Origin of the sequence: Candidatus Burkholderia verschuerenii, from assembly GCF_001189365.1 — a bacterium.
Classification (GTDB): domain Bacteria; phylum Pseudomonadota; class Gammaproteobacteria; order Burkholderiales; family Burkholderiaceae; genus Caballeronia; species Caballeronia verschuerenii.
Map to the genome: position 1 here is coordinate 1 of NZ_LFJJ01000022.1, position 43,497 is coordinate 43,497.

The following is a 43,497-nucleotide window of genomic DNA, read 5'->3' on the forward strand; positions in this document are numbered from 1 at the left end:
CGCTTCTTTAAGCGTATCAAGCATTTTCGTCGCGTCGCCACTCGATATGACAAACTCGCCCACAGCTACCTCACCTTTGTCTCCATCGTGTCTGCTCGGGCCGCTCTTAAATGTAAACAGGACCTAGGATCGGCCAAGCGGCTTTCTTTGGTTACTTTCTTTGCCGCCGCAAAGAAAGTGACCCCTCCGCCGGGGAGGCGGTTACTGCATAAAAAGCAAGCCAACAGAAGCAGCAGGACCCCAGCAACGCCCCCCTCAGAGCAACCGCTCAATATCATCAGCAATCGCCTCCGGCTTAGTCTGCGGCGCAAACCGCTTAACGACATTACCCTTGCGATCAACAAGAAACTTGGTGAAATTCCACTTGATCACCTCGATCCCAAGCAACCCCGGCTCCTTGTCCTTAAGAAACTTGTACAGCGGATGCGCGTTCGCCCCGTTCACGTCGATCTTCTCAAACATCGGAAACGACACCCCGAAGTTCTTTTCGCAAAAGCTGCCGATCTGCTCCGCATCGCCCGGTTCCTGCTTGCCGAACTGGTTGCACGGAAACCCGAGCACCGCGAAACCGCGCGCCGCGAACTGCTGATAAACCTCCTGCAAGCCCTTGTATTGCGGCGTGAACCCGCATTCGCTCGCCGTGTTGACGATCAGCAGCACCTTGTCGCGATAGGTATCGAGACTTTGATCGGCGCCGTCGATGGTTTCGGCGGTGAAGTCGTAGATGCTGCCCGGTGTGTCGCTCATGTTCGCTCCAGATGAGATTTGCATAGCCGATGCTACCAACCCGCGGCCGCTATTAGCCGAACGGGCGACCCCTCGGACGAAACCCGGCCGGTCTAAAATAGCGCTTTCGTTCAACGCCCGCCGCCATTTCGCCGTGATCCGCTTCAACCAGTTCAGCCTGTCCCGCGGCACCAAGCCGCTTTTCGAAGAGACCAGCTTCACGCTCAATCCGGGCGAGAAAGCCGGTCTGGTCGGCGCAAACGGCGCGGGCAAGTCCACGCTGTTCTCCGTATTGCGCGGCGAACTGCACGCCGACGGTGGCGACTTTGCGATGCCGCCGTCGTGGCGCATCGCGCACGTCGCGCAGGAAACGCCCGCCGTGGATCGCACCGCGCTCGACTATACGCTCGACGGTGACGTGAATCTGCGCGCGATCGAAGCGCGTATCGCGCAGGCATCCGCCGCACACGACGGCGTCGCCGAAGCCGAAGCGCACGCCGCCTTCGCCGATGCCGACGGCTACACCGCGCCCGCCCGCGCCGAAACCCTGCTGCTCGGCCTGGGCTTCACGCTCGAACAGACGCGCGAACCGGTCGCGAGCTTTTCCGGCGGCTGGCGCATGCGCCTGAATCTCGCGCAGGCGCTGATGTGTCCGTCCGACCTCCTGCTGCTCGACGAACCGACCAACCACCTGGACCTCGACGCCATCGTCTGGCTCGAAGACTCGCTCGGCCGCTATCCGGGCACGCTGGTCGTGATTTCGTACGATCGCGAGTTTCTCGATTCGGTCTGCAACGTCACGCTGCATCTGGAGAATCGCCAGATCAAACGCTACGGCGGCAATTACAGCCAGTTCGAAGTGCTGCGCGCGCAACAACTCGCGTTGCAGCAGAGCGCGTATGAAAAGCAGCAGCGCACGGTGGCGCACTTGCAGAGCTTTATCGACCGTTTCAAAGCCAAGGCGACCAAGGCCAAGCAGGCGCAGAGCCGCGTCAAGGCGCTGGAAAAGATGGAGCTGATCGCGCCCGCGCATGCGTCTTCGCCCTTCACGTTCGAGTTCCGCGAGCCCGACGCAGCGCCCAATCCGATGATGGTCATGGAAGGCGTGCGCTGCGGCTATCGCGGCGACGACGGCCACGAAATTCCGATCGTCGAAAACGTCACGCTGTCGATCCAGAACGGCCAGCGCATCGGCCTGCTCGGCGCAAACGGTCAGGGCAAGTCGACGCTCATCAAGACGCTGGCGCATACGCTCGACGCGCTCTCGGGCGCCGTGCGTCAGGGCAAGGGCCTGCAGATCGGCTACTTCGCGCAGCATCAACTGGAAACGCTGCGTCCCGACGACTCCGCGCTTCAGCATCTGGCTCGCCTCGCGCCCGATACGCGCGAACAGGAACTGCGCGACTTCCTCGGCAGTTTCAATTTCTCCGGCGACATGGCGACCGCGAAAATCGCGCCGTTCTCCGGTGGTGAAAAAGCGCGGCTGGCGCTGATCATCTGGCAGAAGCCGAAACTGCTGCTGCTTGACGAGCCGACCAATCACCTCGACCTCGAAACGCGTCACGCGCTGACGATGGCGCTCGCGCAATTCGAAGGCACGCTGATTCTCGTCTCGCACGATCGCCACTTGCTGCGCGCAACGACGGACACCTTCATGCTGGTGGCCAAGCATCGCCTGCATCCGTTCGATGGCGACCTCGACGATTCGCGACTGGCTGCTGCAACACGCCGCCGAAACGCGCGCGGCCGCCAAGGATGCGAGCGGCGCGGCCAATCCTTCCGACAATGCGCCGAACCGCAAGGAGCAGCGCAAGCAGGAAGCGCAGGAGCGCCAGAAGCTCGCGCATCTGAAGAAGCCGTTGCAGACGCGCATCGCGAAAATCGAAAAGGAGATGGAGAAGCTCAACGCGGAGAAGGCGCAACTCGATGCCTTCGTCGCCGATCCCGCGAGTTACGAGGCCGCGCAGAAAACCCGGCTGACCGACACGATCCGCCGTCAGGGCGAAGTCGGCGCGCGGCTCGAAACGCTCGAAATGGAGTGGCTCGAAGCCCACGAGGAACTCGAGCAGATCGGTTGATTAGCGGTTCATAACCGGAGACTCACCTTGACGCCTTCCCTCAGCGGTCTGCGCGTGCTCGATCTGACGCGGCTCCTGCCCGGCCCTGTCGCCACGCTTCGGCTGGCCGAACTCGGCGCGGATGTCCTGAAGATCGAGCCGCCCGGCGAAGGCGATTACGCGCGCTCGATGTTCCAGAGCGAAGCGGACCGGCAGAGCGGCACGCCGAGCGCGTTCTGGCGCATCGTCAATCGCAACAAGCGGACGATGACGCTCGACCTGAAATCCGAGGAAGGCCGCGCGAAGCTGATCGAACTCGCGCGCGATGCCGATTTGCTGGTGGAAAGCTTCCGTCCGTCGGTGATGGCGCGGCTCGGCGTCGGCTATGACGTGCTGCGCGCGGCGAATCCGAAGCTGGTCTATTGCGCGATCACCGGCTACGGTGGCGACGGCCCGTTCGCGCGGAAGGCGGGCCACGATCTCAACTACATCGCGTATGCGGGCGTGCTCGATCAACTGGCCGCGCGCGACGGCGTGCCCATCGCGCCGAATTTTCAGTTGGCGGATCTGCTGGGCGGCGCGCTGGCCGCCGTGATGGAAATGCTCGCCGCGCTCTGGCAAGTCGCGCGCGGCGGCGAGGGACGCTGCCTGAACGTGTCGATGACCCACGCGATGCACACGCATAACGTGATGGCGCACATCGCGCTCGCCAACGACGATCACGCCGGCACGCGCGCGGGCTTCGGCCTGCTCAACGGCGGCGTGCCCTGCTACAACGTGTATCGAACGAAAGATGAGCGGTTTATCGCCGTGGGCGCGCTGGAACTGAAGTTCTGGCAGACGCTTTGCGATGCCATCGGCCGCCCGCAATGGGCGACGCGGCACTGGAGTCTCGGTCAGGCAATCGGCGGCGCGGATGCCGCGCAACTCGGCGCGGAGTTCGCCGCGCTGATCCGCGAGCGAACGCGCGACGAATGGATCGCGCTGCTCGAACCGCTCGATTGCTGTGTCGCGCCGGTGCTCACGCCTGCGGAGGCGACGGTGCATCCGCTGTTTCGAAGCTGAAAAAGCTCAACGGCGCGGCAGCGTCTGACGCGGCTGGCGTTCGTCGTCGATCAGCACGTGCTTGCGGCCCATCACATGATGGCGAATGGTCGCGACGACTTCGTCTTCCGTGACATCGGCCGCGACGACACGGCGCGAGATCTGCCCTTCGCCGTCGATCCATTCGACGATCCGGCAGCCGTTGTCCCACGGTTGCTGCAACGGTGGCGACACACGGCAGCCGCGCAGATGGAACGCGGCTTTCGGCCGGGTTGATTTGGCTTGTTTCAAAGCGTGGTCCTCTCGATCCTTCCGGTCACTTCGCCTGTCTGAGAGCCTCGGCTGGGTTGACTGGTTCCGTAGCACTGAAAGGATAGGGACGTCGAACCTTAAATAGGTTACAGGTCGAGACGCTTTTTTTACGATGCGTTACGAAAAGTGCGATGAGGCGCAGCATCGCGCCATGTTCGCGTCAGCAATCATTCGAGATCGCGGACACGATCGATCACCTCCTCGATCCGGTCGACGGCGATCACCTTCAGCCCGTCGATCGCCTGCTTCGGCGCGTTGGCTTTCGGGATCAGCGCGATCGAAAAGCCGAGCTTGGCGGCTTCCTTCAGGCGATCCTGACCGCGCGGCGACGGACGAATCTCGCCAGCCAGACCGACTTCGCCGAACGTGATCAAGCCCTTGGGCAGCGGCTTGTTGCGCATCGACGAATGAATCGCGAGCAGCACGGCCAGATCGGCCGCCGGCTCGGTGATCTTGACGCCGCCGACCGCGTTGAGAAACACGTCCTGATCGAAACACGCAATGCCCGCATGCCGATGCAGCACCGCCAGCAACAGCGCGAGCCGGTTCTGCTCCAGCCCGACCGCAAGCCGGCGCGGGTTGGGCACATGCGCGGTATCGACCAGCGCCTGCACTTCGACCAGCAGCGGACGCGAGCCTTCCTGCGTGACCAGCACGCACGAGCCCGCAACGCTCTGCTCGTGCTGCGACAAAAACAGCGCCGACGGATTGGCGACGCCGCGCAGGCCGCGCTCGGTCATCGCGAACACGCCGAGTTCGTTCACCGCGCCGAAACGATTCTTGAACGCGCGCACCAGACGGAACGACGAGTGCGTATCGCCTTCGAAATACAGCACGGTGTCCACGATATGTTCGAGCACACGCGGCCCTGCGAGACTGCCTTCCTTCGTCACATGGCCGACCATGATGATCGCCGTGCCGGTCTGTTTGGCGATGCGCGTCAGTTGCGCGGCGCACTCGCGCACCTGCGCGACCGAACCCGGCGCGGACATCAGCGCTTCCGAATAGATGGTCTGGATCGAGTCGATGACGGCGACTTCGGGCCGTTGCTCGTCGATGGTCGCCTGAATTTTTTCGAGCTGGATTTCGGCGAGCAGGCCGAGATCGGCGGCAGCGCTGTCCTTGCCGATCAGCCCGAGCCGTTGCGCGCGCAACGCGATCTGCTCGCCCGATTCCTCGCCGCTGACATAAAGCGCGGGCCGCTCGCGCGCGATTTCCGCCAGCGATTGCAGCAGCAAGGTCGACTTGCCGATACCCGGATCGCCGCCGATCAGCACGACGCCGCCCGGCACCAGACCGCCGCCCAGCACGCGATCGAATTCGCCGACGCCGGTCGTGAAGCGCGGCACGTCCGCCGCTTCGATTTCCGCGAGCCGTCGCACCGGCGAGCTTTTCGCCAGCGCCTGGAAGCGATGCGCCGAAGGCGTTTCCGCGACCGATTCCGTCAACGTGTTCCAGGCGTGGCATGCCGCGCACTGCCCCGTCCATTTCGGCGACTGCGCGCCACATTCGCTACAGACGTAGAGCGTCTTTGCTTTCGCTATTTTTGCCACACCGTGCCTTGCGTCGAGTTTTCGTTCTTCGTGTTCTGGAAACGCGTCATTCCGCGCGGACCGGCACGCGCTGGGCGATCGCGCACATCAGCTCGTAGCCGATGGTGCCGCACGAACTCGCCACGTCGTCGATCGGCAGATGTTCGCCCCACAACTCGACGCGCGAACCGATGCCCGCACCGGGACACGGCGTCAGATCGACGGTCAGCATGTCCATCGACACGCGGCCGACGAGCTGCGTCCTCACGCCCTCGACGATCACCGGCGTGCCTTCCGGCGCGATACGCGGATACCCGTCCGCATAGCCGCACGCGACGATGCCGATCTTGGTCGGCTTGTCCGCGACATACGTCGAGCCGTAGCCGATGCTGTGCCCCGCGTCGACCGTCTGCACGGCGATGATTTCGGACGACAGCGTCATCGCCGGCTTGAGTCCGATGCCGTCGATATCCGCGGTCTTGCCCGACGGCGACGCGCCGTACAGGATGATGCCCGGCCGCACCCAGTCGAACTGCGCATCCGGATGCCACAGCACCGCTGCCGAATTCGCCAGGCTGCGCGCCCCCGCGATGCCTTCCGCGCCGCGCTCGAACGCCTCCAGCTGATGCGCGATGCCGCGCGGGCCGTCCGCATCGGAGAAATGGGTCATGAGCGTGATCTGGCCGACGCCCTGCACCGCCCGCGCCCGCTCCCACGCCGCCCGATACTTCTCCGGCGTGTAGCCGAGCCGGTTCATGCCGCTGTTCATCTTCAGCTGAATATTGACCGGCTTGGACAGGCGCGCCATTTCCAGCATGCGCAATTGCTCGTCGCAGTGGACGGCGGTGGTCAGGCTGTAGCGGTCGATCACGTCGATATCGGTCGGCCGGAAAAAGCCTTCCAGCAGAAGAATCGGGCCGGCCCAGCCCAATTCACGCAACTTCGCGGCCTCTTCGAGGTCGAGAAGACCGAATCCGTCGGTCGCACGCAATCCGGGGAACGCTCGCGCGAGTCCGTGGCCATACGCATTGGCCTTGACGACGGCCCAGATCCGGGATTTCGGCGCGTACTTGCGCGCGACGGCGAGGTTGTTGGCGAGTGCGGCGGTATGAATCGTAGCTGACAGGGGGCGCGGCATGAGTATTCAGTGGTCTTGCAATTCGCGCGGCGGGTCGAAAAGCGCCTGGCTTTCACGTCCCGGATGCCTTGCGAATCAGTATCTTATGAGGAAATCGGCGCACGATCGTGTGTTTTCGCACGCGATCGAGATTACTGCTAGTCAGAATGCGCCTATTTTCGTGTTATAAAGCCGTGCGCACAACCTATTTCGACAGGCATAAGCCCGGACGCAAGACGCGCGGCATGGCGAGCGTTCGGGGCGGATCACCCGCAGTGAGGAAAGCTTCGGATCAGATGAAAAAAGGTTTTTACACCATCATGGCCGCGCAGTTTTTCTCATCGTTGGCCGATAACGCTTTACTGATCGCTGCCATCGCACTGCTGAAAGACCTCCATGCGCCCAACTGGATGACGCCGCTGCTCAAGCTGTTCTTCGTCCTGTCCTACGTGATATTGGCCGCTTTCGTGGGCGCGTTCGCGGATTCGCGGCCCAAGGGTCATGTGATGTTCGTGACCAACTCCATCAAGGTGGTCGGCTGCCTCACGATGCTGTTCGGCGCGCATCCGTTGCTCGCTTACGGCATCGTCGGCTTCGGCGCGGCGGCGTATTCGCCCGCGAAGTACGGCATTCTCACCGAACTGCTGCCGCCCGACAGGCTGGTCGCGGCCAATGGATGGATCGAAGGGACGACGGTCGGCTCGATCATTCTCGGCACGGTGATGGGCGGCGCGCTCATCAATCCGCTGGTCGCGAGTCATCTGCTGTCGTATCACATCCCGCGCATCAACACGCCCGCCGAAGCCGCGATGCTCGTCATCATGGCGATGTACGTGGTCGCCGCGATCTTCAACCTGCGCATTCCCGATACCGGCGCGCGCTATCCGAAGCAGGAAACGCGGCCGATCAAGCTCATCACCGATTTCGCCGACTGCTTCGTCACGCTGTGGCGCGACAAGCTCGGCCAGATTTCGCTCGCGGTGACGACGCTCTTCTGGGGCGCGGGCGCGACGCTGCAGTTCATCGTGCTCAAATGGGCGGAAGTCTCGCTCGGCATGACGCTCTCGCAAGCCGCCATCCTGCAGGCCGTGATCGCCGTGGGCGTGGCGGTCGGCGCGGTACTCGCGGCGGCGCGCGTGCCGCTCAAACGCTCGCTGTCGGTATTGCCGGTCGGCATCGTCATGGGCATCGCGGTGATGATCATGGCGTTCTACACGCGTCATCTGTTCCCGGCGCATTGGGGCATCTATTTCGGCAAGATGCATTTCCCCGGTTATCTGCTGATCGCCTATCTGTTCCTGATGGTCGTCGGCGGTTTGTCGGGCTTTTTCGTCGTGCCGATGAACGCGCTGCTCCAGCATCGCGGACACGTGCTGCTGTCGGCCGGGCATTCCATCGCCGTGCAGAACTTCAACGAAAATCTGTCGGTGCTGATCATGCTGTGCCTGTACGCGCTGCTGGTGTGGCTCGACATGCCGATCCAGTTCGTGATCATGATGTTCGGCTCGTTCGTGTGTCTGATGATGTACTTCGTCATGCGCCGTCATCAGGCGAATCAGCGCGCGTTCGATTCCGTCGCGCTGATCGGCGAGGCGCGGCACTGAAGCTTTCGCCACGCTCGATTTGCCGCGATGAAGGCGCATTCCGCGCGCGAATCGGCTAAGCTTTCCCGATCATGCGCTCAGCCGATCTCTTTTCCCATGTCACGCGGGTGCGCTCCGGCGCGCCGCTCGTGCATTGCCTGACGAATCTCGTCGTCACCAATTTCACCGCCAACGTGCTGCTCGCCATCGGCGCCGCGCCCGCGATGGTCGTCGCGCGCGAGGAAGTCGCGGAATTCGCGCCGATCGCGAGTGCGCTGTCCGTCAATCTCGGCACGCTCGACGAACCGCAGGCGCGCGCCATCCGCCTGGCCGTCGACGCCGCCCGCGATGCCGGCACGCCGTGGGCGCTCGATCCGGTCGCGGTCGGCCCGTTGTCGTTCCGCACCGCCTTCGCCTTCGATCTGCTCGATGCGAAACCCGCCGTGATTCGCGGCAACGCTTCGGAAATCATCAGTTTGTCGGGTGGCGCGGCGAGCGGCCGCGGCGTCGACAGCACCGCCGCGACGGATGCCGCGCTCGACGCCGCGCAAGTGCTCGCGCTGAAAACGCAGGCGATCGTCGCGGTCACCGGCGCGACCGATTACATCACCGATGGCAAACGCGTCGTCGCGCTCGCCAATGGCTCGCCGCTGATGACGCGCGTGACCGGCGTCGGCTGCGCGCTGTCGGCGACGGTCGCGGCATTCGTCGGCGCGGCATCGCGCGCGGAATGGTTCGATGCGACGGTCGCGGCCATCGCGTATTCGACCATCGCCGGCGAACTCGCCGCACGCGATGCCGCGATGCCCGGCAGTTTCGCGGTGGCGTATCTCGACCGGCTCGCCTCCGTCGACGAAGCCACCTTCGACAAAACGCTCGTGCAGCGCGATATCGCGTCCGCCTGATCATGCGCGCATCGTTCGATCTTTCGCTTTATCTCGTTCTCGATCCCGTGCAGTGCGGCGGCCACGACGCGGCGATCGCGGTGGCGCGCGCCGCACTCGAAGGCGGCGTCACGCTCGTGCAACTGCGCGCGCCCGAGTGGCACAAGCGCGCGTGGTTCGAGCTCGCGCGCGATGTGCTGCCGATCGCGCGGACGCATCGCGTGCCGTTCGTGATCAACGATCATGTGGATGTGGCGCTCGCGGTCGGCGCGGACGGCGTGCATGTCGGCCAGCGCGATCTGCCCGCCGATGTCACGCGCAAACTGCTCGGACCCGACGCGCTGATCGGCCTGTCGGTGTCCAATCTCGCAGAAGCCGAAGATGCCGACCGCTTCGCAGGCGTGATCGACTACGTCGGCGCGGGTCCGGTCTGGGCGACGCCCACCAAGGCCGATGCGTCCGCGCCGTGCGGCATCGACGGCATCGCGGCGATTCGCGCCCGCGCGCGGTTTCCGACCGTCGCCATCGGTGGCATTCAGGCCGACAACGCCGCCGACGTGATGCGCGCGAAGCCCGACGGCATCGCGGTCGTCTCCGCGATCTGCCGCGCCTCGAATCCGCGCGACGCGGCGGCGGCGCTGGCCGCGACCATCGCGCAATCCCGTTCCTGATTCACACGCCATGACATCGACGACATCCATTCCCAACGCGCTCACCATCGCCGGTTCCGATTCGGGCGGCGGCGCGGGCATTCAGGCCGATCTCAAGGCGTTTTCCGCGCTCGGCGCTTACGGCCTGTCGGTCGTCACGGCGCTGACCGCGCAGAACACGCGCGGCGTCACGGCCGTGCATGCGCCGGAACCGGCGTTCATCACCGCGCAACTCGACGCCGTATTCGACGATATCCGCATCGACGCCGTGAAGATCGGCATGCTGGCGAACGCGGGCATCGTGCGCGCGGTCGCCGATGCCTTGCGGCGCTATCGGCCGAAACATGTTGTGCTCGATACCGTGATGATTTCCAAGAGCAATCACGCGCTGCTCGCGCCGGAAGCCGTCGCCGCGCTGCGCGACGAACTGCTGCCGCTCGCGACCATCGTCACGCCGAATCTGCCGGAAGCCGCCGCGTTGCTCGGCGTGCAGAGTGCCGCCGACGAAGACGAAATGGTGCGGCAAGGCGAAGCGTTGCGCGCGCTCGGCGCTCGGGCCGTGCTGATGAATGGCGGGCATCTCGCGTCGTCCGACAGTCCCGACTGGCTGATCGAAGCGAACGGCGCGCTGCGTTTGGGCGGCGCGCGCGTGCCGCTGAAGAACACGCACGGCACCGGCTGCACGCTGTCGTCGGCGATTGCGGCTCTCGCGCCGCAAAGCGGCGATCTCGCCACGGCCACCGCCGAAGCCAAGCGCTATCTGACCGGCGCGATCGAAGCGAGCACGCGGCTCGACGTCGGGCACGGCGTCGGGCCGGTGCATCATTTTTTCCGCTGGTTGTGAGCGTTTCTCAGCGCTAAAGCGTGCGCGCCGCGTACGCTCTCGCCCGCTCCGGCCAATCGTCCGGCACGATAAAACCGCGCGTGTCCTCGCGCCACGCGCCGGTGTCGTCGCGCGCGTAAGAGGCGAGCATCGTCGGCGCGGCGATCGATGCCAGTTGCGTGTGAATCGTGGCGGCATCGGCCAATAACGCGTCTGCATCGGCCGCATACAGCCGGCGCGACGCCAGCCACGCCATGCGCGGCTGCACGACCCACGCGTGATCGTCGCGCGCGCTCGCGCCATGCGATGCGTGCCATTCCGACGCCGTCATCCACCAGCCGCGCAGATGGTCGTCGGCGACTTCGGGCGCGACGTCGGGGACGACTTCGGGCGCGGCATCGCCGTGATAGAACAACCGGTCCTTGACGATCGATTGCGGCAGCCACGGACCGTCGAGCTTCAACGCCGCGAACTCGGCGCGCGACGTCAGCGCCAGTTGATGCGTGACCAGCCGCGCGTGCTTCAGATCGAAGCGATCCTGCAGATTCGGCCCGACGTAATCGGCGAGTCGGGCAACGCGCGGCGTGTCATCGCCGATATGCAGATAGAACTTGACCGCCAGTTCCCAATGCAGGCGCGTGCCCGCCTCGTTCTCCAGCAGAAAATCGCCTTCGCCGATGGTGCGACGCTGCCAGCGCAACGGCACGTTCGCCGCAATCAGGCGCGTGGTCGGCCCGTGCGCGATGAAGTACCCGAGCAGGCTTTCGGCATAGACGCCGAGGCGCGTGAACTTCGGATCGCGTGCGTGGAGGTGGAAGGCGTCGGGCGCGGCATCGAGCGTCGAGAGCCAGCCGAGCACGGCATCGCGCTCTTCCGGCGATGCGAAAGGCCGCGCGAGCGGCGCACCGGCAGCGCTTGCGCGCAGCAGATCGGGCGCAAACAGCAGACAGGCCAGATCCCGCACGGTCACGTCCTCGAAGCGATCGACGAGCCGCGCGAGTTCGGTCATCAGCGTGCGCCCTTCCTCGCGCCGTCGTCCGCCGATGGCTGCACGCCAAGCTTCTCGAGCGCATCGCGATACGCACCGCGCGCGAGGCACAGATCGGCCCACGCCTTCGATTTGTCGGGCAAGCTGCGCAGCAGATACGCTGGGTGATACGTGACCACCACCGGCACGCCATGATATTCGTGCACGCGCCCGCGCAAGGACGCGATGCTCGCCTCGATCTTGAGCAGACTCTGCGCGGCGAAGCGCCCGAGCGCGACGATCACCTTCGGCTTCACCAGCGCGACCTGCCGTTGCAGGAACGGCTCGCAGCGCGCCACTTCCTCGAGTTCGGGATTGCGATTGCCGGGCGGCCGGCACTTGATCACATTGGCGATATACACGTTCGATTCGCGCGACAAGGTCAGCGAACGCAGCATGTTGTCGAGCAGCTTGCCGGCCTGTCCGACGAACGGTTCGCCCTGCTTGTCCTCGTTCTCGCCGGGCGCTTCGCCGATCAGCATCCAGTCGGCTTCGCGATCGCCGACGCCGAAGACCGTATTGGTACGGCGTTCGCACAGGCGGCAGCGCTGGCAATCCGACACGCGCGCGGCGAGCGCGTCCCAGTCGAGCGTGGGGATATCGTCGGGCGCGGCGGCTTGCTCGATCGACGGCTCGTGAATCGGGGCTTCGTCGGTCCACGGGAGATCGTCGTAGGCTTCGAGCGGCGGGAGGTCGGGATCGACGGACGGCGATTCGGCGCGTTTTGCCGGGCGCGCTTCGGCTTGCGGCGCTCGCGCCTGCACGGGCTCTTCGCGCTTCGTGATGCTTGCTTCCGCTTGCGGCGCCTGCGATTCCTTCGCCGCGACATCACCCGTCGGCTCCGCTTTCGCGACCGCGACGACCGGCGTTTCCACCGACGCACCGGCTTCCGCCATCCGCCGCCGCACCCAGACCGTGCCGATGCCCAATTCGTCGAGCAGGATCTCATCGAATGCCATGCAGACTCTCCTTCGGAAACACCAGACGCATGACGATTGCGTCCTCGCGCATGCGATGCCGCGCGGGGTAATAATTTTTGCGCCGGCCGATCGCCACGAAGCCGAAGCGCTCGTAAAGTAGGATCGCGCGCGGATTGGACGGTCGCACTTCGAGCAGCATGCCTTCGAGCTTTTCCACCCGCGCGATACGCACCGCTTCGCGCAGCAGCGTCAAGCCCGCGCCCGCGCGCTGCGCCGACGGCGCGACGCACAGATTCAGCAGATGCATTTCGTCGACCACGGGCATCAGCACGCAATAGCCGATCAGCGTGCCCGTCACATGCCGCAGACAGACGCCGTGATAACCGTTGCGCAGCGAATCCTGAAAATTGCCGCGGCTCCACGGAAATTCGTAGGCGAGTTTCTCGACGGCGGCGACTTCGTCGAGATCGGCTTCGGTCATCGGTGTGAGATACCGATCTACGAGCAAAACGCCGCTCACCGAAGCGCCTCCGCGTTCGGCGCGCCCTTCTTCGCTTCCATGCGCTCGGCGGTGGTCTGCGCGACCTTGTTGCGGATGTACTCGGGCGCGGCCTGATCCGCCGGAATCGTGCGGCCGTCGCGCCACGCGCGCAAAGCGATCAGCGCGACCGGCAAGGCATGCGGCAGCGCCTCGCGATCGACCAGCGCTGCCGCCGCCAGCGCGGGCAGCCGGTCGCCGAAGGCATCGGCGGCGTTGCCCGCGAGTGCGAACGGCGCATCGGGCAAAGGCAGCGCGGCGGGGGCATCGAGCGAAGCGGGATGCAGCGTGCGCCAGTCGGCGGATGCATCGTCGGCTTCGTAGACGGCCCAGTAGGCTTCGTCCATGCGCGCATCGAGCACGACCAGCACGCGCGGCGGCAGCGATGGCATACGCAGGCGCGCGGCCTCCGCGCAGGCGGCGAGCGTGCTGACCGGCACGACCGGCACGTTCAGCCCGAACGCCAGCCCTTGCGCGACGCCCGTCGCCGTGCGCAAACCGGTGAACGACCCCGGCCCCGCGCCGAACGCGACGGCATTGCAATCGGCGAGCGCGAGGCCGGCAGCATCGAACAGTTCGCGCACCATCGGCAGCAGCCGCGTGCTCGATACCGCGCCGGTCGCTTCGTGCCGGAACCAGACGCGCACGTCGCCGTCGATAAATTGCGGCGATTCGGGAGGCGTTGCGGCCGGCGCGGCGGCATCGGCGAGCAAAAGCGCGGCGGAGCAGAACTCCGTCGAGGTATCGAGGGCGAGCAGAACGGTGCGTGTCATGGCCGGTATTGTAATGCGGGAGACGCGCCGAAACGCCTCCGGCATCGCGTGCGGCGCGCGCCGGAAGCGCGTTTGAATCGAAGTGCGCCTCGTTTCGAAGAAAGCCTCGAACGCCGCGCGCGATGCGCTTGCTAAGATCGCCCGTCCATCCCGAAAACACGCAGGAGCTTCGATGACCGATATCGATCAGCAGTTCGCGCAAGCGCAGACCGACGTGACGCAACTCCCCGAACGCCCCGGCAATCTCACCCTGCTGCGCCTGTACGCGCTGTTCAAGCAAGGCAGCAGCGGCGACGTGAACGGCGACAAGCCGGGCCTGACGGATATCGTCGGCAAATACAAATACGAAGCGTGGTCGGCGCTTAAAGGCACGCCCGCCGACGACGCCAAGCAGCGCTATGTGGAACTGGTCGAGTCGCTGAAGCGCGGCGAAGCAAGTTAAACGCACCATTTCCCCGGATGCCGCGCCGTTCCGACGCCTGCGTGCCCGATCCTAGCGCGAAAATGCGTCAAAATGTGGCGCGGTGCAGCAAAATCGGATATACTCTCGATTCGCGTCTGTTTGCGCACGGCTCGCCCACGGTGGGCAAGGCTCCAGCAGACGCTTCGTAGCGTTTCGCCCCAATCCAGTTTAGAAACTGTCCCTTCCCTGCTAGGCAGTCCGTTGTTTGCATCGCACAGTGCGGTGCGGGTTTCTCGGCCTGTTATGCATCAGGCTGACGTTGGCTCCTCCCCGAGTCCACGTATCCGATACAGCTTCTAAAAAAGATTCTCGCCGCATGTTCGCGCGAGTGCCCCCGTTTTTCGATTTGCTCGCTGTTTCTTCGCTCGCTGAATCCGACGACATGGGTATGCCGATTGGCGCCGACGCCTCATTTCCCGCTTCAAGGAACGACATGACTTCGAGCTTCACTCCTAGCCCGTTGGATAACATCGCAGCACAAACGCTCGGCACGGCGCCCGCGCCCGCCACCGAAACGCCCGCAGCACCCGCTACGCCCGCAGGTCCCTCTTTCGAATCGCTCGGTTTGTCGGCGGAAATCGTCTCCGCGCTGACCGCCGCCGGTTATCAGAACCCGACGCCGGTGCAGCAGCGCGCGATTCCCGCTGCGCTCGCCGGCCGCGACCTGCTCGTCTCCAGCCCGACCGGTTCGGGCAAGACGGCCGCGTTCATGCTGCCCGCCATCGAAAAATTCGCGCTACTGCAAAAGCTGGAAGCGTCGCAGCCGCGTCAGCCACGCGATCCGAACGCCAAGCCCGGCCGCCGTCCGATGCCGGTCGCCCGTCCGAAGCTGCTCGTGCTCACGCCGACGCGCGAACTGGCGATGCAGGTCACGACCGCCGCGACCACGTACGGCAAGCATCTGCGCCGTCTGCGCACCGTCAGCATTCTCGGCGGCGTAGCCTACGGCCAGCAGTTGTTGCTGCTCGCCAAGAACCCCGAAATCCTGGTCGCCACGCCGGGTCGTCTGATCGACCATCTGGAGCGCGGCCGCATCGATCTGTCGGAACTGAACATGCTCGTGCTCGACGAAGCCGACCGCATGCTCGACATGGGCTTTATCGAAGACATCGAGCGGATCGTCGACGCGACGCCCGCTTCGCGTCAGACGCTGCTGTTCTCGGCAACCATCGACGGCAAAATTTCGTCGCTGACCGGCCGCCTGCTGAAGGATCCGGAGCGCATCGAGATCGTGCAGAAGCTCGAAGCCAAGAGCAACATCGCGCAGACCGTGCATTACGTCGACGACCGCGATCACAAGGATCGTCTGCTCGACCATCTGCTGCGCGCCGACGAACTCGATCAGGCGATCGTTTTCACGGCCACCAAGAGCGATGCCGATCTGATCGCCAACCGTCTGGCCGACGCGGGTTTCGAATCCGCCGCGCTGCACGGCGATCTGCCGCAAGGCGCGCGTAACCGCACGATCCGCGCGCTGCGCGAAAAGCGCGTGCGCGTGCTGGTCGCGACCGATGTCGCGGCACGCGGCATCGACATTCCGGGCATCACGCACGTCTTCAACTACGATCTGCCGAAGTTCGCGGAAGACTACGTGCACCGTATCGGCCGTACCGGCCGCGCGGGCCGCACCGGCATCGCGGTGAGCCTCGTGCATCACGCCGAAATGGGCGCGCTGAAGCGCATCGAGCGTTTCGTGCGTGCACCGCTGCCGGTCAACGTCGTCGTGGGCTTCGAGCCGCGCAAGGCACCGCCCAAGGCCGGTTTCGGCGGCGGTCGCGGTCGTCCGGGCGGCGGCAACGGTGGTGGCCGGCGCTTTGGCAGCGGCAACGGCGGCGGTCGCGGCTACGGCCCGAGCAACGCCAGCGGCTTCGGCGGCAAGCCGAGCGGCGGCGGTTCGCGTGAAGGCGGCTACCGCGGCAATGGCGGCGGTTATCGCAGCGAAGGCGGCGGTTATCGCGGCAACCGTTCGGAAGGCGGCGGCTACGGCCAGCGCGACGGCTACAGCGCGCGTCGCAACGAAGGCGCTCGCGCGCCGCGTCGCGGCGACTAAGCTGCGCGGCAAGCGGCAGGCTTTTGCCGCTTCTGTTCGAGCTTCACAAAAAACCGATGCCCCCGCGCATCGGTTTTTTTTTCGTCCCGATCGCTATTTTTCACGATGTGCAACGAACTCGCGCGTCGCAAAAAATGTGCTGCGCGGCACAAAGTCGTCGATTGCGATATGAGAAAGGTCTTTTTACATTACAAAATTCACTTTATAAATCGTTGAATATTAACGATTAAAAAATCTCCACAAAGTCTGACGAGAGGGTGTTTCCGGTACGTTCATTTGCCTAGACTCTTATATAAGAGTTGAGCAAACAGAACGCGCCGACGAACGGCGCGAGAAGCATCGATCTGGAATCGTCGTTCAAACCCATCTCAAGGAGAAGCGCCATGTCGACTCGCCAGGAACAAGCGCAGCAACTTCACCAAGACTGGGAAACCAACCCGCGCTGGAAAGGTATCAAGCGCGGCTACCAGCCCGAGGACGTCGTGCGTCTGCGCGGCTCGGTGGCCGTCGAGCACACGCTGGCGCGTCGCGGCGCGGAAAAGCTGTGGGCGTCGATCAATGAAGAGCCGTTCGTCAACGCGCTCGGCGCGCTGACCGGCAATTAGGCGATGGCAGCAGGTCAAGGCCGGGCTGAAGGCGATCTATTTGTCGGGCTGGCAAGTCGCGGGCGATGCCAACGTCGCGGGCGAAATGTATCCAGACCAGTCGCTGTATCCGGCGAATTCGGTGCCGCTGGTCGTGAAGCGCATCAACAATACGCTGACGCGCGCCGATCAGATCCAGTGGTCGGAGGGCAAGAATCCGGGCGACGAAGGCTATCTCGACTACTTCGCGCCGATCGTGGCGGACGCGGAAGCCGGTTTCGGCGGCGTGCTCAACGCCTTTGAACTGATGAAGGCGATGATCGAAGCCGGCGCGGCAGGCGTGCACTTCGAGGATCAACTGGCATCGGTGAAAAAGTGCGGCCACATGGGCGGCAAGGTGCTCGTGCCGACGCGCGAAAACGTCGCCAAGCTGACGGCCGCGCGCCTGGCCGCCGACGTCTGCGGCACGCCGACGCTGGTCATCGCCCGCACGGATGCGGAAGCGACCGATCTCGTCACGTCCGACGTCGACGACAAGCCGTTCCTGACCGGCGAGCGCACCGTGGAAGGCTTCTTCCGCACCAGGCCGGGTCTGGAACAGGCGGTGTCGCGCGGCCTCGCCTACGCGCCGTACGCGGATCTGGTGTGGTGCGAGACGGGCAAGCCGGACCTCGAGTACGCGAAGAAATTCGCCGAGGCGATCCACAAGGAGTTTCCGGGCAAGATGCTGTCGTACAACTGCTCGCCGTCGTTTAACTGGAAGAAGAATCTGGACGACGCGACCATCGCCAAATTCCAGCGTGAGCTGGGCGCGATGGGCTACAAGTTCCAGTTCATCACGCTGGCCGGTTTCCATGCGCTGAACTACTCGATGTTCAACCTCGCGCACGGCTACGCCCGTTCGCAGATGAGCGCGTTCGTCGAGTTGCAGCAGGCCGAATTCGCCGCCGCCGACAAGGGCTTCACGGCGGTCAAGCATCAGCGCGAAGTATTTCGACGCGGTCACGCAGACAGTCGAGAAGGAAGCCTCGACGACCGCCCTGCACGGCTCGACGGAAGACGAGCAGTTCTTCGACCAGAAGGTGGCATAATGAGGGCGGCAATCAGGGAGAGCGGTACACGATGACCGGGATTTTCGTGTGCGTGAGCACGCGCTGCGTTTCGCTGCCGATCAACAGGCTTCCCAGCCCGCGCCGGCCGTGCGAGGCCATCAGGATGACATCGCAGCCATGCCGCTCCGCCGCGTCGATGATGCCGATATACGGCGCGGCGTCCACGCTCGTCACGCTGGCGCAGGACACGCCGGCGCTTTCCGCCGCGCGTTCGACCGCGCGCAAGTGTTCGCGGGCTTCGCGCTCGGCGCGCGCGTGGAAGTCGTCGGGCGGTTCGACGGCGACATCGGCGAAGGGAGAATACGGATATTGCGGCAGGCACGCGTAGGCGGTGATGCGCGCGCCGACGGACTGCGCCAGATCGATTGCACCGTCGATGGCCTTCTGCGAGAGATCGGAGCCGTCGGTGGGAACCAGGATGTGCTTGAACATGGCGTCCTCCTTGGAGGTCGGGGCATGAGGTTATTCTAGTAAGGATAGCGCCGCTTCACCAACCTTCTTCATCTTGCGCGTGAACTGACACTTTAGCGCAGTCGGAGACGGTCTATTTGATAGTTATCCAAATCAAATGGCGAGCTACTCTCCCCAATACCCCGCCTGATCGTACGTATGCTTCAGCAAATCCAGAAACAACCTCACCCGTAACGGCAAATGCGTAACGGCAAATGCCGTCTCTGCGGAAATACCGCATGAATGCCGATTGGCGGCGCGGCGAATGCGTCCAGCACGCTGACGAGCCGTCCCGCGCCGATATCCGCGCCGACTTCCCACCAGGATCGCCACGCCAGTCCACGCCCTTCCAGACACCACTCATGCAGCACCGCGCCGTCGGAGCATTCCATCGTGCCGGATACCTTGATCGTCACGACCTTGCCGTCCTGCTGGAACACCCAGCCGCGCTGCTGATTAGCCGATGCCCCGAGCGCCAGACAGTTGTGATGCGCCAGCGCGCCGAGATCGTCCGGCTCGCCGCGATCGGCGAGATAGTCGGGCGATGCCACGCACACGCGCCGATTCTCCCCGAGCTTGAGCGACACCAGCGACGAATCCGGCAACTCGCCCAAACGCACCGCGCAATCGAAACCTTCGTTGACGAGATCGACCATGCGGTCGGTCAGATCGAGACTCACGATACATCCGGATGCCGCGCCGTGAACTTCGGCACCAGCGGCGCGACGTGCCGCCGCCCGAAGCCCGCCGGCGCCGACACGCGCAAATGCCCGCTCGCCTTCACGCCGCCCGCCGACACGCTCGCCTCGGCGTTCTGCATCTCGTTGATGATGCGCTGGCAGTCCTCCAGAAACGCCGAGCCTTCGAAGGTCAGCGTGATCTTGCACGTCGTGCGCACCAGCAACTTGACGCCGAGCCGCTCTTCCAGTGCATCCAGCCGCCGCCCGATGACCGCCGGCGCGATGCCCTCCGCCTGCGCCGCCGACAGGCTGCCCTTGGCCGCGACCGCGGCAAACGTCTCTATCTGCTTGAACCGATCCATGCGTTTTGCTCGTCGATGACCACCGTCGCATACAGATTAGGTATGTAAAAGTAAAAGATCAAGTGATTCGATCGCTCTTTTTCCATCACTTCGATCACGAATAGAATGCTTCTCGAGCTCTAAATGGAGCGCACGGCTATGTCGGCCATAACGACACCCGCATCCCCGATTTCGCCCCGAGCCATTCTCTTCGACGCCTACGGCACGCTGTTCGACGTGCATTCCGTCGTCGCGGCCGCCGAGCAGCTTTTCCCTGGACGCGGCGACGCGCTCTCGCAGCTCTGGCGTCGGAAGCAGATCGAATACACGCAGTTGCGCACGCTCGCCGATCCGTCGGGCGCGCATTACGCGCCGTTCTGGGACATCACCGTCGATGCGCTGCGTTACGCCGCCGCGCGCCTGCACCTCGCCGATTCGCTCACGCGCGCCGCCGAAAAGCGCCTGATGGACGAATACACCTGTCTGTCCGCCTTCCCCGATGTCGTGCCCGCGCTCAAGACTTTGCGCGAACGCTTCGACATTCCGCTCGCGATCCTCTCCAACGGCAATCCGCCGATGCTCGATATCGCCGTCAAAAGCGCCGGCATGAACGGGCTATTCGATCACGTCCTCTCCGTCGATGCCGTGCGCGCCTACAAGCCCGCAGCGGCCGCCTACGCACTCGGCACGCGGGCGTTCGGCGCAGCGCCTCGCGAGATCGTGTTCGTGTCGTCGAACGGCTGGAATATCGCGGGCGCGGCGTGGTTCGGCTACGCGACGTTCTGGATCAATCGCGGCGGCGCGCCCGTCGAGGAACTGGGCGTCGCGCCGCGCGGCATCGGCGGCGGCATGGCGGAACTCGTCGCTTTCATCGAGCGCGGCGCGCCTTAAAAAAACCCACGCAGCACAGAGCAGCACCACAAGCACAACCGTCTGACCGACCAAGGAGAACCGCATGACGCAATCGATCACCCTTCCGAAGGGCATGGACATCACCGCAGCCATTCAGCCCGGCTTCGACGCGATTCTGACGCCCGATGCGCTCGCGTTCGTCGCGACGCTGCATCGTCAGTTCGAGCCGCGTCGCCAGCAACTGCTCGCGGCGCGCGTCGAGCGCACGAAGCGTCTGGACGCCGGCGAGCGTCCGAACTTTCTGGAAGCGACCAAATCGATCCGCGAAGGCGACTGGAAAGTCGCGCCGCTGCCCGCCGATCTGCAATGCCGTCGCGTCGAAATCACCGGTCCGGTCGAGCGCAAGATGATCATCAACGCGCTCAATTCCGGCGCGGATTCGTACATGACCGACTTCGAGGATTCGAACGCGCCGAACTGGGACAACCAGATCACCGGCCAGATCAACCTCATGGACGCGGTGCGCCGCACGATCTCGCTGGAACAGAACGGCAAGTCGTACGCGCTCAACGACAAGACCGCGACGCTGATCGTGCGTCCGCGCGGCTGGCATCTCGATGAAAAGCACGTGAGCGTCGATGGCCAGCGCGTATCGGGCGGCATCTTCGATTTCGCGCTTTATCTCTTCCACAACGCGAAGGAGTTGATCGCGCGCGGCAGCGGTCCGTACTTCTATCTGCCGAAGATGGAAAGCCATCTCGAAGCGCGTCTGTGGAACGATATTTTCGTCGCGGCGCAGGAAGGTCTCGGCATTCCGCGCGGCACGATCCGCGCGACCGTGCTGGTCGAAACGATTCTCGCCGCCTTCGAAATGGACGAGATTCTCTACGAACTGCGCGAACACAGTTCCGGTCTGAACGCGGGCCGCTGGGACTACATCTTCTCGGCGATCAAGAAGTTCAAGAGCGATCCGGACTTCTGCCTCGCCGACCGTTCGCAGATCACGATGACCGTGCCGTTCATGCGCGCCTATGCGCTCGAACTGCTCAAGACCTGCCACAAGCGCAATGCGCCGGCGATCGGCGGCATGTCCGCGCTGATTCCGATCAAGAGCAATCCGACCGCGAACGACCGCGCGATGGCGGGCGTGCGTTCCGACAAGGCGCGCGATGCCACCGACGGTTACGACGGCGGCTGGGTCGCGCATCCGGGTCTCGTGCCGATCGCGATGGAAGAGTTCGTGAAAGTGCTCGGCGACCGCCCGAACCAGATCGGCAAGCAGCGCGCGGACGTGCAGATCGCGACGAGCGACCTGCTCGACTTCCGTCCCGAAGCGCCGATCACCGAAGCCGGTTTGCGCAACAACGTCAATGTCGGCATCCACTATCTCGGTTCGTGGCTGGCGGGCAATGGCTGCGTGCCGATCCACAATCTGATGGAAGATGCCGCGACCGCCGAAATCTCGCGCTCGCAAGTGTGGCAATGGATCCGCTCGCCAAAGGGCAAGCTCGACGACGGCCGCAAGGTCACGGCATCGATGGTGCGCGATATCACCATCGATGAACTGGAGAAGGTGAAGCTTTCCGTCGGCGGCACGGCGGCGAATCTGAAGCCTTACGAGCGCGCCGCGAAAATCTTCGAGCAGATGTCGACCTCGGAGCAATTCACCGAGTTTCTGACGCTGCCGCTCTACGAGGAAATTTGAGCATAGTGTGAGGGAATCGCGAGGAACAAAAAACGGCCTGCGGGCCGTTTTTTGTATTGATGCGTCGCGCGCTGGGACTGGCGCATGCGGTGTGCTACAGTCCGCATCGTCTTTTTCAACGAATCAACCGTGGAGCGCACTGCAGCGTGCGAACGACAGCATGAGCAATATCGAGCTCGATATCGAATGGACCGAAGCGGCCTCGCGCAAAATCGAAAAAATCATGCCGCGCGGCGCGAACAAGGACGCCTATCTGGCGCTGCCGCCGATCGAATGTCTGCCGATGGAAGGCGACGTGCTCTTTCTCGGACCGGCGGGCAAGCAACAACCGTTTATCGTGGCCGAGCGTCAGTATCATCATGAAGGCGACGCCGACTGGACCATCATCCTGATCCTCGACGTGCCGCACGACACGCACTGACGCCCTTTCCGCGCGTCAGAGCAGCTTGCTCGCGACGCGCACTTCGCCGTGCTCGCACAGCTCCGGCGATTTCGCCCGAAACGCCTGGATGTGCGCCGACTTGCCGTGCGCATCCAGCGCGTCCTTGCTTTCCCAGCGCTCGACGAAGATAAAGCGGCGCGGCTCCTCGATATCCCGATGCAGGTCGTACTGAAGCGCGCCGCGTTCCTGGCGCGTGGGTCCGACGTTCGCTTCCAGCACCTGGCGCAGTTCCTCTTCCTTGCCAGGCTTTGCCATGAAAATAGCGACGACGGCGACTTCCGACATGGTGTGCTCCTTTTGATCGTTCGTGATGGAAGCGCACAGCATACCCGCGCGCAATCCACCCTGCCGATGCGAGCACATCACGACAACGTTTGCCCGGTGCGCAAGAAAAAACCCGCGTCTCAATGGAAACGCGGGTAAAAACCGTCGCCCTACGAGGATAGGAGACAGGGCCACCGGGGTTCGCGACCGAGTCGCATCGCGAACCGAAATAGGTTTTCTGACTGCAAAGGCAGGCGCGTCTGAAGCCGGTATCAGATCGAATCGGACCGGCGTTTTTCGCGTTTCGTGCCAATGATGCAAATGTACTGTCCGACCGGTCGTTTCTTATAAGCTTTTGCGCACATTTCCCGATAGAAAGAATTGTCTGCGCAATTCGCGCGCGAGCGTCGCATATGCGAGCACAGTTCCGCCAATCCGTGCAATGCCGCTACGACCCTCTCATCCGATGCGAGGAGCGTAAAAAAAGCCGCCCCGAAATCGGGGCGGCTTGTACGGCATGCGAACTACGGACGGTCAATACGCGCTACGTCAGCTGATCTGGTCGGCGAGCAAGGCCATGATCTGACGCGCCTGCTGCGAATCGTCCGGTTGACCCTTGTCGTTGACGATCGCCACGCGCGTCTGTTGTTCCGTGACCGCGCGCACATTGACCTGATACTGCTTGGCGATCATTTCCTTGCGGCCGTGGAAAACCTGGCTCCAGAAGCCCTGCTTTGCCGACGATTTGTCGTTCGGATCCACGTAACGCACGTAGTAAATGCCCTTGGCGCGGTCGCGGTCGTCCACCGTGAAGTTGGCGCGATCCAGCGCGATGCCCACGTGCAGCCACGCGCGATCGTAGGCTTCGGGCAGCGTCATCTGCGAGGTCTGGGCCTCGGGCACCTTCTCGTTGCGAATCGAGCTATTGGCGAAATTCGCGACGTTCTGCGCCGCCACCGATGCCGCCGCCGCGTTCGCGCCGCTCGCACCTTGCGGGCTGCCCGCGCCGTTCGCGGAAATGGCCGTGGCCGCTTGCGGGCCGCCATCGGCCATGGCCAGCGACGACATCAGACGGCGCAGGTATTCGTTTTCGAGCGCAGGATCGTTCGGACGCGCCTGCCACTGGCTGGTGTCATTGTTGACGCCGGTGAGCGCTTCGCGCATACCCTTCTGGCTGATGAACACGTACGTGCCGCCGATGGGCGCGGTTTCGAGACGCGTGCGGTACTTGTTGCGCTCGGCTGTCACATACGAATTGCCGGTGGCCTTCGCGAGCGTGTCGCGAATCAGGCCGTCGGAAATTTGCGGATGGGTTTCGTTCCAGTCCGTTTCCATCACGTTCTTGTCGCGCGAATCGACGACCAGCAGGAAGCCTTGCTCCTGCCAGAAACGGCGCACTTGCGGCCACACCTGATCCGGCGTTTTGCCGTCGATCACGAGCCAGCGCTCCGCGCCGTCGCGCTGAATGTGCATGCCCGATACGGGCGGCACCACGGTCGGGAGATCGGGCGCGGCCTTTTGCACCTGCTGCAGACCGGAAAGCGTGGCTTGCCCGCTTTGCGGCGCGAGCGAACGCTGATCCGACGCTTCATCGAGGAAATTGGGCGGAACCGCGAGAGACGCCTCTTTCGCGCGCCCGTCGCTCTTGTAGTTGAAGGAGGTCGGCGAGGACGTGCCGCAACCCGCCACGATTCCAGCCACCGCCATCACTGCGGCCAACTGCCTGGTCACACGAAAATCTGTCATTTGGAGAAGTCCTTCCGCTACGCCACGGCGGTTCTTCCGTGGATCGACCCGGCATTTTACCGGTCCGCGCGAGCGCCGTGCAAAAACAGGCGAATTGCGGCCCGATCGCGTGCCTGTTTGCCATCCGTGATTCGATGCGTTTCGTTGCCGCTGCGACCGGCATCCGACGCGTATCGAGCGCCTGCTTACTCGCTCCACCATCTCATTAAATGCGCATCGCGCAGAAATGACAATTTGTGACACAAACGAAAAACCGCAATTCGCGATTTACGTTTTTGTAATGCCTTGTTTTTACGGGTGTTTTGTCGTCGCCGCAGGTCGAAATCAGCGCTATTACCCTTCCCGCCGCCGTATTGCGGCGCGACCGCTGACTCCTTAAATTCGCATCTCATAAATAAGACGAATCTCAATGCGGAGCAGAACGACGATGTGCACCCTAAGAATTCCTAATCGCTTTATTACGATTGCCGTCGTCACGACGATCTGAGCCGTCCTTGCCACCGCACCGTGCCACGCGCAACTCGGCACCAACATCGGCGCCGCCGATGCCTCCGATGGCGCGGTCGTGCATCAGGCGGGCGGCGGACTCGTCGACTATCGCGAAACCACCGACGCGCACGGCATCGTCGTGCGGCAATACGTCGATTCGAGCGGCGCGGTCTACGCGATCTCGTGGCACGGCCCGGCGATGCCCAACGTGCAGGCGCTGCTCGGCGCGTATTTCGAGCGCTTCCGCAGCGGCGCGAGCGCGACCGTCGGCGATGCCGGATTGCATGCGTCACGCGTCGCGGATGGCGATCTGGTCGTCGAGAATCGCGTCAGGCTGCGCCAGTTCAGCGGACGCGCGTGGCTAGCGAGCGCGTTGCCGGCGGGCGTGTCGTCGTCGGATATCGAGTGACGGAGGCGGACATGACGATACGCATCCTCACGACGCTCGCGCTCGCCTTTTCACTGACCGCGCTGACTGCATGCGGCGGCGGCGGTTCCAGTGCCACGACTACACCGGCCGCCGCCAGCGCACCGGCCACCGCCAGCGCGCCCGCAACTGCAAGCGCCGCCGCGCCGGCCAGCGCGGCATCGGGCGCGAGCAGCACGACCAGCAACGCCGTGCCGCAATCCACGACACCCAACGTGCAGAACGTCCAGGTGACGAGCACGCCCACCGGCACGCGAAACATGCTGCAAACCAGTGTGACGATCTGCGTCCCCGGTACGAGCACCTGTCAGACCATCGACCGCATTCAGGTCGATACCGGCTCGCAGGGCTTGCGCATCGTGGCATCGGGGCTCGATGCATCGATCGCGCTGCCGCTGTTGCAGTCGGGCAGCAATGCCGTCGTCGGCGAATGCGCGGTGTTCGGCACGGGATACACGTGGGGCGCGGTACGTCAGGCCGATGTGCGGATGGCCGGCCAAGTCGCCGCATCGACCTCGATCCAGTTGATCGCGGACACCGCGACCGGCTCCGCGCCGACCGATTGCAGCCAGTCCGGCCTGCTGATGCTCACGGCCAGCAGCCTGCGCGGCAACGGCATTCTCGGCGTCGGACCGTTCACGGCGGATTGCGGCGCGGGCTGCGCGACCTCGGCGATGCCGCGCTGGTACTACACCTGCACCGGCGGCACTTGCGTGAACGGAACGCTTGCCGTCGCGCAGCAGGTGACCAATCCGATCGCGAATTTTCCGGCCGACAACAACGGCGTGCTGATCGAATTGCCCGCGATCGCAGCGACGGGCGCGTCGTCGGTGACGGGAACGATGACCTTCGGCATCGGCTCGCAGGCGAACAACCTGCTCGGCGCGGCGACAGTGCTCAAATCCAATTCCTTGACGGGCTATGTCTCGACGAATTTCTCCGGCAGCAATTACGGATCGAGCTTTATCGACAGCGGATCGAACGGCCTGTTCTTCCCGTCTACGACACTCGCCAAATGCGGCGCCTGGTACTGCCTCGCCACGCCGCAGACGCTGAGCGCGACGATCAACTCGAGCAGCGGCGCATCGTCGGCGGTGAGCTTCGATGTCGGCCAGTCGACTTCGCTGATCGCGAGCGGCAACTATGCGTTCAACAATCTCGCGGGCGCGGCGAGCGGCTTCTTCGACTGGGGCTTGCCGTTTTTCTACGGACGCCGCGTGTTCACCGCGCTCGAAGGCCGCATGACGCCAGCCGGCACGGGACCGTTCTACGCGTTCTAAAGCGCGCGCCGAATGCAAAAAAGCCGTCTCGCAAGACGGCTTTTTCACGCACACGACGACGTTGAATTACTGTCCCGCCGCCTTGCTCTCTTCGTCGAAGATCTTCTGCGCCAGATGGAACGCGGAATTCGCCGCCGGCACGCCGCAATACACCGCCGTTTGCAGCAGCACTTCCTTGATCTGATCCTGCGTCACGCCGTTGTTCTTCGCGGCGCGCAGATGCAAGGCCAGCTCCTCGCTGCGATTGAGCGCAACCATCATCGCGATCGTGATGAGGCTGCGCGTGTGGCGCGGCAGGCCGTCGCGCGTCCAGATTTCGCTCCATGCATAGCGCGTGATGAAGTTCTGAAATTCGCTCGTCAGATCGGTGCGATTCGCGAGCGACCGGTCGACGTGCGCGTCGGACAGCACCGCGCGACGCACCTTCATGCCGGCTTCGTAACGTTCGTCATCGGTCATGCTTGTTCTCCGAGAAAGTCGAGCACGGCGCGCGTGTAGTCGTCGCGCTTCTCGATGTTCGACAGATGCGCCGCGTCCAGTTCGACGTAGCGCGCGCCTTCGATATACCCCGCCAGTTCGCGGCCCTGTTCCGCTGTCGTCGACAGATCGTGCGTGCCGGCGATCACCAGCACGGGCAACTTGATGGTTTTCGCTTCGCCGCGCAGATCGGCATCGCGGATCGCCTCGCAGTTCGATGCGTAACCGTCGCCCGTCGTGTGTCGAAACACGTCGCGGATGTTGGCCAGCGCCAGCGGCTCGCGCTCGATAAACGGCGCGGTAAACCAGCGCGCGATCACGGCGTCGGTCAGCGCGGCCATGCCGCCCGGCTCGCGCGCTTTCGCTGCACGCGGCGTCCACATGGCGTCCGAGCCGATCAGCGCGGCGGTGTTCGACAGCACCACGCGCGCAAACCGTTGCGGATGACGCGCGGCCAGCCCGATGCCCGTCAGCCCGCCCATCGACAGGCCGCAATAATTCGCCCGTTCGATGCCGAGATGATCCATCAGCCCGATCACGTCGCCGATCAGCTGATCGATCGTGTACGGGCCTTGCGGCGCATCGGAATGGCCGTGGCCGCGCGTGTCGTAACGCAGGACGCGGTACTGTTTAGCGAACGCCTCGACGTTCGGCGACCACATGGACACATCGGCGCCGAGCGAATTCGACAGCACGAGCCACGGGGCGCGCTCGCCCGCCGTGGCATCGACGCGATAGATAATGAATCCGGGTTCCGTTGACTTCGGCAAGCGGCATGCTGGTCGTGCTCCTGTTTCGTTTCGTGTTCGGGTAATTCACGCTTAAGACTGATGCAGCGCGAGCGCCGCATCGACGAACGCCTGCGCCTGCCCAACGTAATTCGCCGGATCGAGCAGCGCCTTCAGTTTTTCGTTCGACAGATGACGCGTGACGGTTTCGTCGGCGGCGAGTTCGTCGTACAGCGACGTGCCGTTCCTGACCGACGCCTTCGATGCGCCTTCCACGAGCTTGTGCGCGTCGAGCCGGCCGATGGCATCGCCCAGCGCGAGCATCACCGCTTCGCCGAGCACGAGGCCGTTGGTCGCGTTCAGATTGCGCGCGAGCCGTTCGACGTTCACTTCCATGTCCGGCACGATGGCCCTGATATTCGCCAGCGCCTCGGCCGTCAGCCGCGCGAGATCCGGCAGCGCTTCCCATTCCGCCTGCCAGCCGCCGAGCGCGCGTTCGTGCTCCTGCACCATGCCCGCGAAAATCGTCGCGACCAGATTCGGCGCGCGCGTGGCGGCGGTCAGCACGGCCGCGCAGCCAACCGGATTGCGCTTGTGCGGCATCGTCGACGAACCGCCCTTGCCCGCCGCCGCCGGTTCCGCGACTTCGCCGAGTTCGGTCTGCATCATCAGCGAAATATCGCGCGCGATCTTGCCGAGCGTGCCGGTCAGCATGCCGAGAAACGCCGCCGCTTCCGCGATGCGATCGCGCTGCGTATGCCACGGCAAAGTCGGCAGATTGAGACCGAGATCGTCGGCGAGCGAATGGAACACCGGCAGCGCCTTGTCGTGCAGACTGGCGAGCGTGCCCGCCGCGCCGCCGAACTGCAGCACCATCACGCGCGCCTTCATCTCGGCCAGACGCTGACGATGCCGCGTGATCGCATCGAGCCATTGCGCGAACTTGAGGCCGAGCGTGGTCGGCAGCGCCTGCTGGAGCCAGGTCCGGCCGATCATCGGCGTGGCGCGATGCGTTTTGGCCTGCTTCGCCAGCGCGTCGGCGAGCGCGCGCAGATCGGCGTCGAGCAGATCGAAGGTCGCGCGCAGTTGCAGCACGACGCCCGTATCGATGATGTCCTGACTCGTCGCACCCCAATGCACGTACTTCGCGGCTTCCGCATCGCTCGCCTTGACGACGGCGGTCAGTTGCTTGACCAGCGGAATGGCGAGATTGCCGCCGGCCGCCGCGCCGGTCATCAGCGCGTCGGCGTCGATGCGATCGGCATTGCAGGCGGCGGCAATCGAATCGACCGCGCTCGACGGAATCACGCCGTGCAGCGCCGACGCACGCGCGAGCGCGGCTTCGACGTTGAGCATCGCCTGCACGGTCGCGCGCGGCGACCAGATCGCGTTCGCGGCGTCGGTGCCGCAAATCAGGTCGGTGAGACGTCCGGTGGCTGCGAACATGCCGTCAGACGCGCTCGATGATCATCGCGATACCCTGACCGACGCCGATGCACATCGTGCACAGCGCATAACGCCCGCCCGTGCGATGCAGTTGATAGCTCGCCGTCGTCACCAGCCGCGCACCCGACGCGCCCAGCGGATGGCCGAGCGCGATCGCGCCGCCGTTCGAATTCACGCGGGCATCGTCATCGGCGACGCCGAGCATGCGCAGCGTGGCGAGCCCTTGCGACGCGAAGGCTTCGTTCAGTTCGATCACATCCATCTGGTCGATGGTCATGCCGAGCCGCGCCAGCAGCTTCTGCGACGCCGGACCCGGCCCGATGCCCATCACGCGCGGCGGCACGCCCGCCGTCGCCACGCCGAGAATGCGCGCGCGCGGCGTAAGGCCGTTGCGCTTGGCGCTTTCTTCGTCGGCGATCAGCATCGCGACCGCGCCGTCGTTGACGCCCGATGCATTGCCCGCCGTCACCGAACAGTCCGGACGCACGACGCCCTTCAGCTTCGCGAGCGCTTCGAGACTCGTTTCACGCGGATGCTCGTCGCGATCGACGATAAGCGCATCGCCCTTTTTCTGCGGAATCGTCACCGCGACGATTTCCTGCGCCAGCGTGCCGTCCTTCTGCGCGCGCGCCGCCTTTTGCTGCGAGCGCAGCGCGAACGCGTCCTGATCTTCGCGGCTGATCTTGTAATCGTCGGCGACGTTTTCGGCGGTTTCCGGCATCGAGTCGACGCCGTACTGCTTCTTCATCAGCGGATTGACGAAGCGCCAGCCGATGGTCGTATCGTGGATCTCCGCCTGACGCGAGAACGCGCTGGTCGCCTTGCCCATCACGAACGGCGCGCGGCTCATGCTCTCGACGCCGCCCACGATCATCAGGCCAGTTTCGCCCGCCTTGATGGCGCGCGCCGCGATGCCGATCGCGTCCATGCCCGACCCGCACAGGCGATTCACCGTCGTGCCCGGCACGCCGACCGGCAAGCCAGCGAGCAGCGCCGACATGCGCGCGACATTGCGATTGTCTTCGCCCGCCTGATTGGCGCAGCCGTAGACGATTTCCTCGACGGCTTCCCAGTCGACTTCCTTGTTGCGCTCGATCAGCGCGCGCAGCGGCACCGCGCCGAGATCGTCGGCGCGCACGGACGACAGCGCGCCGCCGTAGCGGCCGATGGGCGTGCGGATCGCATCACATACGAAGGCTTCTTTCATTTCTCGTCTCTCCAGTTCTCTCAAGTGCGTCGCGGTGCGTCACTCAGGCCGCTTCGGAAATGGGCGCATATTGAAGCGGCACTTGCGCCAGCTTCTGCAATTCTTCGAACGACAATCCTTCCACCATCTCGCGCACGACGAAGCCTTCCGGCGTCACGTCGAACACGGCGAGATCGGTGTAGACGCGATCCACGCACTGCACGCCCGTCACCGGATACGAGCAATCCGCGACCAGCTTGCTTTCGCCCTGCTTCGTGAGCAGTTCCATCATCACGTAGACCTGTTTCGCGCCGATGGCCAGATCCATCGCGCCGCCGACGGCGGGAATCGCGTCGGGCGCGCCGGTGTGCCAGTTGGCGAGATCGCCCTTCGCCGACACCTGAAACGCGCCGAGCACGCAGAAGTCGAGATGGCCGCCGCGCATCATCGCGAACGAATCCGCGTGATGGAAATACGCGCCGCCGGTGAGCAAGGTCACATGCTGCTTGCCCGCGTTGATGAGCTCGTCGTCTTCCGCGCCTTTTTCCGGCGCCGGACCCATGCCGAGCAGACCGTTTTCGCTATGCAGGAAGATTTCGCGATCCGCCGCAAGATGATTGGCGACCAGCGTCGGCACGCCGATGCCGAGATTGACGTACGCGCCTTCGGGAATGTCCGCGGCCACGCGCTTGGCCATTTCGTCACGAGTGAGTTTCTTCATGGCTTTATCCCTCTTTTAAGCAGCGAGTTCGGCGGCGTGCACGGCTTGCGGCACTTCCACGACGCGCTGCACGAAAATGCCCGGTGTCACGATGTTTTCCGGATTGAGCGCGCCCAGCGGCACGACTTGCGACACCTGCACGATGGCCGTCTTCGCGGCGCTCGCCATGATCGGCCCGAAATTGCGCGCCGTCTTACGATAGACCAGATTGCCCCAGCGGTCGCCCTTGTACGCCTTCACGAGCGGGAAGTCCGCGTGCAGCGGCGACTCCAGCACGTAATGCTTGCCGTCGATCTCGCGCGTTTCCTTGCCTTCCGCGAGGCGCGTGCCGTAACCAGTGGGCGTAAAGAATCCGCCGATGCCCGCGCCCGCCGCGCGAATCCGCTCGGCCAGATTGCCCTGCGGCACGAGTTCGAGTTCGATTTCGATTTCGCCCGCGCGATACAGCGCGTCGAACACATACGAATCGGTCTGACGCGGGAACGAGCAGATGATCTTGCGCACGCGCTTGGCCTTCAGCAACGCGGCGAGGCCGGTGTCGCCGTTGCCCGCGTTGTTGTTGACGATCGTCAGATCGCGCGCGCCCTGCTCGATGAGCGCGTCGATCAGTTCCGACGGCATGCCCGCCGTGCCGAAACCGCCGATCATGATGGTCGCGCCGTCGTGGACATCGGCCACTGCCGACGCGAGCGTGTCGAAAATCTTGTTGATCATTGCCGTTCTTCCTTCGAGAGCCGCAGAGATGAGTGCTGAATCGTGCCAAGCTAGTGCTTGCATCCATTTGTTCGATATGCGAACATTGATTCGTTTAGCGAACATCGGCATGCTATTCCCGTGTTCGTTGTCGTGTCAACGAAGCGCTCGCAAATCGCGGGTTAATACGTAGTTTTGCCGTAGTTTTCGGATATCGAAGCCATGACGGAAGCCACGAACACAGACGAATCCACCCGCCCCGGCGATGCCTACGTGCAGTCCTTCGCACGCGGCCTGGCCGTGATCCGCTCCTTCGACGCCACGCGTCCCGCGCAGACGCTGACCGATGTCGCCGCCGCAACCGGCCTCACCCGCGCGGGCGCGCGCCGCATCCTGCTGACCTTGCAATCGCTCGGCTACGTCGAAGCGGACGGACGCCTGTTCCAGCTCACGCCGAAAATCCTCGACCTCGGTTTCGCCTATCTGACGTCGATGCCGTTCTGGAACCTCGCCGAACCGGTCATGGAAGACCTCGTCGCCCAAGTTCACGAAAGCTGTTCGGCGGCCGTGCTGAACGGCGCGGAAATCGTCTACGTGCTACGCGTGCCGACGCACAAGATCATCACGCAGAACCTGTCGATCGGCAGCCGTCTGCCCGCGTTCTGCACGTCGATGGGCCGCGTGCTGCTCGCCGCGCTCGACGACGATCGGCTCGACGCCGCCCTCGACGCGAGCGATCTCACCGCGCGCACGCCGCGCACCGTCGTCGACAAGTCTGCGCTCAAGGAGACGATCGCGCTGGTGCGCCGCCAGGGCTGGGCGATCGTCGATCAGGAACTGGAAGAAGGCCTGATTTCGATGTCCGCGCCGATCCGCGACCGGCAAGGACGCGTGATCGCCGCGCTGAATATCAGCGGCAATGCGCAGCGCAAGAATGCGAAGCAGATGTCGAAGGCATTTCTGGAGCCGCTGCTGGACGCCGCCCAGCGCGTGTCGGAGATGGTTGCGCGGCGCGGTTGATCGCGCCACTATGCGAATCGGCGATGGCGTTTCCGCGCACTATCTCGCCGCACGATAATGACCGACCTCGACCTCAATCTGATCCCCTTTCTCGTCGCCATCGAGGAGACGCGCAACGTCAGCCGCGCGGCGGAACGGCTCGGCGTGAGTCAGCCGCGCGTCTCGACGGCGCTCGGCAAGCTGCGCGAGTACTTCAACGATCCGCTGTTCGTGCGGACCTCGCGCGGCATGGAGCCGACGCCGCGCGCGCTCGCACTGGTGCCCGCCGCGCGCGAGGCCTTGTCGCGCATCGAACGCGGGTTGCTGGATACGCAGCATTTCGATCCGCTATCGAGCACGGACACGTTTTCCATCGCGCTGTCCGATGTCGGCGAAATCGTGTTTTTGCCGCGCCTTTTACAGGCTTTCGCGACGCAAGCGCCGCACGCGAATCTGCGTTCCGTGTTCGCTTCGCACGGCGATGTCGAGCGCGGGCTGGAGGCCGGCGAGATCGATCTGGCCGTCGGCTATTTTCCGGATCTGCGCGGCAACAATTTTTTTCAGCAGCGGCTGTTTTCGCACCGCTTCATCTGCCTGATGCGGCGCGATCATCCCTACGCCGATGCGCCGCTCACGCTCGAACGTTTCTGCGATTGCGGACACGCGGTCGTGCGCGCCGACGGACGCAGTCAGGAAGTCCTCGAAAACTTTCTCGACAAGGAACGCGTGCGGCGTCGCGCCGTGCTCGAAACGCCGCACTTCATGAGCTTGCCGTTCATTCTGTCGCGGATCGATCTGATCGCGACCGTGCCGCACGCGATCGGCTTCGCGTATGTTGCCGAGCACGCGTCGATCACGCTGGCCGAACCGCCGCTGGCGCTCCCGCGCTTCGATCTGCGGCAGCACTGGCATCGCAAGTTTCATAACGATCCGCGCACGACGTGGCTGCGCGGCGTCGTCGCCTCGCTGTTCAACGATGAACTCGACGAGTGGCCGCGCTGAGTGTTATCGACGTCCGTCGATGCTCCATGCGCCCGGTCCCGCCGCCGCGATGAACAGGAAGATGAATGACATCAACATGGCCGGTTCGCCCTGATTCATCAACGGCAACAGAAAATGTCCCTGCGGCACGTGACCGATGAAATACGCGAACGCGAGTTCGCCCGACAACACGAACGCCGCCGCACGCGTGAAGAAGCCGAGCAGCACCAGCACGCCGCCGACCAGTTCGATGACGCCCGCCGCGCCCAGCAGCGAGAACAGCGGCAAGCCGTCGAACATGGCGATATGCGGCACATGAAACAGCTTCGCCGATGCATGCGTGAGCAGCAGATACGCCGCGACGACCCGGAGAATCGCCTGCGCGTAGGACGCAAGCGCAGTCGTATTGCCGCGCGATGCGGAAAGAGAATGAGCTTGAGTGGACATTGCGAGTAACTCCTTGATTGAATGGAGTTCAGTCTATGCACACATCATCCGTCGATAAATCCGGTTAACATTAGCGTTTTGTTTCCCGTCAGGAAAGAATCGGATGGATGCGCTCACCAGTTTGCGCGTATTTCGCGAAGTCGTCGAAGCCGGCAGCTTCGTCAAGGCCGCCGAACGGCTCGATATTTCGACGGCGATGACCAGCAAGCACGTCGCCAATCTGGAGCGGCAACTCGGCGTGCGGCTGCTCAATCGCACGACGCGTCATCTGAGCCTGACCGAAGCCGCCAACGTCTATTACGAGCAGTGCAGCGAGGCGCTCGATATTTTGCAAGCGGCGGAATCCGCGGTCGGCGTGCAGACGGCGCAGCCGCAGGGCGTGCTGAAAGTCACCGCGCCCGGCTGGTTCGCAAATCGCAGCTTCGCGGATTTGCTGGTGGCTTATCAGCAGCGATATCCCGGCGTGCTGGTCGATCTGAGGCTGGAGGAACCGCTTCGTCGATCTGGTCGAGGAAGGCTACGACATGGGCATTCGCGCGACATCGGAGCCGTCGCCGTCGCTGATCGTGCGGCCGCTTTGCAAGATGCCCTTCGTGCTGGTCGGGGCGCGCGCGTATCTCGATCGCGCGGGCGATCCGCGTCATCCGGACGATATCGCCGACCATCGGCTGGTGCTGCCGACCTATACGAATATCGAAACCGTCACGCTGACCGGCCCCGATGGCGCGTTTACTGTAAAAAATCGTGCGGTGCTGAAAACCAACGATACCTCGATGGCCTTGCAACTGGTGCGCGCCGGCATGGGCCTCGCCTACTTCCCGGAATGGATCGCCGAACCCGAACTCGCGACGGGCGTGCTCGTGCGCGTGTTGCCGGCGTACACCACGTTCGCGCCGTCCGTCTACGCCGTCTATACCAGCCGAAAGTACATGACGACGAAGGTACGCACCTTTATCGACTTCCTGTCGGACTCGTTCAACAACACCCTTTCTTGATTAGGAATACTCTTATTCAAGCGAAATCTGCCGCGTGTGAAGATCGCGCCGCTCCCGGTCATCCGTCGCGCGACGTTTTGCGTCGCGTGCCGGCGGGAAAGCATCGATCCCGCTTATGGCAGAGGCCCGCATGGATTTCCCCTGGATTCCGCTACTTTTCAATCTCGCGCTGCTCGGCGTGGTGATGTTCGTTTGCCGCACGCTCAACGCGAGCCAAGGCAAACCGGTCTGGAACGGCACGCTGCTGTTCTTCATCTTTTGTTTCGTGGCGATGTGCCTCGACTTCATCCTGACGATGGTGTTCGCCTCCGCGAGCTTCCACGATCGCACGCAGTACGAGAGCGTCGCGACGCGTTCGGCGTGGAGCGAACGGTTTTTCGTCTATCTGATTCCGTGCATCGCGGCTTTGCTGCTGGCGCTGCGGTTTCGTCGCGCGCAGCAGTCGGCGCCCGATGAGGAAGAGGTTCACGCGGGCCGTGCGGCATCGCACGAAGTGGACGGCGAAGTACGGTCACTGCCGCTCTCGCCCGTTCACGAGTGAATTCGACGAGCGTGAAAGCAAAAGTCTTAGAGACAGTTCTACTTTTGGATTCGTTCTGGTATACTTTCGCTCTTTCGGGGCGTAGCGCAGCCTGGTAGCGTACCTGCATGGGGTGCAGGTGGTCGGAGGTTCAAATCCTCTCGCCCCGACCAGAATCAAGGACTTACGGTGTCATGCCGTAAGTCCTTTTTCGTTTTGTGGCTTCCGTTTTCCGCCTGAATTCGGCCGGGCGTGCCCAAATCGACGATCGACCGAGCGTTTCCCATCGTTATCCTAACTTTATCCGCCGCTTTCCTTCCCGGCACCTCGCCAATCACACGACGAATGCCGCTGTCACCACACAAAATAACACTTGTTTTTCAGTCAGTTAGCGCCTAATCTTCGAGTCATGCATCAGGATCGGCGTCTAATCGTGACGTCTCACGTTCGGCCGGAACGGATCGCCTCATGTCCAATCGATTGTCTTCGCCGCATGCGTCTTCGCCGTCCTCGTCGTTACGCGCCGTGGTCTCCGCATGGTTCGACGCGACGAGTCGCGCGCGCGTCGCGCACTTCGGTCGTATCTATCCGGGAGGAAGCCGCTATGTCTGCGTCAGCGCGCTCAGGCGCGGCGGGGCTTTCGCCTACTACTTCTTTCATCACGGCACGGGCGACTGGCGGCTTTATCCGCCGCGCGGAATCGGGCCTAGCATCGCGTACTGGTCCGTCGGATTGACGCAACCGGGCGCGCAAGCGAACTCTGGCTGAATCGCATCGCGCTCAAGCCTTCGCCGCCATCAAGGTTTCGCCCGTCATCGTTCCGTCGACGGCTCGCTGATAGACGGCAGCGACATCGGCGGCGGGAATGCCTTGCGATGCATCCTTGCCTTGCCCATCGACGTCAGCGTCTCCGATACCCAGCCCGGACTCACCACGTTCACGCGCAACTTGCCTTGAAGTTCGAGCGCGGCCGCGCGCGCGAAGCCTTCGATACCCGCATTTACGATGCTCACCGCCGCGCTGCCGATCATCGGCTGCTGCGCCAGCGTGCCGTTAGTGAGCGTGACCGAACCGCCCGCGTCGACATGGCCGATCGCGCAGCGCACGAGGTTCACCTGCCCCATCAGCTTGTTGGCGAGACTGAAGGCGAAATCGTCGCCGCCGAGCGCATCGAGCGGCGCGAACTTCGCCGTGCCGCCGACGCACACCACCGCGCCGACTGGCCCCGCGCGATCGAACATCGCCGCGATGCTCGCCTTGTCCGAGACGATCGACCGCGATATCCGAGCCCGTGCGGCTCGCCGATATGACCTCATGCGCCGGCTGAAGCAGCCGCGCGATCTCCGTGCCCAGCACACCATTCGCACCTACGAGCAGCACTCGCATATGTCCTCCAGTGAATCGACGTCGACGGGAAAACGCATGCGACTATGCTACTGCCGCCGGCCAATCCACACATCGCGCGCGCAATGGCCAATCGGCATAGGGGCGGCCAGCTTGCTGGCCGCCCCTATGCCGATTACGCGTACACCCAGGGTCGCGCCACGCGATCCTTCTTTTGATAATCGACGATACTCACCTCGCGCGCAACCGCGAGATCGACATCGTCCTGTCCGTTGAGCAACGCGACGCGCTGCGACTCCGGCAAGCTGAACGCGATCGGATCGAGTCCCGGTACTCGAATCAGGCACGCGTTCAGATCGACGGTCAGCTCCGCGCCGCTCGCGGCAATCAGCATGATCGTCGCGATCACATCGGCTGCGAGGCGAATCGGCAACACGCCGTTCTGGAAGCAATTGCTGTAGAAGATATCGCCGTAGCTCGACGCGATCACGCAGCGAATGCCGAACTCGTCGAGCGCCCAGACCGCCATCTCGCGCGAACTGCCGCAACCGAAATTCGCGCCCGTCAGCAGAATCTTCGCGTCGCGAAATGGTGCCTGATTCAGCACGAAATCAGGATTCTCGCTCCCATCCGGACGATACCGCAGCGTCTCGAACGCCCACGGCTGAAACTGCCCGCGCACGAGTTGCGAAATGCGCTCGATACGCACGATCAGATCCGTGTCGATATCGTCACGCGCGATAACGGCCGCGTGTCCCGTGCAAACGTCGAACGCTTTCATGCGGCCCCCCGGATGTCGCCTGCCAATGCCGATGCCGCCGCCGTCGCCGGACTGGCGAGATGCGTCATCACGCCCGGACCCTGACGCCCGACGAAGTTGCGGTTCGATGTCGATACGCAGCGCTCGCCGCTCGCGCCGATATCGCCGTTCGCGCCGACGCACATCGAGCAGCCCGGCTGGCGCCATTGAAAACCCGCATCGCGGAAAATCTGATCGAGGCCTTCGCGTTCGGCCTGTTCGCGCACCGGCTGCGAACCCGGCACGACCCACGCATTCACATGACGCGCGACCTTTCCGCCACGCACGACGGCCGCCGCCGCGCGCAGATCGGAGATGCGGCTGTTCGCGCACGAGCCGATAAACACGCGATCGATCTTCGTGCCTTCGAGCTTCTGCAAAGGCTTTAGATGCATATAGTCGAGCGCCGCTTCCGATTGCGCGCGCCGCTGCGCATTGCGTTCGGCGGCGGGATCGGGCACCACGCCGTCGATGCCGACCACTTGCTCCGGCGTCGTGCCCCAGGTGATCTGCGCATCGACGCCGTCGATATCCACGGTGAGGTCGCAATCGAACACGGCGTCGGCATCGCTTGCGAGCGCGCGCCATGCGGTCACGGCATCGTCGAACGCGGGGCCTTGCGGTGCGAAAGGACGATCGCGCAGATAGTCGAAGGTGACGTCGTCCGGTGCGACCATGCCGAGCCGCGCACCCATTTCGATCGCTAGATTGCACAGCGTCATGCGCGCTTCCATGTCCAGCGCGCGCACCGCGTCGCCGGCGAATTCGAGCGCGTGACCCGCCGCGCCCGCCACGCCCAACTGACCGATCACATGCAGGATGATGTCCTTCGCCATCGCGCGACGCGCGGGCAGGCCGCGCAACGTGACGCGCATTTTGAGCGGCTTGCGCTGGCGCAGCGTCTGGCTCGCCAGCACCTGAACCTGTTCCGACAGACCGATGCCCCAGCCCATTGCGCCAAATGCGCCGTGCGTGCAAGTGTGGCTATCGACGCAGACGAGCGTCGTGCCCGGCAGCGTCAAGCCCTGTTCCGGCGCGATCACATGCACGATGCCCTGACGCGCGTCGTCGAGATCGAAGCGCTCGATATTCAGCCGCTGCGTCTGCTCGCGAAACGCATCGACCAGTTCGGTGGCCCACGGCGCATCGCCGCCGCACCGCCCCGGCACGCTGGAGATGACGTGATCGGGCGTCGCAAACGTAAGCGATGCATCGCGCACGCCGAGGCCGCGCCGCTCCAGCGCGCGAATTGCCTCGACGGCCGTCAGCTCGTGCAGCAGATGGCGGTCGATATGCAGCACCGTCGTGCCATCGCTCAGTTCTTCGACGACGTGCGCGTTCCATATCTTGTCGAACATCGTTTGCGCACTCATTCGTCATCTTTATTAGTTATGTGGGATGTCATCGTTGTTTCCTCCTTCGATACTTTTAACTCAAGGGCGCACCCAGGCCCGCCAGCGCGGGCAGTTGCAAAATCAGATCGGCGGAATGCCAGAGATGGCGCTTCATTGCCTGATACGCCATGTCGGGATTGCCCGCGAGAATGCCGGCGGCGATGTCCTCATGCTCGGCGAGCGCGTTCTTCATCATCTGCGCGCTGCCGATCTGCTGACGCAACTGGATCATGAATACCGGCAACTGGTACTTGTCGATCAGTTCGCCGAGCTGCGGATTCCCGCACATGCGCACGATTTCCTGGTGAAACGCGCGATTGTCGATGATGAAGCGCTGGAAGTCCGGCCGCTCGTTGTGCACGCGTCCCTGGTCCCTGTTCGAGCACCGCGATAAGCCGCGCGCGGTTATCGCCGATCTCGATGTTCTGCGCCGCCGTGCGCGCCGCATAGCCTTCGAGCGCCTCGCGAATCTGATAGACGTGCGCGACTTCCGCCGTCGACAGACTGCGCACGACCGCGCCGCGATTTGGCACATCGACGAGGCCATCGGCTTCGAGACGCCGGAACGCCTCGCGCAACGAACCGCGGCTGATGCCGAGCTGCTCGACGAGATCGCGCGAAATCAGCCGCTGCCCCGGCGCCAGACGGCCTTCGAGGATGCGGCTTTTCAGCTCCGACGCGATGCGCTCGACGGTCTCGCCGGAGCGGCCCGCGCTTTCGATATCGCCGTCGCTGTCGGCGGTTGAAGGGATATGATGGAAGTCCATGAGCGCATTGTGGATCACTTTCCGTTGACGCGCCAGATTTTTTGACATTTTTTCCAACAAAAGTGTTGGACACTTTTGATCATTACATTCCAAAAATCAGGAGACATGCATGACGCTTTCCATGCGCTTGGGCGCGCTCGCGCTTTCGTTGACGGGGTTGGCTTTCGCGGCCGGCGCGCACGACGTGGTCCGTATCGGCGGAATGAGCAACTACGGCCCCGTGCTGCCGGTGATGGCCGCGCAGGAATTGAAGCTGTTCGACAAGGTCGGCGTGAAGACGCAGTTCACCGGATTTCCCGGCGGCGCGGCGTGCATGGAAGCGCTCGCGGCCAATGAAGTCGATATCGTCAACTTCTTTCCGCCGGGCCTCGCGCTCGCCAAGCGTCGCGGCGTGAAGGCGACTATCGTCGGCGCGGATTCGCTGACGCCGCGCGGCTGGGACGTCATCGTCAAGAAGGATTCGCCGCTCAAGTCGGTGAAGGATCTCGCGGGCAAGAAGGTCGGCATCTCGGCGACCGGATCGACGACCGACTTCTTCGGCTTGTGGGCCGCGAACGAGGCGGGCGGTCCGGTCAATCGCATTCCGGTCGGCGGTCCGGGCATGGTGCCGAATCTGCTGTCGGGGAACGTCGATGCGATCGTCGCGTATCCGCCGCTCAGCTACAAGATGCTGAGCGCGGGCACGGGCCGCAGCCTCGTCGACTTTGGCAAGTCGATGCCCGCCAACGTGCCCGACGTGTGGATGGCCTCCGACGACATCATCGCGAAGAATCCGGATGGCGTGAGGAAGACGCTGGTCGCCTTGTATAGCGCGGTCGTCTATATGCAGGTGCATCCCGAGTGGTCGATTTCGTTCATCCAGAAGCAGACCAGTCTGCCGCCGGAAATCGCCAAGCAGGAATACGAGAACACGATCAAGGGCCTCTCGCCCGATGGTTCGATCAAGGCCGAATTGGTCGAGGAATCGCTCAAGCTCGCGAAGCTCGCCGGCATGAACGACACGCCGCCCGCGAAGGACCTGTTCACGACGCGCTTCGTGCCCGTCAAGGCGGTGACGCCGTGAACCCGTGGGCACGGCGCTTCATCCAGGCGGCGATCATCGCGGGGTTCTTTCTCGCGTGGCATCTGATCGTCGCGAGCCATCTCGTCGATCCGATGCTGCTGCCGCCGCCCGCCGATGTCTTCGCTCGCATGTTCGCGCTGCTCGGCGATGCCCGTTCGCTGCATCACCTGGGCGTGACCCTCGGCGAAGTCACGCTCGCCGTGGTGCTGGTCACGCCGATCGGCATCGCGCTGGGTCTGTTCCTCGGCGAGAACGCGTATTGGGGCGCGGCCTTCCGGCCGCTGTTCTATTTCATGTCGAGCGTGCCGAAGTCGGTGTTCCTGCCGGTCTTCATTCTCGCGCTCGGCATGGGCTTCTCGCAGAAGGTCGCGTTCGGCATGTTTCAGGCGATCTTCGTGCTGGTGGTCGCGGCGATCGCGGCGGCGCAGAGCGTGCCGGTCGATTACGTGCGCACCGCGCGTTCGTTCGGCGCGACGCGCGCGCAGATCTATCGCCATGTGTATCTGCCCGCGATGCTGTCCGTGATTCTCGAAGGCCTGCGTCTCGGCATGATCTTCAATATCACCGGCGTGCTGTTCGCGGAGATGTACGTGTCGCGTGCGGGGCTCGGTTATCCGATCGCCAACTGGGGCATGAATTTCGACATCGTGAGTCTTCTGGCGGGCATCGTGCTCGCGAGTCTCGTGTCGATAATGGTGAATGAAGCGCTGCGCTGGTACGAGTACCGCGTCGGCGCATGGCGCGGCTGATATTCAAGCGCGCGAATCTGGACATATCGAATGAATACACCGAACGCAATCACACGCAACGAGACCGCCGCGCTGCATATCGACGGCGTATCGCAAACTTATCAGTCGAAGAGCGGGCCGGTGCACGCGCTCGACGACGTGTCGTTCAGCATCGACAACGGCAAGTTCATCGGGCTGGTCGGACCCAGCGGCTGCGGCAAGTCCTCGCTTTTGATGATGATGGCGGGGCTGCTCGCGCCGAGCGCGGGTTGCATCCGCGTGGGCGAGCGGCGCATCACGCAGCCGGAGCCGGAAGAGATCGGCGTCGTGTTTCAGGAGTCGAGCCTGTTGCCGTGGAAAACCGCGCTGGAAAACGTGGAGTTTCCGCTGGAATTGCGCGGCATCGATGCCGCCACGCGCCGTCCGCTCGCACGCGACATGCTTACGCGCGTCGGCCTGAAAGACTTCTTCGATCGACGTCCGCACGAATTGTCGGGGGGCATGAAGCAGCGCGTCGCGATTGCGCGCGGCTTTTGCCAGAACCCGCGCGTATTGCTGATGGACGAACCGTTCGCCGCGCTCGACGAACAGACGCGCCTCTCGCTCGGCGACGAACTGCTCGCGATCTGGGAAAAGCATCGCAAGACCGTGGTGTTCGTCACGCACAGCCTGACCGAAGCCGTGTATCTCTGCGATGAAGTCGTCGTGATGGCCGCGCGTCCGGGGCGCATCATCAAGCGCATTGCGATCGACTTGCCGCGTCCGCGCACCTTCAAGACGATGGCGACTGCGCGCTTCGGCGAACTGCGCGACGAGATCTGGGAACTGATCCGCACGGTGGAGCACGCATGATTTCGCAGCCTCTACCTCGCACGAAGGATGCGCCCGCCGAAGCGCAGGACGTAAGCGCGCCGCGTCGTCCGATGCTGACGCCGTCCGCGTAGCGTCTCGCGTGCATCGTCGTGCTGCTGCTGTTCTGGGAACTCGCGCCGCGTCTGGGCTGGGTGCCGGAAGTGATGCTCGCGCCGCTGTCGTCGACGCTGTCGGCGGGCTTTTCCAACGGCTCGATGTTCGCGATGAACCTCGGCTCGGCGGTCGGCGGAATGGCGACGGGCGTAGTGGGTGGTTTCCGGGTCGGGGGGCGCTGCTGGCGCGTGTATCCATCCGCAGCTGCCGTAGAGGGGACAGAGCGGGGTGGGTGGGGGGGGGGGGGGGGGGGGGTGGGGAGGGGGGGGGGGGGGGGGGGGGTGGGGGGCACTGGCTGCGTGCGCTCAAGTGCCTGGCATTGGCTTTTCTCGTCAACACACAGTACCAGGGCGTTGGTGGGCGGACTCAGAT

The 43,497-nt window shown here is 63.9% G+C and carries 41 protein-coding genes, 1 tRNA gene and 7 pseudogenes; 25 read left to right on the forward strand and 24 right to left on the reverse strand.

Features of this window, described 5'->3' with window-relative positions:
• A pseudogene (locus BVER_RS32400) lies at nucleotides 1-127 on the forward strand (IS5/IS1182 family transposase); the annotation flags it as partial.
• Nucleotides 128-255: 128 nt separating this feature from the next.
• On the opposite strand, the gene BVER_RS06910 reads toward BVER_RS32400, so the two are convergent.
• Nucleotides 256-747, reverse strand: coding sequence for a glutathione peroxidase (locus tag BVER_RS06910; protein WP_050452656.1), 492 nt, complete (start codon nucleotides 745-747; stop codon nucleotides 256-258).
• 133 nt (nucleotides 748-880) lie between these two features.
• On the opposite strand from BVER_RS06910, the pseudogene BVER_RS06915 reads away from it, so the two are divergent.
• Both BVER_RS06915 and BVER_RS06920 read left to right on the forward strand, forming a co-directional pair.
• A pseudogene (locus BVER_RS06915) lies at nucleotides 881-2,804 on the forward strand (ATP-binding cassette domain-containing protein).
• A 27-nt stretch (nucleotides 2,805-2,831) separates the two neighbouring features.
• Nucleotides 2,832-3,848 (forward strand): CaiB/BaiF CoA transferase family protein, encoded by a 1,017-nt coding sequence (locus tag BVER_RS06920; protein ID WP_050452657.1) that lies wholly within the window; start codon nucleotides 2,832-2,834, stop codon nucleotides 3,846-3,848.
• A 6-nt stretch (nucleotides 3,849-3,854) separates the two neighbouring features.
• On the opposite strand, the gene BVER_RS06925 is transcribed toward BVER_RS06920, so the two are convergent.
• The 3 genes from BVER_RS06925 to alr form a co-directional block, all read right to left on the reverse strand.
• A complete protein-coding gene (locus tag BVER_RS06925; protein WP_050452658.1) occupies nucleotides 3,855-4,118 on the reverse strand; it encodes a DUF2866 domain-containing protein in 264 nt (87 codons plus the stop codon).
• 188 nt (nucleotides 4,119-4,306) lie between these two features.
• Nucleotides 4,307-5,683: a DNA repair protein RadA gene (gene radA, locus BVER_RS06930; RefSeq protein WP_050452692.1), complete on the reverse strand. Its 1,377-nt coding sequence runs from the start codon at nucleotides 5,681-5,683 to the stop codon at nucleotides 4,307-4,309.
• 55 nt (nucleotides 5,684-5,738) lie between these two features.
• A complete protein-coding gene (gene alr / locus BVER_RS06935) occupies nucleotides 5,739-6,809 on the reverse strand; it encodes an alanine racemase (RefSeq protein WP_050452659.1) in 1,071 nt (356 codons plus the stop codon).
• A gap of 275 nt (nucleotides 6,810-7,084) precedes the next feature.
• On the opposite strand from alr, the gene lplT reads away from it, so the two are divergent.
• The 4 genes from lplT to thiD all read left to right on the forward strand — a co-directional run bounded on the left by lplT (nucleotide 7,085) and on the right by thiD (nucleotide 10,749).
• Nucleotides 7,085-8,392 carry a lysophospholipid transporter LplT gene (gene lplT / locus BVER_RS06940; protein WP_050452660.1) on the forward strand — a complete coding sequence of 436 codons (1,308 nt, stop codon included), beginning with the start codon at nucleotides 7,085-7,087 and terminating at the stop codon, nucleotides 8,390-8,392.
• 71 nt (nucleotides 8,393-8,463) lie between these two features.
• A complete protein-coding gene (thiM, locus tag BVER_RS06945) occupies nucleotides 8,464-9,276 on the forward strand; it encodes a hydroxyethylthiazole kinase (RefSeq protein WP_050452661.1) in 813 nt (270 codons plus the stop codon).
• Nucleotides 9,277-9,278: 2 nt separating this feature from the next.
• Nucleotides 9,279-9,926: a thiamine phosphate synthase gene (gene thiE / locus BVER_RS06950; RefSeq protein WP_050452662.1), complete on the forward strand. Its 648-nt coding sequence runs from the start codon at nucleotides 9,279-9,281 to the stop codon at nucleotides 9,924-9,926.
• Between the two features lie 10 nt (nucleotides 9,927-9,936).
• Nucleotides 9,937-10,749 carry a bifunctional hydroxymethylpyrimidine kinase/phosphomethylpyrimidine kinase gene (gene thiD / locus BVER_RS06955; RefSeq protein WP_050452663.1) on the forward strand — a complete coding sequence of 271 codons (813 nt, stop codon included), beginning with the start codon at nucleotides 9,937-9,939 and terminating at the stop codon, nucleotides 10,747-10,749.
• A 13-nt stretch (nucleotides 10,750-10,762) separates the two neighbouring features.
• Here the strand turns inward: thiD and BVER_RS06960 are convergent, their stop codons facing one another.
• From BVER_RS06960 to tsaB, 4 genes are read right to left on the reverse strand one after another with little or no spacing between them, the layout of a single operon-like run.
• Nucleotides 10,763-11,737, reverse strand: a complete 975-nt coding sequence (locus tag BVER_RS06960) for a DUF1853 family protein (protein WP_050452664.1) — start codon at nucleotides 11,735-11,737, stop codon at nucleotides 10,763-10,765.
• A complete protein-coding gene (locus tag BVER_RS06965) occupies nucleotides 11,737-12,714 on the reverse strand; it encodes a uracil-DNA glycosylase (protein ID WP_050452665.1) in 978 nt (325 codons plus the stop codon). Before BVER_RS06965 ends, BVER_RS06960 begins: the two co-directional genes overlap by 1 nt.
• Nucleotides 12,701-13,195 (reverse strand): ribosomal protein S18-alanine N-acetyltransferase, encoded by a 495-nt coding sequence (gene rimI / locus BVER_RS06970; RefSeq protein ID WP_050452666.1) that lies wholly within the window; start codon nucleotides 13,193-13,195, stop codon nucleotides 12,701-12,703. Before rimI ends, BVER_RS06965 begins: the two co-directional genes overlap by 14 nt.
• Nucleotides 13,192-13,986 (reverse strand): tRNA (adenosine(37)-N6)-threonylcarbamoyltransferase complex dimerization subunit type 1 TsaB, encoded by a 795-nt coding sequence (gene tsaB, locus BVER_RS06975; RefSeq protein ID WP_050452667.1) that lies wholly within the window; start codon nucleotides 13,984-13,986, stop codon nucleotides 13,192-13,194. The genes rimI and tsaB overlap by 4 nt, the downstream gene beginning before the upstream one ends.
• 172 nt (nucleotides 13,987-14,158) lie before the next feature.
• On the opposite strand from tsaB, the gene BVER_RS06980 reads away from it, so the two are divergent.
• The 3 genes and pseudogenes from BVER_RS06980 (at nucleotide 14,159) to aceA (ending at nucleotide 18,174) form a co-directional block, all read left to right on the forward strand.
• Complete coding sequence (locus BVER_RS06980) at nucleotides 14,159-14,428, forward strand: acyl-CoA-binding protein (RefSeq protein WP_050452668.1); 270 nt, start codon at nucleotides 14,159-14,161, stop codon at nucleotides 14,426-14,428.
• 454 nt (nucleotides 14,429-14,882) lie between these two features.
• Entirely contained in the window at nucleotides 14,883-16,499 is a 1,617-nt protein-coding gene (locus BVER_RS06985; RefSeq protein ID WP_050452669.1) for a DEAD/DEAH box helicase, read from the forward strand.
• A 383-nt stretch (nucleotides 16,500-16,882) separates the two neighbouring features.
• A pseudogene (aceA, locus tag BVER_RS06990) lies at nucleotides 16,883-18,174 on the forward strand (isocitrate lyase).
• A gap of 12 nt (nucleotides 18,175-18,186) precedes the next feature.
• Here the strand turns inward: aceA and BVER_RS06995 are convergent.
• Nucleotides 18,187-18,627, reverse strand: coding sequence for a universal stress protein (locus tag BVER_RS06995; RefSeq protein ID WP_050452670.1), 441 nt, complete (start codon nucleotides 18,625-18,627; stop codon nucleotides 18,187-18,189).
• A 144-nt stretch (nucleotides 18,628-18,771) separates the two neighbouring features.
• A pseudogene (locus tag BVER_RS07000) lies at nucleotides 18,772-19,687 on the reverse strand (LysR family transcriptional regulator).
• 138 nt (nucleotides 19,688-19,825) lie between these two features.
• On the opposite strand from BVER_RS07000, the gene BVER_RS07005 reads away from it, so the two are divergent.
• From BVER_RS07005 to BVER_RS07015, 3 genes are all read left to right on the forward strand, one after another.
• Nucleotides 19,826-20,557, forward strand: coding sequence for a haloacid dehalogenase type II (locus BVER_RS07005; protein ID WP_050452694.1), 732 nt, complete (start codon nucleotides 19,826-19,828; stop codon nucleotides 20,555-20,557).
• A 64-nt stretch (nucleotides 20,558-20,621) separates the two neighbouring features.
• Nucleotides 20,622-22,223 carry a malate synthase A gene (aceB, locus tag BVER_RS07010; RefSeq protein WP_050452671.1) on the forward strand — a complete coding sequence of 534 codons (1,602 nt, stop codon included), beginning with the start codon at nucleotides 20,622-20,624 and terminating at the stop codon, nucleotides 22,221-22,223.
• Between the two features lie 160 nt (nucleotides 22,224-22,383).
• Nucleotides 22,384-22,644 (forward strand): hypothetical protein, encoded by a 261-nt coding sequence (locus tag BVER_RS07015; protein WP_050452672.1) that lies wholly within the window; start codon nucleotides 22,384-22,386, stop codon nucleotides 22,642-22,644.
• A 15-nt stretch (nucleotides 22,645-22,659) separates the two neighbouring features.
• Here the strand turns inward: BVER_RS07015 and BVER_RS07020 are convergent, their stop codons facing one another.
• Both BVER_RS07020 and bamC read right to left on the reverse strand, forming a co-directional pair.
• On the reverse strand, nucleotides 22,660-22,950 hold the full coding sequence (locus tag BVER_RS07020) for a putative quinol monooxygenase (RefSeq protein ID WP_050452695.1): 291 nt from the start codon (nucleotides 22,948-22,950) through the stop codon (nucleotides 22,660-22,662).
• A 528-nt stretch (nucleotides 22,951-23,478) separates the two neighbouring features.
• Nucleotides 23,479-24,675, reverse strand: a complete 1,197-nt coding sequence (bamC, locus tag BVER_RS07025; protein WP_050452673.1) for an NlpB/DapX family lipoprotein — start codon at nucleotides 24,673-24,675, stop codon at nucleotides 23,479-23,481.
• Between the two features lie 565 nt (nucleotides 24,676-25,240).
• Between bamC and BVER_RS07030 the strand changes: the two genes are divergently transcribed.
• Together BVER_RS07030 and BVER_RS07035 are read left to right on the forward strand one after the other, a co-directional pair.
• Nucleotides 25,241-25,573 carry a DUF2844 domain-containing protein gene (locus BVER_RS07030; protein ID WP_232316421.1) on the forward strand — a complete coding sequence of 111 codons (333 nt, stop codon included), beginning with the start codon at nucleotides 25,241-25,243 and terminating at the stop codon, nucleotides 25,571-25,573.
• Nucleotides 25,574-25,584: 11 nt separating this feature from the next.
• Nucleotides 25,585-26,871: a DUF3443 domain-containing protein gene (locus tag BVER_RS07035; RefSeq protein WP_050452674.1), complete on the forward strand. Its 1,287-nt coding sequence runs from the start codon at nucleotides 25,585-25,587 to the stop codon at nucleotides 26,869-26,871.
• Between the two features lie 66 nt (nucleotides 26,872-26,937).
• Here the strand turns inward: BVER_RS07035 and pcaC are convergent, their stop codons facing one another.
• The 6 genes and pseudogenes from pcaC to BVER_RS07065 all read right to left on the reverse strand — a co-directional run bounded on the left by pcaC (nucleotide 26,938) and on the right by BVER_RS07065 (nucleotide 32,143).
• Nucleotides 26,938-27,330, reverse strand: coding sequence for a 4-carboxymuconolactone decarboxylase (gene pcaC, locus BVER_RS07040; protein WP_050452675.1), 393 nt, complete (start codon nucleotides 27,328-27,330; stop codon nucleotides 26,938-26,940).
• Nucleotides 27,327-28,125, reverse strand: a pseudogene (pcaD, locus tag BVER_RS07045) (3-oxoadipate enol-lactonase). Before pcaD ends, pcaC begins: the two are co-directional and overlap by 4 nt.
• A gap of 44 nt (nucleotides 28,126-28,169) precedes the next feature.
• Entirely contained in the window at nucleotides 28,170-29,522 is a 1,353-nt protein-coding gene (locus BVER_RS07050; RefSeq protein WP_050452676.1) for a 3-carboxy-cis,cis-muconate cycloisomerase, read from the reverse strand.
• 4 nt (nucleotides 29,523-29,526) lie between these two features.
• Entirely contained in the window at nucleotides 29,527-30,729 is a 1,203-nt protein-coding gene (gene pcaF / locus BVER_RS07055) for a 3-oxoadipyl-CoA thiolase (protein ID WP_050452677.1), read from the reverse strand.
• 43 nt (nucleotides 30,730-30,772) lie between these two features.
• Nucleotides 30,773-31,429, reverse strand: coding sequence for a 3-oxoacid CoA-transferase subunit B (locus BVER_RS07060; RefSeq protein WP_050452678.1), 657 nt, complete (start codon nucleotides 31,427-31,429; stop codon nucleotides 30,773-30,775).
• 15 nt (nucleotides 31,430-31,444) lie between these two features.
• Nucleotides 31,445-32,143, reverse strand: coding sequence for a 3-oxoacid CoA-transferase subunit A (locus tag BVER_RS07065; RefSeq protein WP_050452679.1), 699 nt, complete (start codon nucleotides 32,141-32,143; stop codon nucleotides 31,445-31,447).
• A 201-nt stretch (nucleotides 32,144-32,344) separates the two neighbouring features.
• Here BVER_RS07065 and BVER_RS07070 point away from each other — a divergent pair, with 201 nt between their 5' ends.
• Nucleotides 32,345-33,142, forward strand: coding sequence for an IclR family transcriptional regulator domain-containing protein (locus BVER_RS07070; RefSeq protein WP_050452680.1), 798 nt, complete (start codon nucleotides 32,345-32,347; stop codon nucleotides 33,140-33,142).
• A gap of 57 nt (nucleotides 33,143-33,199) precedes the next feature.
• Nucleotides 33,200-34,123, forward strand: coding sequence for a LysR family transcriptional regulator (locus BVER_RS07075; RefSeq protein WP_050452681.1), 924 nt, complete (start codon nucleotides 33,200-33,202; stop codon nucleotides 34,121-34,123).
• A 3-nt stretch (nucleotides 34,124-34,126) separates the two neighbouring features.
• Here the strand turns inward: BVER_RS07075 and BVER_RS07080 are convergent, their stop codons facing one another.
• Nucleotides 34,127-34,549, reverse strand: a complete 423-nt coding sequence (locus BVER_RS07080; RefSeq protein ID WP_050452682.1) for a DoxX family protein — start codon at nucleotides 34,547-34,549, stop codon at nucleotides 34,127-34,129.
• 103 nt (nucleotides 34,550-34,652) lie between these two features.
• On the opposite strand from BVER_RS07080, the pseudogene BVER_RS33485 reads away from it, so the two are divergent.
• From BVER_RS33485 to BVER_RS07100, 5 genes and pseudogenes are all read left to right on the forward strand, one after another.
• Nucleotides 34,653-34,778, forward strand: a pseudogene (locus BVER_RS33485) (helix-turn-helix domain-containing protein); the annotation flags it as partial.
• A 295-nt stretch (nucleotides 34,779-35,073) separates the two neighbouring features.
• Nucleotides 35,074-35,544, forward strand: coding sequence for a substrate binding domain-containing protein (locus tag BVER_RS33490; RefSeq protein WP_232316422.1), 471 nt, complete (start codon nucleotides 35,074-35,076; stop codon nucleotides 35,542-35,544).
• Between the two features lie 130 nt (nucleotides 35,545-35,674).
• Entirely contained in the window at nucleotides 35,675-36,085 is a 411-nt protein-coding gene (locus BVER_RS07090) for a hypothetical protein (RefSeq protein ID WP_050452683.1), read from the forward strand.
• 75 nt (nucleotides 36,086-36,160) lie between these two features.
• A tRNA-Pro gene (locus tag BVER_RS07095) sits at nucleotides 36,161-36,237 on the forward strand.
• A gap of 295 nt (nucleotides 36,238-36,532) precedes the next feature.
• Nucleotides 36,533-36,832, forward strand: a complete 300-nt coding sequence (locus tag BVER_RS07100) for a hypothetical protein (RefSeq protein WP_050452684.1) — start codon at nucleotides 36,533-36,535, stop codon at nucleotides 36,830-36,832.
• A gap of 44 nt (nucleotides 36,833-36,876) precedes the next feature.
• Here the strand turns inward: BVER_RS07100 and BVER_RS07105 are convergent, their stop codons facing one another.
• The 5 genes and pseudogenes from BVER_RS07105 to BVER_RS35875 all read right to left on the reverse strand — a co-directional run.
• Complete coding sequence (locus BVER_RS07105; protein WP_232316423.1) at nucleotides 36,877-37,305, reverse strand: SDR family oxidoreductase; 429 nt, start codon at nucleotides 37,303-37,305, stop codon at nucleotides 36,877-36,879.
• A 278-nt stretch (nucleotides 37,306-37,583) separates the two neighbouring features.
• Complete coding sequence (gene leuD / locus BVER_RS07110) at nucleotides 37,584-38,189, reverse strand: 3-isopropylmalate dehydratase small subunit (RefSeq protein WP_050452685.1); 606 nt, start codon at nucleotides 38,187-38,189, stop codon at nucleotides 37,584-37,586.
• On the reverse strand, nucleotides 38,186-39,580 hold the full coding sequence (gene leuC, locus BVER_RS07115) for a 3-isopropylmalate dehydratase large subunit (protein WP_050452686.1): 1,395 nt from the start codon (nucleotides 39,578-39,580) through the stop codon (nucleotides 38,186-38,188). The genes leuD and leuC overlap by 4 nt, the downstream gene beginning before the upstream one ends.
• A gap of 55 nt (nucleotides 39,581-39,635) precedes the next feature.
• Nucleotides 39,636-39,962: an FCD domain-containing protein gene (locus BVER_RS29910; RefSeq protein ID WP_332309072.1), complete on the reverse strand. Its 327-nt coding sequence runs from the start codon at nucleotides 39,960-39,962 to the stop codon at nucleotides 39,636-39,638.
• A 214-nt stretch (nucleotides 39,963-40,176) separates the two neighbouring features.
• Nucleotides 40,177-40,416, reverse strand: a pseudogene (locus tag BVER_RS35875) (GntR family transcriptional regulator); the annotation flags it as partial.
• A gap of 61 nt (nucleotides 40,417-40,477) precedes the next feature.
• Between BVER_RS35875 and BVER_RS07130 the strand changes: the two are divergent.
• From BVER_RS07130 to BVER_RS07140, 3 genes are read left to right on the forward strand one after another with little or no spacing between them, the layout of a single operon-like run.
• Entirely contained in the window at nucleotides 40,478-41,431 is a 954-nt protein-coding gene (locus BVER_RS07130) for an ABC transporter substrate-binding protein (protein ID WP_050452689.1), read from the forward strand.
• Complete coding sequence (locus BVER_RS07135) at nucleotides 41,428-42,180, forward strand: ABC transporter permease (RefSeq protein WP_050452690.1); 753 nt, start codon at nucleotides 41,428-41,430, stop codon at nucleotides 42,178-42,180. The genes BVER_RS07130 and BVER_RS07135 overlap by 4 nt, the downstream gene beginning before the upstream one ends.
• A gap of 30 nt (nucleotides 42,181-42,210) precedes the next feature.
• On the forward strand, nucleotides 42,211-43,011 hold the full coding sequence (locus tag BVER_RS07140; protein WP_050452691.1) for an ABC transporter ATP-binding protein: 801 nt from the start codon (nucleotides 42,211-42,213) through the stop codon (nucleotides 43,009-43,011).
• Nucleotides 43,012-43,497 lie beyond the last annotated feature (486 nt).

Coding starts and splice junctions, on each gene's coding strand:
- BVER_RS06910 (WP_050452656.1), bottom strand. CDS start 747: ATGAGCGACACACCGGGCAGCATCTACGACTTCACCGCCGAAACCATC.
- alr (WP_050452659.1), bottom strand. CDS start 6,809: ATGCCGCGCCCCCTGTCAGCTACGATTCATACCGCCGCACTCGCCAAC.
- lplT (WP_050452660.1), top strand. CDS start 7,085: ATGAAAAAAGGTTTTTACACCATCATGGCCGCGCAGTTTTTCTCATCG.
- thiM (WP_050452661.1), top strand. CDS start 8,464: ATGCGCTCAGCCGATCTCTTTTCCCATGTCACGCGGGTGCGCTCCGGC.
- thiE (WP_050452662.1), top strand. CDS start 9,279: ATGCGCGCATCGTTCGATCTTTCGCTTTATCTCGTTCTCGATCCCGTG.
- thiD (WP_050452663.1), top strand. CDS start 9,937: ATGACATCGACGACATCCATTCCCAACGCGCTCACCATCGCCGGTTCC.
- BVER_RS06960 (WP_050452664.1), bottom strand. CDS start 11,737: ATGACCGAACTCGCGCGGCTCGTCGATCGCTTCGAGGACGTGACCGTG.
- BVER_RS06965 (WP_050452665.1), bottom strand. CDS start 12,714: ATGGCATTCGATGAGATCCTGCTCGACGAATTGGGCATCGGCACGGTC.
- tsaB (WP_050452667.1), bottom strand. CDS start 13,986: ATGACACGCACCGTTCTGCTCGCCCTCGATACCTCGACGGAGTTCTGC.
- BVER_RS06980 (WP_050452668.1), top strand. CDS start 14,159: ATGACCGATATCGATCAGCAGTTCGCGCAAGCGCAGACCGACGTGACG.
- BVER_RS06985 (WP_050452669.1), top strand. CDS start 14,883: ATGACTTCGAGCTTCACTCCTAGCCCGTTGGATAACATCGCAGCACAA.
- BVER_RS06995 (WP_050452670.1), bottom strand. CDS start 18,627: ATGTTCAAGCACATCCTGGTTCCCACCGACGGCTCCGATCTCTCGCAG.
- BVER_RS07005 (WP_050452694.1), top strand. CDS start 19,826: ATGTCGGCCATAACGACACCCGCATCCCCGATTTCGCCCCGAGCCATT.
- aceB (WP_050452671.1), top strand. CDS start 20,622: ATGACGCAATCGATCACCCTTCCGAAGGGCATGGACATCACCGCAGCC.
- BVER_RS07015 (WP_050452672.1), top strand. CDS start 22,384: ATGAGCAATATCGAGCTCGATATCGAATGGACCGAAGCGGCCTCGCGC.
- BVER_RS07020 (WP_050452695.1), bottom strand. CDS start 22,950: ATGTCGGAAGTCGCCGTCGTCGCTATTTTCATGGCAAAGCCTGGCAAG.
- bamC (WP_050452673.1), bottom strand. CDS start 24,675: ATGACAGATTTTCGTGTGACCAGGCAGTTGGCCGCAGTGATGGCGGTG.
- BVER_RS07035 (WP_050452674.1), top strand. CDS start 25,585: ATGACGATACGCATCCTCACGACGCTCGCGCTCGCCTTTTCACTGACC.
- pcaC (WP_050452675.1), bottom strand. CDS start 27,330: ATGACCGATGACGAACGTTACGAAGCCGGCATGAAGGTGCGTCGCGCG.
- BVER_RS07050 (WP_050452676.1), bottom strand. CDS start 29,522: ATGTTCGCAGCCACCGGACGTCTCACCGACCTGATTTGCGGCACCGAC.
- pcaF (WP_050452677.1), bottom strand. CDS start 30,729: ATGAAAGAAGCCTTCGTATGTGATGCGATCCGCACGCCCATCGGCCGC.
- BVER_RS07060 (WP_050452678.1), bottom strand. CDS start 31,429: ATGAAGAAACTCACTCGTGACGAAATGGCCAAGCGCGTGGCCGCGGAC.
- BVER_RS07065 (WP_050452679.1), bottom strand. CDS start 32,143: ATGATCAACAAGATTTTCGACACGCTCGCGTCGGCAGTGGCCGATGTC.
- BVER_RS07070 (WP_050452680.1), top strand. CDS start 32,345: ATGACGGAAGCCACGAACACAGACGAATCCACCCGCCCCGGCGATGCC.
- BVER_RS07075 (WP_050452681.1), top strand. CDS start 33,200: ATGACCGACCTCGACCTCAATCTGATCCCCTTTCTCGTCGCCATCGAG.
- BVER_RS07080 (WP_050452682.1), bottom strand. CDS start 34,549: ATGTCCACTCAAGCTCATTCTCTTTCCGCATCGCGCGGCAATACGACT.
- BVER_RS33490 (WP_232316422.1), top strand. CDS start 35,074: ATGGGCATTCGCGCGACATCGGAGCCGTCGCCGTCGCTGATCGTGCGG.
- BVER_RS07090 (WP_050452683.1), top strand. CDS start 35,675: ATGGATTTCCCCTGGATTCCGCTACTTTTCAATCTCGCGCTGCTCGGC.
- BVER_RS07100 (WP_050452684.1), top strand. CDS start 36,533: ATGTCCAATCGATTGTCTTCGCCGCATGCGTCTTCGCCGTCCTCGTCG.
- BVER_RS07105 (WP_232316423.1), bottom strand. CDS start 37,305: ATGTTCGATCGCGCGGGGCCAGTCGGCGCGGTGGTGTGCGTCGGCGGC.
- leuD (WP_050452685.1), bottom strand. CDS start 38,189: ATGAAAGCGTTCGACGTTTGCACGGGACACGCGGCCGTTATCGCGCGT.
- leuC (WP_050452686.1), bottom strand. CDS start 39,580: ATGAGTGCGCAAACGATGTTCGACAAGATATGGAACGCGCACGTCGTC.
- BVER_RS07130 (WP_050452689.1), top strand. CDS start 40,478: ATGACGCTTTCCATGCGCTTGGGCGCGCTCGCGCTTTCGTTGACGGGG.
- BVER_RS07140 (WP_050452691.1), top strand. CDS start 42,211: ATGAATACACCGAACGCAATCACACGCAACGAGACCGCCGCGCTGCAT.